This is a genomic window from Thermohalobacter berrensis (assembly GCF_003609645.1).
Classification (GTDB): Bacteria; Bacillota; Clostridia; order Tissierellales; family Thermohalobacteraceae; genus Thermohalobacter; species Thermohalobacter berrensis.
Genome location: NZ_MCIB01000034.1, coordinates 1 through 57,671, shown reverse-complemented (window position 1 = coordinate 57,671; position 57,671 = coordinate 1). Strand labels below are relative to the sequence as shown.

Genomic DNA, 57,671 nt, shown 5'->3' with positions numbered 1-57,671 from the left:
CTTCTTCAAAATTATCACTAAATAAATCAGATATAATAATCGATATTCCCTGTTTATACTGATTTTCAGGAATAAGGTTTAACATGTCCTCTCTACTTTCAAATTTAACTTTTTCTAAAAAGTTTATTACTCTAGATGTCATATTTTTTCCTTTCAAATATCCTGTATTATCAAGTTTGCCATTGTTAATAGTATATAAATTAATCCTATCAAGATTAGCTAGGCTTAAATAGGCAAAAACCATAGATAAATTTAGAGCAATATATGATTTCTTTGGAGAACCAAAGGCCATTGATTTTGAAGTATCTAAAAATATATTAATTGAGGCTTCCCTTTCTTCCATAAAAAGTTTTACAAAAAGCTTTTGAAATCTTCCATAGGCATTCCAATCTATTTTCCTAAAATCATCTCCTGGAACATATTCCCTATAATCTGAAAACTCTATTGATGACCCTTTGGCCTTAGATTTTCTACTTCCACTATATCCCTTATTTAATATAAAGTTAGAATTTAACTTTAAGGTTTCTAATTTTTTTAATAGAGAAATATTAATTTTGGAATTTGCCATTATTACCAATCCTTTTTTATAGTTTGTATCAAAAAATGAGACAGAAACCCATCTCCTGCCTCATTAATTAATTTCATTAATTATTTCACTTATTATATCTTTACTAGTTATTCCCTCTGAAACTGCCTCAAAGTTTAGAATAATTCTGTGGCATAGTGCAGGATATACCACATAGTTAATATCTTCAAAGGCTACATTAAGTCTGCCCTCCATTAATGCTTTAACCCTTGAGGCTTTGACAATTGCTTGTGCACCCCTAGGACTAGACCCAAACCTTACATATTTTTTAGTAATTTCTGGACTACCTTCATTTTCAGGATGTGTAAACAATATAAGTTTCATTGCATAATCCATAACAGGTTTTGCTATTGGTATTTCCTTTGCTAGGTTAATCATTTCAATTATCTCTTTTCTATCAGTAACCTTTTCAATTCTATCTTTTTCTTTCCCTGTTGTTAAATTTACTATTTCTGTTAATTCATCTTTACTTGGAAATTTTATATCTAATTTAAACAAAAATCTATCCATTTGTGCCTCTGGTAAAGGATAGGTTCCTTCCATTTCTATTGGGTTTTGTGTAGCAATAACAAAATAGGGTTCTTCTAACTTATATGTTTTATTTCCTACAGTTACACTTTTTTCTTGCATCGCTTCAAGCATTGCACTTTGTGTTTTTGGTGTTGCCCTATTTATTTCATCTGCAAGGACTATATTACTAAATATTGGTCCCCTTTGAAAGCTAAATGTACTTTTTCCTTTTTCATTTGTAATAATATTCGTTCCGACTATATCTGCTGGCATTAAATCTGGAGTAAACTGTATTCTCGAAAATTCCAAATCTAAAACTTGTCCTATTGTTTTTACTAATTGAGTTTTACCTAGTCCTGGAACACCTTCTAAAAGTACATTTCCTCCAGATAATATTGCAATTATAGTTTTATCTATTATTTCTTTTTGACCAATAATTCCCTTACCTATCTCATCTCTAATCTTTTTTATTTTTTCAATAGTTTTTTCAATCTGTAATTCTAAATTACTCATATTAGCCCTCCGATTTTTTAGGTTAAATAGCATCATTATTTCTTATTAATAGGCTATTTCTGCAAAATATTTTTTCACTATTTCCTTCATACTTTCAGGTATTACCTTACTATCTATTTCCTCATAAGCCTGTTTTTTATAAGTATTTATAACTTCATTATATGGAACAGATTCACCTGTAATATCACCCATTTTTTTTACTTTAATAATATCTTCACTACCTGATTTATTTAAGGTACCCTTTAGTCCACTTTCTTTCCCTTCAACCCCTAGATTACTAGGAGCAAATACTTTCTCATAATTCTCTACCGTTTTTTCTGATGGTATACTTGCACCATTACCACCCTGTCCTGTAGATCCACTATTTCCATAGTTTGAACCATTACTTGTACCATTCCCTGTACCTTCACCTTGCCCATTATTTCCCCCTGTTGAACTATTCTGATTACCACTAGATGATTGATTACTATTACTGTTTCCTAATGCCACAGCTTCAGAAGTAGTATTCTTTAGTCCTTCTGTTACGCTAATAGCTTTATTTAATCCCACTGATATATTTTCTCCATTCATAATATTACTAAGTGTTTCACCTAAATTATTCATATTCTGACTTATTAGTGTACTATCTGACATATTACCACTTATTGTTGAAGCAATATTATTTAATACATTAGAAACCTTTGGATTTTCGATTCTACTTGACAGCTCTTTTAATTTTTTCGACAATTCTTTTATTTCTTCTTTATCCATTCTTTTTAGTTGTTCTTCCATTTTTGCTATTTCTTCCATCAAGCCCTTATAATCTTTATTATTTAAGTGTTTAGATAAATTTCTAGTAAATTCTTCACTTCCTAATTCTTTAGCCAGCTTTTTTATTTTTTTGTCTTGAATCTCTTTGGCTATTTCATTAATTTTTTTATTGGTCTTTATAGCTTCTTTGGTTATATCTTTAAATTCTTTTTGATTATCTATTTTTTTCCTTAACCTTTCTAAAGCCCTTTTTATCTCTTCCTTTTCCTCTTTGGTTAACAAATTATCTTTTTCTATCAATTTTTCAACCTTTTCAATCTCTTTTTTCTTATCTTCTATTTCTTCTAAGTTTTCTTCAATCTCCTGGGCTGTTATATATGATTTTGTAGGAATAAAAGACACTAAAACCCCAGTAAGAATTAAAACGAAGGATAAAAGGACTATTGTAACGGGTGGTTTTATAGAAATACCTTCTTTATAATTAATTTTTTTCAAGTATTCTATTGCATCCTCCTTTTGAAGCTTTGCAATCACTGAATTATCTTTGCTTAATTCTAGTGCTGTTACTACCCTTTCCTTAAGCCCCATACTATCCACTATAAGGGCAACTTCCCTATAGGATGGTCTTTTATAAAAAGAATATAATATCCCTAAAAATAAAAACATCAAAGCTAATAACATTATCTTTTCAAATAAAAAGGTAATAGGTATAAACCTAGATATTATCATAAGGATTAACGACATTATAGACCATAAAGTTGTTGCATAAGAAAGATAATGTATCAACCTTTTTAGATATATCCTAAATCGTATGGGTTTTAAATATTTAAATAAATTTTTTTCTAACATTAATATTTCACCCTTTTATTTAGCTTTAGACTTACGTTTAAAGCTCCCCATTGGATTTATTTTTATTGATACTAAAAATAAAAGTATGCTTGAAATAACAATATCTAAACCTAGATTTATATATAATGGAACTAAAGTATCCCAAGTATCTTTCTTAAGCCATTGGGAAGGAATAAAAATTTCCCCTACCTGTTCTGTTAAAATAGAAGATAGGCCTGATAATGGATTTAAATAAAGTAAAAATCTTTGAAAAAATGTTATATCATTGTTGCCTGTATTTCGTAATAATTCCATTGAAAATACAAATAATACAAAGGTACCAGCTGTTAAGAAAAGAGTTATTAAATAACTTACTATAGTTGATGTGGTAGTTTTTCTAAAATAAGCTGATGTAAAAAGCCCAATACTGCCAAAGTAAAATGCATTAATAATATAAAAACTAAAAAGGATTAAAATATTTCCCGGGGAAACGCCACCAAATAAATATAAAATGCTTAAAATTGGTAAAGACACTATTAGTAACAGTAGAATCTGGGCTAAAGAAGCTGTAAGTTTTCCAAATACAATAGAAAAGCTTGAAAGTCTACTACAGATTAATAAGTCAAATGTTCTTCTTTCCCTTTCTCCTGATATACTACTTGATGTTGTTGCTGGAACAATAAAAACTATTAGTATCATCTGGAATACAGTAAGAACGTAATAAAGTCCCTTTATATCACTTGGTCTAATCCCCATACTATATGGTGATAGTAAATTATATGCCTCAAGAAAAACAAAGACAACCAATACTGATAAAAGCAAAACATATATCGAAATCATAGCAGGTGTTTTCCATGTTCTCATTCTGGTTTTTATTTCTTTTTTTAACACAGGATTTATCACTCTTCATCACCCTTTGTCACTTTCATAAATATTTCCTCTAAATTACCATCAACTGGATTAAATGATACAACTGGAATACCATTATTTATGAGTTTCTTTATTAATTGTACCATCTGATCTTCTTCTCCGTTAAAAGATATCTCAATAAACCTATCATTTTCGTAGACTGAATCTATATTTGGTTCTTCCTTAAGTAACTTTATTGCCTTTTTCTTTAAATCTAATACCCTTATTCTTATTATATTTGTTTTATTAATCTTTCTCATTATTTTATCAACTGGTCCACTTATAACCAACTTACCCTTTTCCATTATGCCAATACTTGTACATAGCTCAGATAACTCAGGCAAAATATGTGAACTAATTATAATTGTTTTTCCCATGCTTTTTAATTCCCTTAATATCTCCTTCATCTGAATCCTTGCCCTAGGGTCTAATCCAGAGGCAGGCTCATCTAATATTAATAGCTTTGGATTATGGATAAGACTTCTTGCAAGACATAGCCTTTGTTTCATACCCCTTGAAAGTGAATCCACATATTCCCCTTTTTTATGTGTTAAATTTACAAGATGGAGCAAATCTTCAATAATATCTTTAATTTCTTTTTTAGATACTCCTCCAATATCTCCATAAAACTCTAGATATTCTTCCACTTTAAGATTATCATATACTCCAAAAAAATCTGGCATATATCCTATTTTTGTTCTTACTTCTTTTAAATTGTTAGAAACTTCAATATCATCAATATAGATTCTTCCTGAAGTTGGTTTAAGTAGGGTTGCTATCATTTTAAAAGTAGTTGTTTTACCTGCCCCATTAGGGCCAACCAATCCAAATATTTCTCCTTCTTTTACTTGAAATGATAAGTTATCTACAGCTTTGATATTTCCATATTTTTTAGTTAAATTTTCTATTCTTAACATCTATCTAACAACCCCTTCTACTGAAAACTCTGGAATTAATATTCTATCTTTTCTACCATCTATAGCAATTGTTACCTTTGTACCTTCAGAATTGTTATAATATACCTCTTTATTTTCACTATCTATAACAATCATTCTACTATCATACTTATCCCATTTATCAGTTTTATAGTTGTAAACATATACATTTTCATTTCTTGTAATATTTGCACTTCCTAAGTCTATAGTCATTTTATTTAGCTTTATATCTGTATTTAGTTTATAACTAAGGACAACTTCTCCCTCGCCAAAGAATTGCTTCATTCTATCATCATAGGTTAAATTAGTTACATCCACAATTTTAGGTTCTAACATTCCATAGGGGATTTTTACTTCTTGTCCTTTTTCATATTTAACTTCTACAGGAATAACTACTAAACTTTTTACGTTTCTATTTGCATATGCTCCATTAACCTTTATTTCTTTTATTAAAGGCTTTGTATTCCATCCAATAATCATAATATCTTCCATGTCATTCCTTTTAGTTTCGTAATATTGTTCTAATATTCTTCTTTTAGTTCTTATATCTATTTTATTATCTTGATTACCTTGTTGAGTTCCATTGTAAGGATATAATTTAGTAATCAAATAATGATATGATTTTATTTTGTTAATTTGACTCTTTGTACCTGTAAGCTGCACATTTATATTTTTAGTAGCTCCCTTTTTTATATCTCCTATCTTTTCAAAGCTATCTCCATATATTAAGACAGCATCCTCAACATCCATATCTGTTAAATTTTTAATCGTACCAATTAGTCTATCTTCACTAAAGGTTATATCCTGTTGAATCCCATTATTTAGATTAATAAACTTTTTTAATGATATTGTCTTTACATCCCATAATCCACTTTCTCTAAATACTAAATGGTTTTCTTTTCCTTGATAATTTTCTAAAATAATATCACCATCTTGCAAATTAGCACTCTGATATCTGTACATATTATTGTCATGCGATATATAAATATCATCAGAAAGACTTACATCAATATCTCCCTTTTTAAATGGCATGATACCTATAGTACTTTCTATCTCTGCTATATCTGCATCTGGTTTTACATTAATAACATTTACACTATTTACAATTGAGGCTCTAAACTGTGTACTTGTTCCCCAAAAATAAATTAAACTGGAAAAGACTAAAACTATTATTGGAACAGTAACCCAACCAAATTCCCTTTTATCTAGTCTTTTTAAAATAATATAATTTAGAGGACCAACCATTATTATAAAAATACTTATTATTCCAATTACTAATTTAAATGAAGGTAATCTATCCTTTGGAACATATCCTACTAAGTATTCTGTATTGTATATACTTGTAGGTCCTTTCGATTCGTATTTTATTAGATTTTTAATGCCTATACTTTCATTAACAATATTATTCATTACTTCATTTCTTCTGTTAAACTCAGTAAAAGGCTTTAATCCTAAATCAAAGGCTGTAACAATAATATTTCCCTTTCCTATTTTCTTTTTATAGATTAATTCATTATTCTGTTTTTTAGCCCCATCTATTTTTAGTTTTGCTATCTCAAGTGGAATTTCACTTTTATAATTAAAAAATCTGTTTGTTTTATCCCTTTCTAAAACATCTATATCCTGAATACTTTCTAATCCCTTTAAAGTCTGTTGGTAATTAGGGCCTGTACCAATTATAAGGGTACCACCTCTTTTTACCCAATTTTTTATTGCCAATACCTGATTAGTGCTAAATTTTTCTGTGTTATAGTTGTTTATAACTAAAACATCAAAACTCTCTAGCATGTATGTGTTTTCTGGTAAAAGATTATTTAAATTTAAAATATAATAAAACCTTTTTTCACCATTCATGATTTTATAGTATAAGTTGCTAAAGTATCTAAGACTATCATAATCATCACTAATTATACCTATTGCTCCTGTATCCATAACCTTTAATGGACCTACATTAACTTCATCTTCCCAGAGAAACTGTCCATCATTATCAATTATTCTTACCTTTAATAGATTATAAATATAATGTTCGTTAAGTAGTACATTCATGTTTATTTCCTTTGTTGTTCCTTTAGATATATTTAATTTTTTACTATAAAAAGTATATAAACTATCATTTCCCCTTGGGGTTCTAAAAAAGACCTGAACCTTCCCATCTATATCCTTGTAATTATTTTTAACCTCTACCTTTAAAGGAATAACCTTTCCCAATTTATAATATCCATTAAAACCTATGCTTACTTTAACTTCAAAATCTTCTATAGCATGGGATGTATTACAGAATATGTTAGTAAATGTTAAAAATATAAATGCTATTACAATGATTTTAGCAACTTTTTTGTAAATACTCATACTTATCCTCCTGTCTTTATCAATTAATATATTAGACTCATAGATTACTTTTTTGTTCCATTTATAATAACTTAATTATAACATAAAAAAAGCGAGCAAAGCTCGCTTCCGCTAGGGGAACCTTAAATATAGTATTTGTCTTTGTTTCAACAATTCATAGAAATATACTTTATTAGACAATAACAAAGTCAAGGTTTTGTATGTTCCTCTACAACATAAAATTTATTTTAAAATTTTCTTCAAAGCTTTAATCTTATTTCTATATGGTGGGTATCGAAGATTTATATCAAACATATTAGATTTTTTAAGTATACTCTTATAGTGGGTAAAGGTGTCAAAGCTTGCCTTACCATGATAACTACCCATTCCACTATTGCCAACACCACCAAATGGAAGGTAACTAGATGCAACATGTACTATAGTATCATTAATACAACCTCCACCAAAAGGAATATCCTCTAATACTTTTTTCTCCTTTTCTTTATTATTTGAAAAAAAGTATAGTGCTAGTGGCTTAGGCTTACCATTAACCTTATTTATTACTTCATCTAAATCTTTATATTCCAACACTGGAAGTAAAGGACCAAATATTTCATCCTTCATGATCTCAAAATTCCAATCTATATTATCTATAATAGTAGGTGAAAGATATAAATCATCTTCATCTACCTCTCCACCATAAACTATTTCTCCATCTTCTAATAATTTTGATAATCTTATAAAATGCTTCTTATTAATAATACGTGGATAATCGGGACTTTTTCTAGGATCATCCCCGTAAAATTCTTTAATATATTTTATTATATTTTTTATAAGCCCTTCCTTAATATTTTTATGTACTAATAAATAATCTGGTGCAACACAGGTCTGGCCTGCATTTAAGAATTTTCCCCAAGTAATTCTCTTTGCTGCCAAATCTATATTAGCTTCTTCATCCACTATACAAGGACTTTTTCCACCAAGCTCAAGGGTTATAGGAGTAAGGTGCTTTGATGCAGCTTCCATTACTATCTTCCCCACCCTTACACTACCTGTAAAAAATATATAGTCAAATTTTTGTTCTAATAAAGACTTGTTTACTTCTGATCCACCTTCAATTACAGTAATAAAATCACTTTTAAAATTTTCATTTATTATTTTAGATAATATCTTAGAAGTGTTTGAAGAATACTCAGATGGTTTTATAATTGCACAATTACCTCCAGCAATTGCTCCAATTAGAGGTGATAAAACAAGCTGAAATGGATAGTTCCATGGTGCAATTATAAGGACAACCCCATAGGGCTCAGGGTAAATAAAACTCTTTGATAAAAAGTGGAAAATTGGAGTTTTTACCTTTTTCGGTTTAGTCCAATTTTTTAGGTTTTTTATTACATAATCAATTTCATCTAAAACTATCCCTATTTCTGTTGCATAGGCTTCAAAGGGTGGTTTATTTAAATCATCCTTTAAAGCTTTTAATATTAATTTTTCATTTTCTAATATTACCTTTTTTAAATGTTTTAACATCTCCATACGAAAGGAAATATTTTTTGTTATTCCCTTTTCAAAAAAATTTTTCTGTTTTTCGACAATTTCTCTGTGTTTTCCCATTGCTACACCCTCTCTTAGTAAATTGTTTTACTATACATATTAAAAAATTTGTCATAATTTGATAAAATATTAAAGACGGATATATTTAATTTTTATACCATTATTTGATTTTAAATTTTAAAAAAGGAGAATACATATGAACATTTATTTAATGTTTAACGAGGTTTTAATACCCCTTTTAGAAGGATTAAATATCCTTTTAATATATTTAGTTGTAATTAATAGAAGGGAGTTTGTCAAAAAACAAAAACTGAAATCCTTCCTATTTGTATTTACATATATGTTATTTTCATTTTGGGCTTCTTTAAGTTTACCTATGGGGTACCATACTATTCTTATTTCTATATTTATAATTATATCCCTTTCTCTTATTACATCATCAAAATTGTATATTTCTTTAATATCTGAAATACTTACAATAATGTATTTTATAGTTACTGAATTTGCTGTTTTAGCTTTATTTTCTATGCTTACTAATTATGATACTGCTACAATAGCGAATAACCCTGATATAAAGTTGCAGTATTCTTTAATTGTTAAGGGAGTTCAATTTTTAATAACCTTTTTAATATATAGAATGAAAAAAAGTTTCTTCCCTAATCTTACTACATATTCACAAAATGGAATAATATTTTTCTTAGTATTAGGAATATTCCTAATGGGCATATTTATTTTTAGTTTAAATTATGTTGTGGCTAGTAAAGTAAATATAATTTTATACGAATCTCTATTATTATTAATATACATAGTTTTTGTAATATTTGGATATATAATTTTTAAGGAAAAAACACAATCATTAAAAATAAAAAATAAGCTTGAATCACAAAAAGAACATATTAAGAATCTTGAAACTGTTATAAGTCTAATAAGAAAAGAAAAGCATGATTTTGCTAACCATATAAATACTATATATGCAATGTGCTTATTAAATAAACCTAATTCTCTAGAAAGAATACGTACATATTTAGAAAAAATAACAAATAAATTAAAATCATCATATCAATATTTCGATACTGGTAATGACTATGTAGATGGACTGTTATTAGTTAAAAGTAATTATGCATTTGAAAATAATATTCATTTTGAGGCTGACTTTGATGAAGCTCCCTTAGAATTAATATCTATAGATAATAGTGAATTAATAAGTATATTAAGTAACATTATAGATAATGCCTTTGAAGCTATAATGTCTAAAGATGTCAATGAACAAAAGATAGTATCAATATATACATATATTGAAAATGGTATGTATAATATATCAATTGCGAATACTGGTCCTAAAATTTCTAATGAAGATTTAGATAAAATTTTTGAGAAAGGATTTTCTACCAAAAAGGAAAATAAAAAGGACCATGGTTATGGTTTAAATATAGTAAAAAGTTTAATAGAAAAAAATAATGGAGAAATTAAAGTTACAAGTACTGAAGAGGAAACAAACTTTTTAATAAAGTTCAAACTTAACCAAAATAAATTTAATAATATTAAATCTAATAGCAAAATTCTACATACAACTTTTTAGTATATCAATATCTTTACATTAATTTTATGAAATTGAATCAATACACATTTTTTGACATTTTTTTCAAATAATATATGTTATAAATATGTTAAGGACAAGCTATATAAAAATTTTAAAGGAGGGCTATAAATGAAAAAACTTACTATCTTTATTAAAAGAAATGGTTTAAAAATTTTATCATTAGCTGGTCTTTTAGTGGGAACAAGTGTAACAACAACAGGTTCTTTACTACTTTCACAACAGGTTAAGTGTCCAAAAGAATTACTTAAATAAGGGATGGTTTTCATCCCTTGTTTAAGTTTATTAAAAAGGATGATTTTATGGGAAGATTAGCTGAAATAATCTCAAAATCAATAAAAGAAAACAACCCTAATTTAGACAGGATACAAATATTAAAGATAAGATATGGTTTAGAGTGCTTATTAAATGAGCTTTCAAAAATTATAATATATATTTTTATTTTCGCCTTTTTTGACTTATTAGAACATTTTTTTGTAGCCCTACTTTTTTTCTGTATTATAAGGGCTTTTTCTGGAGGTTATCATGCAAATACTTATTGGGGGTGTTTCTTTTTAACCCTTGGAATCTTCTCTACAAGTATATTATTAGGGGTTTCTTTTTCTTTACCTATGTATTTTAAAGTATTTGTTATAGCTATTTCAATAATAATTGCAGCAATTTTAGCCCCTGTAGATCATCCTAATAAACCTATATTAAGTGCAAAAAGGAGAAAAATTTTAAAATATGTTTCTATTATTGTTGTAATCAGCCTTTGGTCTATAAGTTTTCTACTTCCTAAGTTATTAAGTAATATTGCAATAATTACTATACTACTTCAAACTTTAACTTTGCCATTAGGTAAAATTCTAAATAAAGAAACAGTACAATCGTAAATGTACTGTTTCTTTAAATTAAGCCCTTTTTAAATATTCTATTCGCTTTTTTATCCTTTTAGCAACATTCTTATCCTTTGTTTTTAATAATTTAAAATAATCATTAATATCTCCATTGTAAATTAATTTCTCATCAAATAGTATAGTTTCTAAAGCCTCCCTTATTTTATTTATGACCCTGAAGTCTTCTTTATTTTTGTTATGTATTGTAAGGTAGTATATAGCTATACTTAAAGCTTCAACAACTCTATTTTTAGAAAAATTTTTACCTAAGCTTTCTTTTATCTCTTTTACTCCTTCAATTTCTCTTATATTTGCACCATTTAATAATGACTTAATATATCCTATAACACATTTATCTCCTTTACAATCACCACATTGTTTTTCTCCTAAACAAATATCTGCTATTGTCTTTTTTAATAAATGCGTATATTCATATAAATCAGCTGCCACTTCTTTATATAGTGAAACTGTTTCTTTTCGTTTTCTCAAAGTAGGTTTAATAATTAAATATGTAACAAAACTTAAAACAGAAAAGAATATTAACACATTTTGTATATTTATATATTGATCTGGTAATGTATTATAAAGTTTTGAAATTCCAAAGAACATGAATATGGCTGCTGATAATATCTTAAGTGTAAATTCTGGTATTCTATTTCCAATTTTGCTACCTATAAATATTCCTAACCCACTTGTTAATATCATACCTGTAACTGTTCCTATCAATACAAAGAAAGGATATGCACTATCAATTGAAAGGGTTATAGCCGTAAGCTGTGTTTTATCACCTAATTCTCCAATAAAAAAGGCCATAGATACTGTTAAAACGGGGCCCAAATTTTTATTATTATTCTCATCTTTCTCTTCATCATCATCCTTTAATGTCCATAATGCAAAGCCAATAAATAAAAATCCTGCAATAATTTGAATTAAATTTATTGGTATAAGCCTTGAAAGATAAGAACCAACGAGTACTGCTATACCATGATTAAGAAATGAACCAATAAAAACACCTAATAAAACCTTACTTACTGTAAACTGAGTAGCAAAGGTCATAGCTAATATCTGAGTTTTATCTCCCATTTCTGCCATAAAAATTAGAAAAAGTGCCTCAACAAATTCTCTGAACATGCTTAAACCTCCTAATATCTAAGAAGGGGAGCGAAACTCATAATTTAGTTATTCTTCAACTAAATTATAGGTTCGCCCCCTTATATACTTATATCTTAACAAATAAGCATGTTCAGTATACCACCTTTTGTATAGAATTACAAGTAAGAATTACCATCTAGAGGAATTAGTACCTGTAAAGGTGGTTCTCCTTCTGCAAGACCAACAGCGTATACAGTATAGAATCTATTTGGCTTAAGTGTCATGTTTGGAACATATAATACTCTTTGGTCAGCTCCTGTAGGATATGCTTCCAGTGTGTATGTTCCAGGGGTTACTGGTATATAATTTGTTGCTTGTCTATACCCTACATTTCTAAATAATGTAGTTCCATCTGGTAACCTTATGTCTACATTTGGTGCACCTGGAGATAAATGAGCAAATCTAACATAAACTCTTCCTGGAGGTATGGTTAAACGTGGCTCAGATATTGGATATAAACTAATATTATTAAGTTTCCCTGTTGCAGCAACAGTAAATATTGAATTTGGTTGAATATTTATATCTTGGTTTATAACTGGATTAGTAGTTCTTCCTGCTGGAAATACCCTTACATTATAATTTCCAGGATTAAGCTGTATATACTGAGTAAAATTTTTATAGGCTAAATTTGATGCAATTTTTCTATTATTTACATAAACATCAACTGCAGGGGCATCTGGAGATGCGTGAAGAACTCTTGCATATGAAACATTTCTCTGTACTCCGTATATATCACTGGGATAATAGTCATAGTAATCATACATAACTTAACTCAACTCCTTTTAAAGCTGCTACTATAATATATGCTGTTGTCCAAAATTTGTTAATAAAAGGGTATTCTATTTTTATAAGTAAATTAAGGTAAATTTAAATTAATTTTAGTCTATATATACGTTAAAAGTAACACATTTAAAATATGTGAATATTATAAATAGAAAATAGAATTGTGGAATTTTTTATTAATAATTAATGGAGGTTTTTTAATGAAAAAGTTAAATGAAAACCTAATGAAACTAATTAATATGAAGAAAAACGAAATAAACAGTATGAAAGAAGTAGGATTAGAAGAACTTGAGGATTTAAATTTAGAAGTGGCTGTAGATGGCGAAGAGGAAGTAGAAGCAGAAGTTGAAGAGCCTGTAACTGAAATTAAAGAAGATCCCAAAGAAGAAAAGCAAAAAGAAGATAATAAAGTAGAAGCAGTAGAAGACCTTAACAATTTTAAAGAAGTTGTAGAGGAACGATGTGATAATAATAATGTAACTATTGACTGCTCTATAGATGATAGAGAACAGGTTACATTTGAACCGTGTGAAGATAATAAAGATATTACACTTTTAGGACCTGATAGGGATGGTATAGTAATAAAATGCCAAGCAAGACTATTAAATTTAAGGGTTAGACTAAAAAATGTTTGTAAAGGAAGAAAAATAGCTTTAGGTGTTCTACTTTGTGAATTTGACAGTGAAGGAATTTTAAGACCTAGAGGCCTAAGAAGTGCTTTAATTGAGGTACCTAATGATGGTAATACGCCTAAGTGTACTAATGTTAATGTTAATGAATTATGCTTTGTATTGCCTGACAATAATATATGCCACAAAAGAAGAGTATTTGTAAAGGTAATAGCCCACTATGCAGATTTAAATCCTAGAAACTTCTGTCTTTAAAATATAGCCTCTCCCCATAATATAAGGCTACTGGGAAAGTTCCCAATAGCCTTATTTGTTTGATATATCAATGATAGATAATACTAACAATTTTACTCCATTTTTTAAATCTGACTCATTAAAATCGAACTCTGCTGAATGGTGACTTCCTTTTAAATCACTACCGAGCATAATAAATGCTGACTTTCCACCTTTTTCCTTAACTCTTTTCATCATATAAGTAAAATCTTCACTTCCACCTAGGTCTTTTTCCTTTTTATAAACATTGTTAAAAGAGTTAAGTTTTAATGCGTTTCTTCTTATTAGTTTTATTAATTCTTTATCACTCGTACCACTTTCAGCTTCACCCATTCCTTCAATTCTTAGGCTGACATCATACATATCAGCAGATGATTTTAAAATTTTGTATGCCCTTTCTTTCATATAATCATTTAATTCTGAGGTATCTCCCCTTGTCTCAATAACAAGATGTGCATTAGAAGGAATTACATTTCTTCCTGTACCTGCTACAAATTTGCCTACATTTATCCTTGTAGCACCCTTGCTATGTCTAGAAATACTATAAAGGTTTAAAACAGCACTAGAAGCAGCAAGCAAGGCATTTTTCCCTGCTTCTGGTTCAGCTCCTGCATGTGAAGGCTTACCCGTAAAATATGCATCAAATTTTGAAGTAGCTAAAAATCCCTTTGTCCCTGGGACAAGCTCACCGGATTTTTTAGCTTTAAGTCCAATATGTATACCAAATAAAAAATCTACATCATCAACTACTCCTGACTCAACCATTGCTTTTGCCCCTCTTACTCCTTCTTCAGCCGGTTGAAATATTAATTTTACTGTTCCCCTAAATTTATCATTAAATTTCATTAATGCCTCTGCTACTCCTAATCCTATAGCAATATGTCCATCATGACCGCATGAGTGCATTACTTCTTCATTAACCGATGAAAATCCCTCTCTATAAGGAAAATGTTCTTTCCCTTCACTCTCTTTAACTTGAACTGCATCAATATCAAATCTTAATCCTATCGTTGGACCTTCTCCATTTTTTAAGACTCCAACTACACCTGTATATCCACCTTTGAAATGTTTAACAAATTCTTTATCTGCTCCTTGCTTTATTGCCCTTTCATAATGGTTATTTAATGAACTTTTGGAAGGAAGTCCTAATCTTACATCATCTTTTATTACTTCTTTGCCTAACCTAATATCATATCCTAGCTCATATAATTTTCTTGCTATTATTGATGCAGTTCTAAATTCAGTCCATCCTGCTTCAGGATATTTATGAAAATCCCTTCTATATCCTATAATTTTGTTCTCAATTTTATCTACAAATTCATTAATTACATTTATCATTTTCTTTCACCTTCCCCCATTTTAAAGCCAATTTAACAAGAACTTTTACAGCTATGGATAAAGCTTTTTCATCAAAATCAAATCTTGGACTATGTGGAGGATATACATCCTCATTTTCCTTTCCATACCCTACCCACATATATACTGATGGAACTTCTTTGGCAAAATAAGCAAAATCCTCTCCTCCAGTTGCAGGTCTTTCTATTTCTACATAATTATTTTCACCTAATATATCTTTAATAGCTTTTCTAGCTAACTCTACCATTTTTTCGTCATTAATTGTTGCTGGATATCCGAAATTATAATTTAAAGTAGCTTTACCTCCCATCAATTCTGCTGTTTTTTCTACTATTTCTTTTATTCTAGTATATACCTTTTTCCTAATTTTTTCATTATATGTTCTAACAGTACCTTCAAGTGTAACTTTCTCTGGTATAGTATTATACCTTGTTCCTCCTATAAACTTCCCTATTGTTAATACTGCCTGTTCAAAGGGGTCAACATTTCTACTTACTATAGTCTGCAAGTTATTTACAATCTGTGAACCAATAACTATTGGGTCGACTGCTTCCTGTGGTAAAGAAGCATGGGCTCCCTTACCTATAATTTCAATGGTAAAAGGATCAGATGATGCCATTATTGGTCCAACCTTTGTACCAACAGTCCCTAATTTTAAAGCAGGCCATAAATGTAATCCAACCATAGCATCCACATTAGGGTTTTTAAGGACACCATCTTCTATCATATATTTAGCACCGCCTCCATTTGGTGCATCTTCTTCTGCAGGTTGAAATATCAATTTAATATTTCCTTTTATCTCATCCCTCAATTGTATTAATAGTTTTGCAACCCCTAAACCTATTGCTGTATGCCCATCATGACCACATGCGTGCATTACTCCTTTGTTTTTAGAAGCAAATGGAAGATTAGTTAACTCATCCATTTCTAAAGCATCCATATCAAATCTTAATCCTAATGTTCTACCACCTTCTTTGCCTCTTATAATTCCCACTACTCCTGTAGTATAATATCCTTTTTCAACTTCTAAACCTAAACTTTCTAATACTGATACTACTTTACTAGATGTTTTGTATTCTTTTCTACTAGGCTCTGGATATTTATGTATATTTCTTCTATGTTCTATCATCCAATCTTCAATATCAGCTACTAGTCTATTAATTTTATCATTAAACATTAAATTCCCCCTTGCAAATTATTAAATTAAAGATAAAATACACTTTAGCGGAGGTTTAAACCTCCGCTAAAATATAATTTACTTACATATAAATTCCTGCACCTGGTCCTAGTGGTAATGCAAAGAAATACCACACAGCCAACATTATAATCCAAACTATTCCAAAGGCTATTGTATATGGCATTATATAGGATATAGCAGTTCCTATTCCTGATTTTTCATCATACTTTTTCATAAATCCTAATAAGATAGGAAAGTAAGGCATTAATGGTGTTATTGCATTTGTTGTAGAATCCCCAATCCTATAAGCTAATTGTGCAAAAGCAGGTGAATAATCAAGCATCATAAACATAGGTACAAATACAGGAGCTAAAAGGGCCCACTTTGCCGATCCACTTCCTATAAATATGTTTATAAATGTACTTACTAAAACAACCCCTATAATCATAGGAAGTCCTGTAATGTTTAACATTTTTAAAATATCTGCTAGTTTAACAGCTATTATCATTCCTAAGTTAGTCCAGTTAAAGTAGCTTACAAATTGGGCAATTACGAATACTAATACTATATAGCCTGCCATACCTTCCATTGCTTTAGTCATAAGTTTAGGAACATCTGATTCAGACTTAATTTTACCTACTGTCTTACCATAGGCTATACCTATTGCTATAAACCAGAATAATATAAATGGAACTATTCCCTTTAAAAATGGAGAAGGGATTAAGCCTCCATTAGCATTTCTAAAGGGTGAATTAGAAGGTAAAAGTGCCAATACAACAATTCCCCAATAAATTAGAGTAACTATACCTGCCTTTTTAAGTCCCTTCGTCTCTAATGCTGTTACTTTAAATTCATCTTCATCAGTAGATATATCGGTCTTTTGAACGTATTCTCCCGCTTGTGGCTCAACAAACTTTTTAGTTACCCATGCACCTACAAATGTAAGTATAATTGTTGATACTACCATAAAATAGTAATTAACTGTTGGAGCCACAGTTATTCCTGAATCCATAACCTTGGCAGCTTCTTCTGTAATTCCTGCAAGTAAAGCATCTGTTCCAGCAATAAGTAAGTTAGCTGTAAATCCAGCACATGCTGCTGCATATCCAGCTGCTACCCCTACCAATGGATTTCTTCCTGTACCATAAAATAATGCACCAGCTAAAGGTGGAACTATAATTATTGCAGCATCTGATGCAATATTTCCACAAATACCTATAAGGAAAACAGCTGCTAAAAGAAGCTTCTCTGGTGCACCTAGCATGAATTTCTTCATAAATGCTGACATAAGCCCTGCCTGTTCTGCCAAGCCAATACCTATCATCATTGATAATACTAATCCTAATGGCCTAAATCCTGTAAAATTACTTATTAGATTTAATAGCATATAGCGTATTCCTTCTGTACTTAAAAGATTTTTTGCTTCAACAACTGTATCTTTAGTTGGATGGTCTACACTTACTCCTGCCATTGCTGTCACAAATGATATAACAACCATAAGTAAAGTTAGAATTACGAATAAAGTAAATGGATGTGGAAGACGATTACCAGCTCTCTCAACAAAATCTAAAAATCTGTAAAATCCTGATTTCTTTTTAGTGGAGACTTTAGTACTCGGCATTAAATTCCCCCTTTTCTTTTTATTTTTATATGTATTTTTAATTCATTGATTTTATGAAGCTTGTTCAAATTTTTGTTACATATGAATAAATATATAATGGACAGCCAGATAAAAGGCTGTCCATTTTGTAAATTATCTATAAATCTGTTGTGATACCCTATCTTCATATCTATGAATATGACCATCAACATAGGTTGTTCTACCGTTTATATAGTGGATATGACCTCCTGGAACTGGTATTGGTACACTTGTATATCCGTAATACTCATGTCTATGCCTATCATTTAAAGTAGTATATCCTCTATAATAGTGTACATGCCCTGCTCCAGTGGGTATAGGTCTACCAGTATACCCTTTATATCTGTGAATATGACCATCATTGAAAGTAGTAGCTCCCTCATATTCATGAATATGATTCCTTCTATAAGGATATCTTCCTCTATAACTATCCATAATAATTCCCTCCTTAGAAGTTGTCCCTCTTCACTTATAAGATATTCATGGGAATAGGTATTGTTACTTTTAAATAATCTGTTTTAGCATATTTAGTAACTTTTTTGTACTAGCTTGAATAGTGATATTAGTAGATAGACCATATTTTTTAGGAGTTGATTTTATGCCAAATGGATGTCCTCCCAGAACCATACCATATACAATTAGACCTGGTGATACTCTTTATAGATTAGCTATAAGATATAACACAACTGTACCAGCTATTGTTTCAGCTAACCCTTTCATAGATCCTAGAGCACTTAGGGTAGGTTCAAGAATATGTATACCTACACAGCCAATATACCCTGCATGTCCTGAAGGAAATTATTATTTCATAAAATCAGGGGATACACTTTATTCTATAGCTAGATTCTATAATGTATCCTTAGCTGATTTAATAGAAGCTAACCCAGGAATCGACCCAAATAGATTAAGTGTAGGTCAGGTTATATGTATCCCATTAGCTACACCTCCAGTAACCTGTCCTGAAGGTACAACAACATATACTATTCAAAGGGGAGATACTTTCTACTCAATTGCAAGAAGATACGGTATTACAGTTAGAGAATTAAGAGAGGCTAATCCTAACATAAATCCAAATGCATTATTAATTGGACAAAAAATTTGTATACCACAAAGGTAAAAATACCCTCTAGTAAAAACTAGAGGGTTAGTTTTTTATCAATCTTTTATTTATTTTTAATATATAATAAAATTATAATAATAGAAAAGTTTTACTAAAGACAAGGAGGATAAAATGGGTAAGAAATTTAAAGCTAAAAATATTGAAAAGCTTGACAATCCTTTAAGAAGGAAGGTTTTACCGCCTAAAAAGATTATAAAGGAGCTGGGTATTCAAGGTGGCTTACATATAGCTGATGTTGGATGTGGTATAGGATATTTTACTATTCCACTTGCAGAACAAACAGGCGAAAAAGGGAAAGTCTACGCTATTGATATAAACCCCATAATGTTAAATGAAATTAAGAAAAGAGTAGATAAGGAAAATATAACTAATGTAGAAATAATTCATTCAGCTGAAAATAATTTTAGATTAAAAGGCAAATCTGTTGATATTGTCTTTACATCAACAGTGCTCCATGAAGTAGATTCACCAAGCAAGTTTTTAAAGGAATGTAAAAGGGTTTTGATGGGTAATGGGAAGCTTTTTATATTAGAATGGAATAAGATAGAAGAAAAAATAGGGCCACCAATACATAAAAGAATAGATATTGAAACTACTAAAAAATTTGTTATAGATGTTGGTTTTAAGGTTAAGAAGACAATAAATATAGGTAATAGTTTCTATATTGTAGATTCTCTTAATTATTAATTCTTATTTAAGCCTTTCTTAATGCTTTTATTCCATTTACAATTCCTTTAGCTCCTAATAATAACCATAAACCTATCAATAACTTAAATAATTCACCTATTATTTCAGCTTTGTATAGATTTAAATTAGGATTTGATTCAGCCATTTTATACATTTGAATTATATCTGTTATAACATTAGATATAGAAAAAGCAATCATTACTAAACCTACTACGGAAAATGCAATATAATGTAATTTATTATAGTCAATTTCTACTCTTTTATGTTCTACTTCTTTATGCTTATTACCTACCATATAATATGACAGCTTATCTGCAAAACTCCAAAGTAAAATGCTTAACATAAAATATAAAATTGCTGAAGTTAATATAGGTAATATACTCCTGTTATTGTTTAATTTAAACATAAATATAGTTGTAGGTATAAAAGAAATAAACTTAATAAAAACATAAATAGAAATAATTTTACATGATATTTTAGCTAAGTTTTTGTAATTCATTTTTATCCCCCTGTTTGTGAAAGTCATAAATTATTATTTCTATACCATTTATCAAATTCCTTTATATTACATTAATTGTTTATTTCTGTTAATATATTTTAACATATTTTTTATATAAATTAAAATAAGAAGGCCTAATTTAGACCTTCTAGCTTTTCTTTTAGCTTTTTTGCAGAAATATATGGATTATCCGATGCCATTATATATGACATAACAGCAATTCCATCAGCACCTGCATTCATTACTATTTTTACATTTTCTTCATTAATTCCTCCTAAAGCTATTACTGGTATATTTACATTAGCCTTAATTCTTCTAATTAACCCAACTCCCTTTGGTTTTAATCCTTTCTTACAATTAGTTTCAAAAATATGGCTTGCAAGTAGATAATCTGCTCCATACTTTTCTGCTAATATTCCCTCTTTTAGGCTATGTACAGAAATGCCTAAAAGTCCGTCATATTTTACTTTATTATTTTTTACATTTCTAAACCCAATATGAAAGCCTTGACTATTTAAGGATTTTGCTACCTCTATATTTGAATTAATTATAAGTGGTACATTATATTTATCTAATATCAATTTTAATTTATTAGCAATGAAAAAAAGCTCCTTAAAAGATAAATCCTTCTCCCTTAAAATTACCCTATCAACACCACCTAATACTGCTTTTTCTACAACACTATATATATCTCCCTTTTTAATTAGTTTTCTATTTGTAATAAGGTAGAGCATATTAGTCGTCCTCTCTTAAGATATTAATATTCTTTCCCTTCATAACCTTATTCATATTTCTCATTGAGCACATTTTTCCACACATTGTACAACTATCCTCATGCTCAGGTTTAGATTCATTTCTATATCTTCTAGCCTTTTCTGGGTCAATTGCCAGCTGAAACATCCTTTCCCAATCTAGGTTTTGCCTAGCTTCACTTATCTTATAATCCCACTCTTTAGCCCCTTTAATTCCTTTTGCTATGTCTGCTGCATGGGCTGCTATTTTAGATGCAATAATCCCTTCCTTCATATCTTCAATTGTCGGTAATCTAAGGTGTTCTGCTGGAGTAACATAGCATAAAAAGTCTGCTCCACTTGAGGCAGCAATAGCTCCGCCAATGGCACTAGTTATGTGGTCATATCCTGGAGCAATATCTGTTACAATAGGTCCTAACACATAAAAAGGTGCTCCATGGCATAATTTCTTCTCTAATATCATATTTGTCTCTATTTCATTTATTCCCATATGCCCTGGACCTTCTATCATTACCTGTACATTTCTTTCCCAAGCTCTCTTTGTAAGTTCACCAAGAACTATTAGCTCCTTAATTTGACTAGCATCTGTAGAATCGTTTATACTTCCAGGTCTACATGCATCTCCTAAACTTATAGTAACATCATATTTTTCACATATATCTAGTACCTTATCAAAGTGTTCATAAAATGGATTTTCTTTATCATTTAATTCCATCCAAGCATATATAAGTGAGCCACCTCTAGAAACTATATTAGTAAGTCTAGGATTTCTTTTGAAAATTTTAGCAGTTTCTCTATTTATACCTGCATGTATAGTCATAAAGTCTACTCCATTTTCAGCATGTTTTTCAACTACTTTTAAAAATTCATCAGCTGAAATATCCTTTAACTCTTTATCATAAAAACCTACTGCATCATATATAGGTACAGTACCAATCATAGCTGGTGACATATCAATTAACTTTTTTCTAAATTCTTCTGTTTTCCCATAGGAGCTTAAATCCATTATAGATTCTACCTTTAATTCTAAGGCTTTCCTTACCTTTTGAAGTTCTAAATCTATATTACAGCAATCTTTAGAAATACCAAGGTTAACATTTATTTTAGTTCTAAGCCCTTGTCCAACTCCTTCAGGGTCTAATGATTTATGATTTTTATTTGCAGGTATAACCACCTTACCCTCTGCAATACTTTGTCTTAATAATTCTATATCTATCTGTTCTTTTTCAGAAACTATTTCCATTTCTTTAGTAATAATACCTTTTTTAGCAGCATCCATTTGAGTAGTGTAATTCATAATATTCATCCTTTCTCCTTTTAATAAAAATTCTAAAACTCCATCCAATTTTTAAATATAGGCTGATATCCCTTAGATAATATAGCTTCTTTTATTTCACTTATACTTCTTGTATCAGATATCTCAAATTGACTTTCAGTATTTCCTTTAGATGTATGTCCACCTACTTCAGTAGAAACACCTGCTGACATTTTAGTAACCCCAAGGGGAATAAGATTATCCCTCAGTTTTTTATTTTCTCTAGTTGAAAGGGTAATTCCAACCCTTGGAAGAAAAATTCTCATGGCTAATAATATTTGGACTAAAGCCCTATCACCTACTGGATAAATATCATTAAACATTCCCACATGGGGTCTAATTCTGGGTAAAGATACACTTATTTCTACATCAGGATATTTATCCTGCAAATATTTTGCATGGAGTCCTGTAAAAAAGGCTTCTTTTTTCCAATCATCTAAACCTAAAAGTGAACCAATATTTACATTTCTAATTTTAGCTTTACAGGCCCTCTCAGGTGCATCTAGTCTAAACTTATAATCTTTCTTTGGTCCTAAAATATGAACCCTATCATAAATTTCTTCATTATATACTTCTTGATAAATTGTTAATCCGTCAACTCCTGCTTCTATAACCTTTTTATATTCATCTTTCGTTAATGGATATATCTCTATGGAAATAGAATCAAAATATTTTTTTACCACTTTTATGGCATCAATAATATAAGAAACAGGGGTTTCTTTTCTAGATTCTCCTGTCAAAATCAAAATATGCCTTAAACCTGTTGAAGAAATAGCTTTAGCTTCATCCTCAATTTCTTTTAATGTTAATTTTTTTCTTTTTATTTTGTTTTCAATATTAAATCCACAATAGCTACACTTATTTACACAGTAGTTTGATAAATACACTGGTGTATATAAAAGTATTGTTTTACCAAAATTTTTTATTGTAACTTTATGGGATTTTTGAGCCATCTCTTCAATAAAACCTTGAGCAAATGGGGATAGAAGAGTTAAAAAATCTCCTTCATGAATCCTTTCTTTGTTTAGTACTCTTAATACATCAGTTTTAGTAACATTTTTAAAAAAATTCTTAAAATTAAACCCCTTATATTTACAGTAAATCTCGTAAAAACTCATTATATCCCGCCTTTATAGTTATAAATAATAGTTTATTCATTAAGAAATCCTGTTAAAGGAGATGATGCTTCAGCATATTTCCTTTCTGGTCCAAACTTTCCAAGATAAGCAAGCCTTCCAGCCTTAACCCCTAAACTAAAGGCTTGAGCCATTTTAACTGGATCTCCAGCAGTAGCTATAGCAGTATTAACTAATACAGCTGCCGCTCCCATCTCCATAGCTTCAGCAGCATGGGATGGCTTTCCTATACCTGCATCTACTATTGTTGGAAGGTCTATTTCGTCTATCATTATTCTTATAAGCTCCTTTGTCTGTAAACCTCTATTTGTACCAATAGGAGCTCCAAGAGGCATTACAGCAGCAGCTCCAGCATCTACAAGGCTTTTTGCCGCCATTAAATCTGGACTCATATATGGAAGAACTACAAAGCCTTCTTTAGCTAAAATCTCAGTAGCTTTTATAGTTTCATAATTATCAGGTAAAAGATATTTATTATCAGATATTACCTCGATTTTTACCCAGTTACCACATCCCATAGCCCTAGCAAGCCTAGCTATCCTTACCGCTTCTTCAGCATTTCTTGCACCTGATGTATTAGGAAGAAGAATACAGTCTTTAGGAATGTATTCAATTATATTCTCTTCTTTACTATTTAAATCAACTCTTCTTAAGGCCATTGTAATAACCTTAGAACCAGAGCTTTTTATAACATCAGGTATTATTTTTTTGTTTGGGAATTTCCCTGTGCCAATAAATAATCTATTTTGAAGCTCTACTCCACCAATTTTTAATTTATCCATAATATCAAACCTCCCTTTCTCCCATGATAATTCTTAACACTGTATTAGCCTGATGATTTGCAGCTATAGACACCCTTGGTGCCATTAAGCCACAACCAGGTTTAGCTTCAGATACTTCATCACCAATTAAGTAAAAGTTCTCTCTAATCTTTTTGGTAACTATTGCATTATTTGAAAAATAACCAGCTACTCCTGAAGCAGCCACAATAGTCTTGTTTGGCATCCTTTTTAATACTGTATTTATTAATGTTGCCTTTGCCTTTGGATTATCAAAGGCTTCTACAATAATATCAACATCATCAAAAATATCTTCTATATTATTTTCATCAATATATACTTTTTCGGTCTCAACCTTAATAAAAGGATTAATTAAAGAAATTAATTCTTTCATAGCATCTGTTTTAGCCATACCAATATGTTTTACAAAATACTGTTGTCTGTTTAAATTACTAGGTTCAACAATATCAAAATCTACTAAGAGTAATTTTCCAACACCTATTCTTGCAAGAGAAATGGCAACATTTGAACCTAACCCCCCTAGTCCTGCAATACCTACTTTTGCCTTCTTAACCTTTTCATGAACTCCAGGAGTATGTCTTGCTATCATTAAAGCCTCTAATTCATCCTTTGATGGAATTTCCCCTCTTTTTATAAGGGTCAATTTGTCATTTTGTTTAAGTACAGTATCTTCAGATATTATAAATCCATTTAGGACAACTATATCTGCATCCCTTTTAAATTTATTTTTTATCTCAAATGCAGTAGTACCATCTTTAACATCTAAAGGCCTTTCATTTAAAAATATCTTAATTTTAACCACCTCCTACAAAGCTAACTATTTCAACTTTATCCTCTTTATGAAGAGTATAGCTTGAGTAATTTTTCTTTAGGACTATCTCACGATTAACTTCAACAACAACTTTGTCTTCATCTAGATTTAAATCATTTAATAAACTTGAAATCGTTATCCCACCTTTATATTCCATTTCCCTTCCGTTAACTAACATCTTATCCTCCTTTCTTTTTACTAATAAAATTTAAATTGTAAAACAAAAAGGGAAGCATTATCTGCTTCCCTCATAATCGTAATAAGTGTATAGTAATAAAAAATCGCAAATCCCCATAGAGAATTTGCGATACATATACACTAATACAGATTTCCCTACGGTGGTACTAACCACATCAGGTTATGAGGGTCAGAGATAACATCTCTTTCTCAGCCTATCACTATAGGCTCCCCTAATCGAAATATTCTCTTTTTTAATTTCCAAATATAATTCTACCATAATATAAATGCTTTTACAACTGTAAAGTCATTAAATTATAGATAGATTACATTTATTTACATAATTGAAACACGAACCCGGTACCCGGTTCAGTACCCGGTTCAATTCAAACTTATAAAATTTAGCTGTATTACTTTTTTAGTCCTACTATCATTTTTACCATTATTATAGATTATTGGTGAGACACAGTAAAACAACAAAAGACCAATGGATAAATCCCACTGGTCTTTCCTAAGATTATTTCTTAACTTCCCATTTTATATCAAAATTACCTTCTGCCTTATTGCCTTTAACTATTACTTTATACATTCCGTCCTTTTCTATTGTTATCTCTTCTTTACCCTTTCCCTTTGACTCACTAAAAACTTTATTATCATCGGGACCTTGAACACTAATTGAAAATCCACCTTCAGAAATATTTATTTCATACTCTAATACTACCTTCTGCCCCTTTTTAGCAATAAAACCTCCTGACTCTTCACCAGTAAAGCTCTTAAACTTAGCCTTTATATGCCCTGGAACATTAGTTCCTACCCATCCAATCTTTACTGATGAACATCCTACTAGTAATACAATAATTGTAATAAAGATAAATATTAATCCTTTACTTTTCAATCTACTTTCCCCCATTAAAATATTTTATTTTCTTAAATTATACATCAAAACCTCATTTACGTAAAATATGTAAATATTTCTATACACTTCCTCTAAGATAGTAGATTTTTATATAAACATAAATGAACCAATGGTACAACAAAATGAACAGTCCCATTGGTTCATTAATTTATTCTTTACTTCCTCCATTAATTACTTGTAAAATATAACATATTTCATCATCATATACCCTAAGCTTATATGCTTCTTCTAATATTTTTATTGATTCTCTAATTTTTCTAAATTGCTCTTTATGTTTCTTTTTAAACAGTTCAATTTCTTCAAATACAGCCCTTTTACCAGTAATTATTCTTTCTATCATAAATCCAATATGTACTGCTAAATTGGTCTTTAAGGATTCGTTATCTTTTAACTCATAAAAATTTAAGTCTTCAACAAACTCTCTTATGTAATTTATTGCTTTTTTGGGATTTATATACAAAGAAAATTCCTCTAACATTTCTTTTGCATCTTGATAACTAGAATTTTTACATTTAACATTTTCATCAATTAGTTGGTTTTCTATAAATCTATACAGTTGGTATCTACTCTCTTTCTTAATAATTTGATCAAGAGAAAAAAACGGAACATTTATATTTGGTTTTACATTACCTACACAAGCAATTATATGATATTTTTTACATATATCTAAATATTCTTTAGAATTTTTCTCAATAGACATATAATTAACAGGTATTATCTTAATTTGATTGTTGCCTATTTCCTGTAAAATGTTAGATAACATATTTTTTAACATTAAGCTTGTTGCTTTGCCTGTTGAACAAACAGTTATAATTGCTTTTGTTTTTTCACAGTAAGGTTCCTCATTTTTTTGACCAGTAATAGAAATATAAATCTCATCAATGCTTTCATTCTTATACATCACTCTTCTTAGTACTTCAAGTACAATAGGTGTAGAAACTTTGTCTATTGTTCTAGTCATTATACCAGTTTCTTCTGTAATTTTCTTTCCAAAACTTTTCAATGAACCCATATCAACTAAAATTATAACACCTTTGCCTTTATCTATTACTTTTACCATATCACGAGCCTTTTCATAAGTTTCATTTACATCTTTATCTAATGGCATATCTATAGCTTTAACAAAATCTGAATTAAGTAACCTATTACAAACGTTAGCTATACTAGTAGCTGTACTAGCCCCATGAGCAATTATTAATATGCCGACCTTTCTATCGTTAGTAGTTTCAGTTGATCTATTAGCTAACAATACAGACATAAATCCATTTTCATCTACAGGTATACTTAAATTAAATTTTTTTCAATTTTTTTAACAATTGCAGAAGCAACCTCGTATTCTTTACTATATATTTCTTTTATTTCTGACAGTTGTTGATTAACTATAGGTTTTTTAAGCTTAACTCTTTTTATTAGAGAATTAATATGAAAAGCTAAACCAAATAATATTTTATTATCGTAATCCCTATTTAATTTTTCAGATGCATATCTTACCAATTCAAAAGTAAAATCAACAATTTCTTTATCTAAAACTTTATACAACTCTCTTATATTAAGGGTTTTGTAAGTAATTTTTCTTATCATTGTTTTAAAATAATTTTCAATTTCTTTACCTATTTCTAAATTAATTTCACTTTGTGATAATCCCTTTTTCTTAAGTTCTTCTAGCCGTTCCACAATTTTTTTATAAATACTTTCTCTACTTGTATTTCTACTATTAATCTTTTTTTCTTTTGATGGATATACAACTAAACTTTCATTAAAAGTATTTAGGTACTCTTGAGTTTCCCAGTCTAATTTGTTAAATTTAAAAATTGAATTTTTTATAGATTTGGGAAGCATATCAAATTCTACTTTTAAATCACCTTTACTATTTATATACTTCAAAAAAGATTTAGCACACATAAATTTAATATCTGATTTTAATTGTCCTATATTACCTTTACATTTATAAATTAAAAGTGCTTTAAAAACTTCAGGAGAAATTAATATTTTTTTATTAATTCTAACGGCTTCCTCCATAAACAAATTTTCAACTATATTAGCACGTTCTCTAATGTTTATTTGAGATAAAGAAGGTAGTGAAATAATAACAGGTATCCTTCTTAAAAAAGTTTTTAAAAGCACTTTTTGAGGTTCTTCTGTAGTTGCTGCTATTATTAAAACATTACTTTTTCTTTTGTTTTCAGTTTCTCCTAACCTATGGTATTCGCCATTGTCCATTAAGTAAAAGAGCATCTCTTGTCCATCTGGTGGTAATCTATGTACTTCATCTAAGAAGAGTATACCTCCATTAGCTTTTTCTACTAATCCAATTTTATTGGATTCTGCTCCAGTAAAAGCTCCTTTTACATGACCAAAAAGTTGTGAGAGTAATAATTGTGGATTGTTATAATAATCAGAACAATTAAAAGAAACAAAAGGAAAATCATCTTTAGTTTTTTCCCTCAGTATTTTAGCATATTGATACATCTTATTAGCAAAAGTCGTCTTACCAACTCCACTAGGTCCAACAATAAGAGTATGCAAACCGTTAGGGGGATACATAACTGCAGCTTTAGCTTGATCAATTTGCTTCTTTAAACTTGTGTTGCTACAAAAAAGATTATCAAATGGATCCTGTATTAATGAACTATTACTATCCTTTTCGGATACAATTATCTCTTTCAAATCCTTTAAATTATATTCATGTAAAATATCGGATTGTGGAAGGAATTTTTCTAAAATATATTTAGGTATAAACCTAACGGGTCTTCCTCGAATCTTAATTAATTTTCCATTTTTATTTAATGTATTTAACAATGTACTTGCGTTATTTCGTATAATACCTAAATTATCTTCTATTTCTTTAGCATGTATTCCTACATTGTTTCCTTTCATAATTTCTTGTTTTATTTTTTCTATTGAATTATTTTCTTTAACATACAAATATACTTCTTCTATCTTTTTCAATTTAACCACCACTTAAGAAAAAATATTATATAAAATCTACCTATCATAATGCTTTTATATATTATAATCTCCTATATAATATATATTTCTTGTTCTATTCTTTTATATCAGCTTTAAAAATTTTTTTGGTTTTCTGTGACAGAATATTATACTTTCTAAATTGCTTAGGTAAAGGTATTTTTTCAGTATGTCTATTAAGATGCATAACTAATATAAATGTTCCTATAGTTACAACAATATTTTTAGTAAAAAAAGTAGTTATTAATAAACATGTAGAAACAAATACAAGAAAATACCATTGCCATACTTTCATATACTTCCCCCTATTATCTTGCATATTCAAGTTCCTCAAACTTTTTTGCTTGCAAACTTACATAAGCATTTGTTTCTACCCTTTCCAATAAGTCATAAGCCTTATATAAATCTTGGTCTACTACAAGAATACCATGTTTTCTCAATAATACAACTATTCCATGTCTTTTTATTTCATTTTTTCTGTTTTTCATATATTTAGCAGTTTTTTGTGCTAACTCTACACTGCAAGCTTTTGCATAAGGTAAAGTTTTAATTTCTTTCAGTTTCTCACAAGCCTCATAATAAATAGGCATATCAATACCTAGACAAGCAAAAACCGTAGAGTGATTTGGATGAGCATGTATAATAGCGTTAGCTAAGGGGACATTTTCTAAAACACTTAAATGCATATTAGCTTCTCTAGTAACTCTCCCTTCACCTTCAATCTTATTCAGATTATAATCTAATACTAATATTTCTTCTGGAGTTAATCTGCAAAACTTTCTTTGAGACATTAGAGTTGGGGTCATTAAAATATATTCTTTATTTATGCGTAAAGAGATATTTCCTCCTGCTGCATTTGTAAGTTTTCTATCAAACATAATTCTTGCTACTTCACAAATTTGTTTTCTTTCCTCTAAAAACATCATCTATATCAACTCCCCCTAAACTAAATCTATTTTAACTTCCTTCATTAATTTGTAAGTTTGTTTCAAACAAAACTCTGAACTTCCTTCCTTAGTGGCTTTTGAAGCGCTTATAGCTGTTGCAAAATTAAAAATTTCTTTTATTCCTTTATTCTTTGAAATTTGCGCAACTGCACCACCTAAAAAAACGTCTCCACAACCTGTATCGTTCACCTCTCTTACTTTAGGTGGATATATTCTTAATACTTTTTCTTTCGTACTAATAATACTTCCTTTTCTTCCTAAAGATAAAGCGACAGTACTTACTCCTTTTTCATTCAATTTTTTCAGCTCGTTAATGTATTCTTCTTCAGAATTAATATTTTTTCCTATAATTTCTTTAAATTCTGTTTCATTTGGTTTAATTAGATATGGTTTAACATCAATAGCCTCTTTTAAATAATCTCTACTTACATCAACAATCAATTTAGCTTTTTTATCTTTTACGATTTCCAATAATTCTCTATACATTTTTACTGTAATTTTAGGAGGGGGACCTCCAGAAAATACAACTATATCATCGGGCTTAATTAATGCTTTCAACTTTTGTTTAATCTTGTCAAAAGTACTCTTGTTTATACCAAACCCCCTTTGGGTAATCATATAACTACCTTCCTCTTCTTGAGGTACTATTATTAAACTTTCTCTGGTTTCATTTCCTTTTTGCCATATATAGTCACATTTCACTTTTTTATTTTCTAATAGTTTTTGAACATGTTCACCATTTTGACCTGCCAAAATGCCTGTAGCAATATTTTCAATGCCTAATGCTGATAATACCACTGAAACATGTGTTGCTTTTCCTCCTATGTCATAAACTATTTTTTGTGACCTATTATTGTGGTTTTTAATTAGCTTATTTATAAATATAATTTTGTCTAATGCAGGGTTTAATGTAACTGTAATAATCATGGAATTCCTCCTCAAAAATATAAAGATCAGCAATTTTTACGTAAGTTAAAATATTCAATTAATCTATCAAAGTGAGTATTTATAATATCATCTTCTTTCAGTCCAGCATAATTAGCAAATTCTAAAGCAGTCCTAAATTCTCCAACTTGTAAAGGATAATGTGCATCAGAATTGACTAAAAATTTAACCCCTTTGTTCCTGCATTTCAATATAATATCTTTAAAATTTAGCCAATTGTTTTTTTCTTTTTTGAGAGATTTATTATTGATTTCTATTGTAATATTTCTATCTATTAAAATAGGAATAATTTCCTGAATATGAATTGGATAAAGTGGATGATTTAAATGAGCAATACACTTCACATTATATTTTAATAACGCCGATTTTAGTGCTTTAGTGTTCTTTATTATCCCTTTATCCTCCCAAGAAAAGTCATGAAAAGAAACTATTATGAACTCAAGTTTTTCAAGAATTGAATCTGGTAAATCTAAAGTTCCTTTATCATCAATTATATTTGCTTCTACACCTGAATATATAATTAGTCCTGAATCTTCCTTTACATTATCAATTAAACTTTCAAAATAATAATAATGAGCCGAAGCTTCCATTTTAGGACCATGTTCCGTTATGGAAATACATTTTAACTTCTTTTTTTTAGCTACATTAACAATTTCTCTAATAGTACCAAAAGCATCTCCACTTGCAATTGTATGTATATGAAAATCACCAATTAAATTCATTTTCTAATTCTCCTTTTAGGGATTTATGACTGCTTTAAAATCTTCATTTGGTATCTCATCAGGTAATATTCCATTCCCAAGCACCTTAGCAAATATAACTATTTTTGCAACATCTTCAACGTAATGTGCTTTTAGGTAAGCATCATCTAAATCTTTCCCTACTGTAAGTACTCCATGTTTTTCAAGTAAACAAGCATCAGAAACCTGCAAAGGTTTAATAATACTATCTGCTAATTCTTTTGTCCCAGGTCTTTGATATTTGGCTACTGGCACTCTGCCTCCATAAGCTAATGCTTGAAAAACTACTGGTTTTATTTCCATAGCCTGAACAGCAAATGCTGTAGCATAGGGTGAATGAGTATGAGCTATTCCAAAAATATCTTTTCTGACTTTGTACGCCTTTAAGTGCATTTTCATTTCACTTGAAGGTTTAACATTAGATTTTTTTTCAATAACATTGCCATCTATATCAACAATTACTATATGTTTTGTTTCAAGTGTTTCTCTAGAGATACCTGAAGGAGTTATTACAATAAAGCCAGTTTTAGAGTCTCTAATACTAAAATTCCCTGACTTATGTCTACATAAGCCACTTTTATCTGCTTTTTGTGCTATTTCAACTAACTTTTGCTTTAATCTTTCTAACATATACTCACCTCTTTTAAGTATCTTTGTGAGGAGCAAACTGCTCCTCACAATTATTTAAAAGATTAATTTAAGCATTAGCACTTAACTCTTTTTCAGCTATTTCTTCTCTCTTTTTCATATGTTTGTAATACCATACATATATAGCTAGCCAGCCAACTAAAATTGCGAATCCAAGGAAATTACCATTTATTATATCTGCCCCCTGTGAGAAAACCCATCTAAATACTGGCATTTCCATCCCATTCCAGGTTATTAATTGATTAGCTGGAATTTCTACAGTTCCTACTTTTTTACCTAAATCTGTAATAATAGGTGCGAATGTAGTTGCAATATACAAGAATACTGGTGTGGTAATAACTCCTAGAATAACCATTCTCACTAAATTTTTCCCAGTCACTATTAAAGCAGGTACAACAAAACATATGTTGATTATTCCTCCAAAAGGTAGTACTGCATTTCCAGGAAGTATTACTGCCATAAGCAAGATAAAAGGAACAAGTATTATAGCAGCAACCCATAATTCTGGTTGACCAGCAAGGAAAGGCCAATCTAATCCAATATAAAATTCCCTGCCAGGAAATCTCTTTTTCATAAATTCTCCAGCTGCATCAGAAATAGGTGCTAAAGCTTGCATAAATAATTTAGCTACCATTGGGAATAGAGTTAAAGCTGTTGCTGCTTGTACTCCTAATGTAAGAGTCTGTTTAAAATCATACTTAGCAAATAAAGCTATCAAAATTCCAATAATAAATCCCATTACATGATTTTCGCCAAATATACCTATTTTCTCCTTTAATTTTGCTGCATCAACATCTGCATTTTTTAATCCTGGTATAAAATCCAATAATCTATTTAATGGAGCTAAAACTACAGCAAACATTGACATTGAGTGCGGTAACGCTATTCCAGGAATTCTTGTAATTTGGTATACTTGCTTTTGTGTTATATCTGCATTTTTCAATTCAAATATTACCTGAATCCCAGCTACTATAAAAGCTGCTGGTAAACTACCAGTCACTCCAGCAACTAAAACAGCTGTTAATATTTTATTCCAAACATTCCACATATCCACGTTCAAGCAATTTGTCCAACCAAAAGCTAACATTATTAAGTTTATGGCTATTTGAATAGGAAAGATAAGAAAGGCATATGGCCATGCCCAAGCTATAGCAGCTAATGGAGTCCACCCTAAATCAATTGCCTTTAATTGCAATCCGGTATTTTTTACAAACGCTTCAGAAGCAGGTCCAATAGCTGAAAACATGAAATCTAATACTACACTCATTCCTAAGAAAGCGACACCTAGAGTAAGAGCAGATGTAAAGGCTTTCCTAAATTTCATTCTAATAATAAGCCCAATTATTATCATCAATGCAGGTAAGAACACAGCAGGCCCTAAATCTAAAATATAATTTATTATACTTTTTAACATTCTCTTTCCCCCTTTTATTCCTTGCATTCAATAGAATTATTTAACTTTTAGTATTCTTTCTACTTCCTTCATAGCTTCTTCCATCCCTACTCCTGTTAAAAATGGTATTCCACTTATTGTAGGTACACCGTAATCTTCTTTCACATAAGGAGTTATTGATATGTATAAATCACAATTTTTAATATGAGCATCTAATGACTTAATATCAACTGCTTCAACTTCTGCCATAATTCCCCTTTGCTCACATAATTCAGCAACTTTAGAAGCTACTGTTTGTGAAGTTGCTACTCCTGAACCACATGCAACAATAATTCTTTTCATTTTTCCACCTCCTTTCATAGCATATATCAAGGTTCAAATTTAAATATTTTTTAGTTCATTTGTTCTTTAAGTATTTCTAATACTTTGCTTGGATTTTTAGCTTCTTTAATTGCTAGTAATACATCTTTTTTACTAAATATACTCATTAGTTTTTTAAGCACTTCTATTTGTTTTTCTGGTTGATTTATTGCGAGCATAAAAACTAATTCAGCTAGAATATCTCTTATACCATTTCCCATTTCTTTAAAGGCTACTGGTCTTTTCAAGTTAGCTATTAATATAACAGGTTTTAAAACATGTATTGAATCAGTATGTGGCAAAGCTACAGAAACACCAGGTGTAGGTAGACCTGTAGGATATACCTTTTCTCTTTCAATTACAGCCTCTTCAAATGACTCTCTTACATATCCTTTTTCTTTTAATTTCTGAGATAATTTTTTCAGTAATTCAGTCCTATCATTGGCTGTCACATCGAAAAGTATTAACTCTGGATTAAATAGTGTTGAAACTTGAGTAATCTCCATTTTTAACACCTCTTCTGTCATATTTTATGTTTGCTATATATTAATCGCAAAATCTGTGCCAATTTTGTGCATAATCTTTTTAATATTGAATTTACTACATTTTACATCACATTTATGCACTTATTTAATTAATTAAATAAGTGCATAAAAATAATTCAAAAATAAATTTTTCAATTTATCATACTAAAAGATATACTAACAATATAAAATCCTCTTTGGTAGTTTAAACCAAAGAGGATTTTATATTATATTGTAAAATTTAATATTTAATTATAAAAAGTACAATTTTGCTAATTTTATATTTCATTTTAATCCTATTTCTATGTTAAGCTATGGATAATAATAACTTAACGTGCTTAACCTTATAAAAGATTTACAAGATAGTCAAGAAAAAATTGGCAATCATTAATTGTATTTTCTATTTTATCTGGATTAGCATTATCCTCAAATAACCAACATGTGCTAAGTACCTTATCTATAAACAAGCATGTAGCTATTATCCTTTTTCTAATCTCCATTTTTCTTTACACATTTTAAATATTTCTGGTAAATCTAATAACCACCTCTCACCTTTATCTCCAAATGTACGTATAATTTTATTTCTAAAGTATTTAGGTATTCGCACTCATTTTCCTCCTTAATATTAGACCATTACAAAATGTATTTACCGATAATCCTATCTAATTTGCGAATATCAATACCCTTTTTAAGATTAAGCTTTAACTTACCAACTCTAGTCCATAACTCCAACTCAGCATTAAAATCAAGAACTCCACGTGAGTTTTCGCTTGAATACATAATTATAGATTTAAATGGTATAGTATATACTTCTACTTTCTTTCCAGTTATGCCTTGCTTATCTGCTATTATGATTCTCTTGTTAGTTATAACAGCTACATCACGAATTGTTTTATAGGCAGCTTCAACATATTCACCGTCTACTAATATTTCATTGACTTCAGAAGGTGGTTTTGTTTCTTTAACAAAGGTCCAAGACATAATTTCATTTAAGCTAGCCATAACATTCTCCTCCTAAATATTAAAATTCTTCCCATTATACTTATGAAAATATTGTATTCATGTTACTTAAATACTATATATATTTCCTTAAATATCTACAGATTCCTCTTTTTAACACTATTTCTATTTAGTTATTATATACTTTAATTATAATATTGATGGAAAATTTTTATTATTACTTATTTTCACTTTATCTGCACCTAGATAATTTAAAAAATCTTTTAAAGCACTAATTAAAGCATAATGTAAATTATCTGTTATAGAAACTTCCGGTTCCCACCACCAATTTTTTATCACAAGTTGGTTTGATTTTTTATCTAATACAGGTTCAAACCGTCCAATAAACTTATCACCATATAAAATCGGTAAGACATAATATCCATATTTTCTTTCTTTAACTGGCTTGTAGACCTCCCAAACATATTCAAAATCAAATATCTTCTTTACTAATTTTCTATCCCACAAAATATTATCTAATGGTGCAATAAATGATACTTGTGGTTCAATACAAACTCCATTTAAAACCCTATGTAGTAATTCTTCATCTTCCTTTAGAATATAAAAAGGATTTTCAATGTTTTCTACTTTAATTAATATAACTTCATCATTTTTAACAAGTTCTGAAAGTATTTCAGTACGTATCCCTTTCTTTAATCCTTTAATACCTAACCATGATCCCCCAGAAAGGGCCCATAACATACCTATCCCTCTTATTCTTCTTTTAATATGCCATTTATAGTATTCTTTATCGGAAGTGTTAGGGTCAGGGGTTGAAAGTAAGTTATCTGGAAGATATTTTTCGGTAAAATCGTAATATTTCCTCGTACCTACCTTATGATGTACTATTAATTCCCCCCATGAATACATACTCTCTAATGCAGCCCTTGATACTCTAGTAGGTGCCCATGCCCAATCTATTTTTGTATCAAATTTTAAATCAATAGATGATAATGGACCTTTTTCCTTAAGTACTTTTCTTACTTCTGGTAGTATTTTATTTAAATCTTTAGATTTTCTTTTATATTTTTTATATGCATTCATCCTATATCTTTCAAAATAAGGCCAATCTTCAATAGAATATATGGACATGTTTTTATCCCATCCATCTAGTAGTTTCCTGTCAGTATATAAAAGTTCTTGGAGAAGGGTTGGCTTGTAATCCTTTATTCGAGACTGAAGTACAAGATCAGGATTCTGGCCAACTCTATTCAATGGGTCAAATTGAATACATCCAACCTTTCTAATAAAGTCTAATATACCATTTTTTCCTTTAAGTTTACGAGGTGGTAATAAACCTTGATGTATTAAAATAAATTGTCTTGCCTGTTCTTTGGTTAATTTAATTTTATTAATTTTTATCCCCCCATAATAATTTCTTTTATTTATATTTCTTGATATATTAATATATCCCTTTATTTGTAAACATTTAGTTTATTAAAAAAGTCAAAGGAATAACTTATTATCCTTTGACTTTGTAAATTATATATTAGCTAGTATCATAATAATATTAGCAATGAATATTACAATATTAACTAATAAAACTTTTTTATATTCTTCTTTTAAATTTTTTGCTAAAACTGTACTTGCAATTAAAATTAAAGGAGCAATAATTACAAAAATAAACTTAGGTACATAGTTATCTAACCGTCCAGATAATGTAATTTGCATACCTACTCTATTAGGTAAATACTGGTATACAATAATATTAATAAGAATTGTTGCTATAACTATACCATAGAAAAGCTTAAAACCTAATTTTTGTAAATTCATATTTTCTGTCTCCTTAAATTAATTATCCTTTACAATATTTGATTAATAATATTAGTTTTTTATAAATTGAAGCACATTATTATCAAATTCCCTTTGATTTACTAAATTTGATGGATCTTTTGAATTTCTTATTATCTTAAATATAGAATTTTTTAATGAATCACTTATTTTCCTATTAATATTAACAAAATTTTCTCCAGCTAAATCCCCTACCAATACTAAAGACTCTACATCTACTTTTTTTAATTTTTCTAGTACTTTAACATTATTAATAGCCTTTCTTGCTAATATTAGTTGGTTAAAGTGGGCCTTTAAAGAAACATCATAAAAATATTTTTTGGCTTTTTGTGCATGATCTTCTTTATAATAGGAAGACATAGCCTTTGCAAAAGTTTTATTTCCTAGTAGACTAAAAATCCTAAATCCAATAACCTGTGAATATCCTAAAAGCTTCTCCTTAAAAGTTTTTAATTCTCCAAAAGTGTCACACAATACTAATTTATTGATTTTTTCCGGGTAATTAGCTGCAAAGCTTTGAGAAATTACTCCTCCCATGCTAACCCCTATTAAACAATGTATCCTATCAATATCAAGTTTTTTCGCTAAATCTAATATATCTCTATTCCAATCATCTAGCGTAAGCTTATCCACTTTTTCTGATGATCCATGTCCACGTAAATCCATAGCCACAACAAAAAATCCCTCATCAGCGTATTTTCTTACCTGTGGTTTCCACATAGCATGGTCTCCACCAATTCCATGGAGAAGAAAAATTGACGGATTATTTTCCTCTCCATATGTCTCATAATATATTTTAGCCCCATCACTTGCTGTAAAATACATACTTTTCACATCCTTTCAAGATTAATAATCCTTTTTTACAATAAAGTAATACCCAAAATACATGTAACTAACTATTTGGTTAACTTCTTCTAAAAATTTTTCTTGAATTTTTTAACTAACTGGTTAGTTGTAGAATACCATATTTATCTAATTTTTACAATAGTTTTTTTATATGAAAACTTGAATATTTTTTCACATTTTAAATAAATATCTAATTTACTAAGTAGTTCACTTAATTTCATTTTACAATTGTTTTTTCATCTTATAATTTATAAAACTTACTCCATTGTGTTCTTTATTTTGTTTCTTCAAACACTTAAATCCTTTTCGTTGAAAAAAGGATTTTGCAGTTATACTTGCTTCTGTAATAATCTCAGTAAAACCTAATTTTTTTGCTTTCTCCTCTATAATATTTACAATCTTTGACCCAGCTCCCCTATTTTGAAAATCCTTATGGGTATAAAGACAGTTAAGATATCCATCTTTATCTAAGTCACCAAAACCAACAATTCTACCTTTATGTTCAGCAACAAAGAAGATATTTTCTTTTACAAACTTTTGAAATTTTGCAACTTCAAAATTCTTTGGAGCCCAAGCATTTACTTGTTCTTTAGAATAATCTTTTATATTAATGTTATGTACAGTATCATAAAACAGCTCCATTATTTCTTTTATATCAGACATATTAGCCCTTCTAACCTTTATCATTAGCTATTCCTCCACGATAATTTTTAAATTATTCATAAATAATCTATCATGCCAGTTGATATAAAATAAGTCCACTTAACATAAGCAGTAAACCTAATATTTTATAACCTGAAAATAATATTATTTCTTCACCAAAAAAACCGAAATAATTTATAACAGCATTAACAATAATTTGGGTAACGATTAATATTGTTACTGCATAAGTAGCCCCTAAATCAGTAATTCCCTTAGTTACACTATAAATAATTGCTACTCCTAAAAATCCTCCTATTAGGTATAATGGATTAACATTTTTAATTTTTACGAAATCAACTTGTTCAACAATAATTAGAATTATTAAAGCCAATAAAAACCCACTTCCATGGACAAAAGTATTAGTAAACCAAAAACCTATTTTTTCACTTGCCCTTGCATTAAAAATTCCTTGAAATGAAATTAAAATTCCAGCTAATATTGAAAAAACTACTCCCCAAACCATTTTTCTATCCTCCTATACATAAAAGACTAATAAATATTTATTTTATTCATATATTTTATCTAGTTATAACAGTTTCAAGGCAGCCATTACGGCTGCCTTAGTATATATTATTCTTTAAGATATCCTTTTTTAACTGAATCTTCAATAAGATTTTTAACAAAATCCCATAGCTCTTCTGAACCTTCTAAAATAGGTTTAGCCCTTTTAATTACTTGTTCCTTCCTAATACTATGTCGCTTCCAGCTTCCTCCCTCTGTCATATAATTGTGGATTAAAGGTTGCATTCTGTCTAAAGCAGCGGCAAACCTTGCTTCATCTGTTGTCATTTCTTCGAACTCTTCCCATAGATTTCTTATTTCCTTTGCTTGGTCTTCAGGAAGAATATTAAAGATTCTATCTGCTGCCTTTTCTTCGCGTTCTGCCTTATCTTCATTACCTTTTTCATCATAGCAGAAGGTATCACCTGCATCTATTTCAACTAAATCATGGATAAGTACCATTTTCATTACCTTTAATACATCTATCTCTTTATTAGCATATTCAGAAAGTATCATAGTCATAACTGCAAGATGCCATGAATGTTCAGCATCATTTTCTCTCCTTGATGTATGGATTAAATCAGTCTGTCTTATAATTTTCTTAAGCTTGTCTATTTCAACTATAAAATCAAGCTGTTTTTTTAGTCTTTTACTTGCCATTTATAATGCCTCCTTAAAAAGTCCAATATTATCTTGTTTACACACTCTTATTTTACCACTTTCTTCCTTAATGTTAAATAGAAACTTAAAACTTACTCTACCTCAACTAATCTAGTTTCCTTGTAAACTTACCCATTCCTCTAATAATGAGTCAAGCTTTTGTTGCAACTTATCCTTTTCTTTGTATAGTTCATTTAATTTTTCATAATCTGAAGCAAATTCCTCCATTTCCTTATCTTTTTGTTTAATTAAATCTTCTGTATCTTCTATCTCCCTTTCAAGTTTCTTTATGAGCTTACTATTATCTTTTTTAGCCACTTTTTTCTTTTTTATTTTTTTCTTCTTATTCTTTTTAACTTCCTTAGGCTTTTTATCTTCTTTAAAATATTCCTCACTCTTTTTTTCTTTATAGTAATCATAGTTACCTAAGTATTCCTTTAATCTTTTATTTTGTATTTCTACAATTCTCGTTGCTAGTTTATTAATAAAGTATCTATCGTGTGATATAAAAATTAAAGTTCCTTTAAAATTTTCTAATGCCTCTTCTAACATTTCCCTTGAATCAATATCTAAATGATTTGTAGGCTCATCAAGTATTAATAGGTTTATATCCTGATGCATTAACTGACAAAGCTTTAGTCTACTCTTTTCACCTCCAGATAAGTTAGCTACCTTTTTAAATACATCTTCATCATAAAATAGAAATTTTGCTAATATTCCCCTTGCAACCCCTTCTATCACATTGCAACTTCTCATAAAGGTTTCAAGTACAGTAGTATTTTCATCCTCAAAGGCTATATTCTGAGGTAAATACCCTATCTTTACATTTGAGCCTAACTTAACTTCTCCCTTGTCCCATTTATATTGATTTAACAAAATTTTAATTAATGTAGATTTTCCACTACCGTTTTTTCCTAAAACCGCAACCTTTTCTGAATACCTGACATGTAAATTAAGATTATCAAGTACCACTTTATTACCAAAGGACTTTTTTAACCCCTCTACCTTTACTACATCCTTTCCTGATCTACTATCTACCGAAAAATTTAGCTGTATCTTCTTTTTCTCTAAAATTGGCTTATCTACTTTTTCCATTCGTTCTATTCTTCTTTGCATATTACGTGCTTTAATAAACATCTTATCGTTATCCCCTACATTTCCCCATTGTTTAAATCGATTAATTGCTTCCTCCATAGCCTTTATTTTTTTCTGTTGATTTTGGTATTCCTGATATTGGGCTAAAAGCCTTCTTTCCTTTTCTTCTACATAGTACGAATAGTTACCATCATAAATACTTGATTTTTTATCCTCTATTTCAACTATTCTGTTTACTACCCTATCTAAAAAATATCTATCATGGGATATTATTAAAACTGTTCCCCTATATTCTTTTAAATAATCCTCAAGCCATTCAACTGATTCAATATCCAGATGATTAGAAGGCTCATCTAAGAGTAAAATGTCAGGATTTTGCAACAAAATTTTAGCTAAAACAACTGTAGTTTTTTCACCACCACTTAAAGTCATAAACCTTCTTTTCACAAACTTATCAGTAAACTTAAAACCTGAGCATATCTTACTTAATTTTTCTTCTATTTCATAGCCTCCCATATGTTCAAATTTATTTTGTAGTTCTCCATATTTTTTCATTATTTTATTGAGTTCATCTTCATTAGCTTTAGACATTTTTTCCTCTAACTTTACCATATCTTCCCTTATACTTAATACCTTTTTAAATGCTGTTTTTAAAACATCTATTACTTTATAGTCCTTAGGATAATTAGGTATTTGATTTAAATACCCTATACTTGCTCCCTTTCTTATAGCTAAAACACCACCATCATATTCCTCTATTCCAGCAATAATTCTAAATATTGTAGTCTTACCAGTCCCATTCCCACCTATTATTCCTATCTTTTCACCAGTTTTGGCCTCAAATGTAATATTTTCAAGCACTAAGTTAGCACCGTAATATTTTTTTATTTCATTTAACGATAACTCTATCATAAAAATCACTCCTTTATTAATGTTCAAAAAAAATAAAGCCTAGGCAACTAAATCATCGCCTAGACTTAAACTTAAAAATGAACAAAAAAAGCCTAGGCAAGTAATCATTACCTAGGCTAACTAGCTAAATCTATATATAAAGATGATTTACTTGCTTTTAGTTGACATAATATTTGTTTTTAGACACACTACCCCTAGGGTTAATTAAAGTAAAAGTTATTGCTGAGTTAGAAGCTGGTAGTCTGTCTAAAATAACATCAACTAAAAGCTGAGTTTTCACCTTTACACCTCCTATTTGCTAATAAATGTATTATAGCACATTTTAGCCAATTTTATCAAGGTTTTGAATATTTTTTATTCTCTTAGTAAAGCCCTTTCAATTGCCTTTTTTATAACTTTACTACTATAAGTAGCTCCAGATATATTATCTACATCTAATGACTGTTCTTTTATAATAAGATTAATTATCTTTTCTGCTGGTTTTCCTTTTCCCTCTTTATGTTCTAAAATATCTATTTTTTTAATCTTTTTATCTTCAACTGTAACCTCAACAGCTACCGATATTAAAGCAGTTTCATAGCTACCTTCGTATACACCATCTTTTAATTTAGAAAAGTCAATATTTTCTAATGTAACCTCTTCTATTTCATTTAATGATTTGTTAATAGATAAGCTTACAAATACTCCCCCAATTATAATTAAAAATAGAATAGCAAAAACTATTTTTTTCATTTATTAGCCTCCTAAAAAATTTCATTTCACTCTTTGCTGTTTAATATAAAATCAATGTTGTCCTCAATTTTTTTAAAAAACTCCTCTTCTGATAACAACTCTTTGTTTGAAAAATGAAACAGCATAAGTCCATGGACCATCCCCGTTAATATCTCACTTATCCTTTCTATATCCTCTTCTTTAATTAATCCCTCATCAGCACACTGTTTTAAAAGTTTAATCTGTCTTTGAGCAAAAATTGGCTTTCTTATTTTTTCTTCAATCTCTTCAGGTGGCTTACCTAATTGAGAAAAGAATAAAAGTCTATAAAAATTTGGATTATCTATAAAATAACTTGTGTATAGTCTATATGCATTTTTCATTCCTTCTAAAGCTTTGTTGTTATCATCTAAATTGTTATCAATAAATTGTAAAATATCTTGAAATATTTCCCCTACCACATACCATAAAAGCTCATTTAGATCTTTAAAATAATTATAAATTGTTCCATAAGAGTACCCCGCTAATTCTGCTACCTTTCTAACAGTTATATCATCTATTCCCTTAGTTTTTAAAATATGTTTTGCAGCATCAATAAAATATTTCCTCCTTCGTTGTCTTTGAATCTCTTTCTTATCCACCTTTTAACTCCTTTCTAATTAAAAAAAGATGCTAATTTATCAATATTATCCTCTAGTATTTCCCTTTTATTTTCTTTTATTTTAGCAATCATCTTAACTACTTTTTTATCTATAAAACCCATTTTATTAAAATTAAATTCATATCCTAAATGCTCTCTTGCTAAAGCATGTCTTTTTAATTCTTCAGGATAAGCCATATCTAGCTGTTCTTCTGCCTTCTCAGTTTGACCACAGCATATAAATAAACCTATTCTTTTAGTCAATAATGTATCTAGATTTTCATTACAGAATTTTCCTACAACCTTACGTATTCTACCAGCATATATTGAAGTGCCAATTATAATGTTGTCATACTGGTTTAAATTATTAACTTTTTCCTTTTCAAGATTTATAACATCTACCTTCCCGGATATTTTCTTAGCTAAAATCCCTGCACACTCCCCAGTAAAACCATATTTACTTCCATAAACAATTAAGCTTTTCACAAAATCATCTCCCTTTTAATTTAACAATGTTAATTTAATTAACATTGTTAATATTATTAACTACGTTAATCATATTATAATATTTCCCCATTGTCAACATGTTTTTATATTTTTTGGTAATTTTTAATTACAAATGTAATAATAAGATTAAAGCACTAAAAAAGAATTCCTTCTATTGACAAAAAGCTAATAAAAAATTAAGGCTAAGGTAACTAAACCTTAGCCTTAAATAATAATTCTTGAATAAAGTTACAAAATTTATTTTTTTATTAACAAATATACAAAGTATGGTGCTCCAATTAAAGCAACAATAGTTCCTGCTGGTATACTTTGGGGTTCAATTAAATTACGCCCAATCGTATCTGCAAGTAATAATAGCCAGCCACCTACCAAAATAGAAATGGGGATAGATAGCTGATTTCTAGGCCCTACTAAAGATTTAGAAATATGAGGTCCCATTAGACCAATAAATGAAATTCCTCCTGTAACAGAAACTGCTGAGGCTGCCAAGGCAACGGCAGCTAATAGTAGCTGAATACGTTCTTTGTTAACTGATATTCCAACACTTACTGCCACAGGTTCACTAAGTCTAAGAATGTTTAAGCGATTTGCTTTGTATAAGATAAATGGAATTAAGACAACTAGCCATGGTATAATAGCAAGAATAAAGGGCCAATCTGTCCCCCATATATTTCCTGCTAACCATTTGGCTATAAATTGTACCTTTATTCTCTCAGTAGATGAAATAAGTACAATCATTAATCCAGAAAGTGCCATTGAAAATCCTACCCCTATAAGAATCAGTCTTTTAGTTTTCAGTCCTTCACCTTTGCGATATGAAAGTCCATATATTAAACAAGCTGTAATGAAGGCACCAGCAAATGCAATTAAGGGTATTAAGTAAGCAAATGACACTGAATTAACAGGTACAAATAAGAAAAATATAGTTATGGCAACACCAGCTCCAGAATTAATACCTATAATTCCAGGATCGGCTAGGTCATTTCTTGTAATTCCTTGTAAAATAGCACCTGATAAAGAAAGTGCCATGCCTGCCAGTAGTGTAATAATTATTCTTGGTAATCTTATAGAAAATAGTACAAATTCCTCTTTAAATGATCCCTTACCTAAAATAGTTGGTAGAAGTCTATCATAGGATAAAGATGAGAATCCCATCCCCATTCCTATAATAATGGTTATAATAGTTAGTGCTGATAAAGCAAGGAAAATCAATCGTTGTTTTTTTATTAACTCTGATTGTATCATTAGAGTGCTTTACCCCCTTTATGAACCAAAAACAAGAAGAATGGTAATCCCATTATTGCTACAATAGCTACAACAGGAGTTTCATATGGTGCATTTATTGTACGACCAAGGGTATCAGCAAAGAGCATAAATGCCCCCCCTGTAACCACTGACATAGGTATTATAAATCTATAATCTGTTCCAACAATGCCACGTACCATATGGGGAACCATTAATCCAATAAAAGTCATATTACCAACAAGTGCCACCGAAGCTCCCGTTAACAATGTAATTACAATGAAGAGAATTATCTTTATTTGTGTTGTCTTTTGTCCTAATCCAACTGCAAGTTCTTCACTTAAGCTTAGTATGGTTAGCTGTCTTGAAAGAAATAGTGCAGTAAGTAATCCAATTAAAATAAAAGGGATAATAACTTTTAACTGAGTCCATGAAGTACCTACCATTCCACCTGAAGTCCACATTGTAACATCCTTTGATATCTTATACAATATGCTAACCCCTTCTGCTATTGCATATAGAAATGTTGAAACTGCTGCTCCTGCCAAAACAATTCTAATGGAATTAAATCCACCTTTTTTTATTGAACTAATCCCAAAAACTAAAATAACCCCTAAAGCTGCACCTATAAAACAGGCTGTAATAATTACAAAATAATTAGCTGAAGGAATAAGTGCTATTGTTACTGCCAATGCAGCATTTGCTCCAGCGGTTAATCCTAATAATCCTGGGTCAGCAAGGGGATTTTTAGTTATTCCTTGCATGATAGCCCCAGATACAGACAATGCGGCTCCCACAAAAATAGCGGCAATTATACGAGGTAAGCGAATTTCCCTGATAACCAAGATTTTATCATTTGATATGTTAGAAGTTAACGCCAGCCAAACGTCTTTAGTTGAGATATCTGCTGCTCCCAATACCATTGCAATAACAAACATTCCTATAAACCCTAGCAAAGCTATAAGCAACTTAATTTCAAAGGGAACCCTAGGTTGTATCTCTTTCATATTCAACATCTCACCATCCTTTACAAATTAAAGAAGAGGAACCCTTCAAATAGGAGTTCCCCTCATAATACTTGTAATTCTATTCACCAAGGAAGAAGTCTGTAAATAATTCTAATTGATATTCTAAGGTAATTGGACCATTAAAATAAAATTCTTTGGCATTAACTTCAAGTACTCTATTGTTCTTTACAGCAGGAATATTCTTATATGTCTCTGTTTCTTGGAAAAAATTATCTGCAGCAGAGTTTTTACTAAATATCACATAGTCCCCAGCATATTCTGGAAGCACTTCAGGTGATATCGCATAATAACCTGCTTCTAAAGCCATTTCCTTAACTTTTTCTGGCATTTTTAGCTTCATTTCCTGATAAAGGATTTCTGTTCCCCTACCCCAGTTATCTCCGAAAACGTAAAGCTGTTTGTTAAAGCTTTCTATTACAGAAACAGTTTTATTAGTTCCAATCTTTTCTTTTATTTTTTCTCCTGCCTCTTTAGCTCTAGTTTTAAAATTATCAATCCATTCTCTTGCTTCCTGCTCTTTGTTTAATAGCTTGCCAACTTCTAAAATTTGTGTAAGATAATCTACTTTACCATAAGTAAAAGTTACAGTTGGAGCAATCTTACTTAATTTATCTAGATTATTATTTGTTGATGCTGCAATAATAAGATCAGGTTCTAACTCAATGATTTTCTCTAAGTCTTGATCAGATACTTCTACGGCATCCTCTATATATTTTTCATAACGAGGATTACCTTTAGTCCAAGTATCTACGCCAACTATATCTTCATCAAATGCCATAACACTTCCAGATACAAATGAGTTTAATACAACAATACGTTGTGGATCTGCCGGAACCTCAATTGGTCCATTTTCTGATTCGTATGTAATTGTGTGTAATTCATTTGATTCTGTATTTGAAGGCTTATCATTTGATGAAGTTTCGTTAGTTATAGTCTCATTACTGCAAGCACTAGTAATTAACGCAAATACTATTAGAGCTAAAATTATTATTTTTTTCATTATTGGACACTCCTTTCAATAAATTGTATGTAACACATATTGGCTTGTTTGTTCTAGGATCTCTACTAATTTTAGCATCAATATTAAATACTTCCTTAAGCACCTCTTGATTAATAACCTCTTCACAACTTCCAGCTTTCACCACTTGCCCATCCTTTAATGCAATTATATAGTCAGCAAATCGTGCAGCTTGATTCAAGTCATGAAGTACCATAACTATTGTTCGTTCTTGCTCAAGATTTAACTTTTGTAATAGTTCTAAAACTTCAAGTTGATGGGCTATATCTAAATATGTAGTAGGTTCATCAAGAAAAATAATTTCTGTTTCTTGAGCTAAAGCCATAGCAATCCAAACACGTTGACGCTGTCCACCTGAAAGGGCATCTATACTTCGAAACTTATAATCTTTTGTACCTGTCACTTCCAATGCCCAATCAATCACTTCATAGTCCTTTTTTGTTAATCTTCCAAACCCTTTCTGATAAGGAAATCGCCCATAGGAAACTAATTCGCCAACTGTTAATCCAGTTGCACCTTCTGGAGTTTGTGGAAGTATCGCCATTTTTCTAGCTAGCTTCTTTGTATTTTCTTTTAAAATGTCTTTACCATCTAAAATAACTGTACCAGATTTAGGTGAAATAATACGGGTAATTGCTTTTAATAATGTAGATTTTCCACACCCATTGGGCCCAATGATAGCTGTAATTTTTCCATCTGGAATTTTTATATTTAAATTCTTCACAATTACCTTCTCATCATAACCAATATTTATATTCTTTGTATATAGGCGACTCATAAATTAACCTCCACTTTATTCATATTAATGATAATGATTTTCATTATCGCGACATTAACAATTATATATTACTTATAATTCTCTGTCAACATTTTTGTTAATGTATTAAATTTTATAGTTATATTTTCTTATGTATATTATTTTTTTATATAAACTTTGATAAATATAGAGCAAATATAAAAGCAGTGTATTTGTTGATCGCCTAAACAACAAATACACTGCCTTAAAATTTCATATAACTTGTACTACTAGTTAATTTTTATTTCATTACTATACTACTTCTATCTATTGGGACTTTAAGGAGCAACTTTTTTTGAATTTCGAAGGTAAATATGAAAAAGGTATTCACTTACTGCAACTAACACTGCAAAGACTGCAAGACTTGTTGCAGTTGGTTCAAAACCATAAACAATTTGACTAACTATATAAGCTGTCAATGCACCCAGTGCCCCATCACCTATAGATGCTATTATATTACCAAATTTAGGTAGTACAAACAAATCTCCTATTAAATAATTTAATACAGTTCCCAGTAAAGCAACTACAAGTACCCATGTAAAATCAGCATTTCCTATAACATAAAAAGCAATCCATGCACCTGCAAGTGTCACTAAGAATTTAAAAATTAATGCCATAGCAGTTCTATTCACATTATTACCTCCTCTTCTCACTTGTATCAAAGTATATTATGTCCCTTAATCTTTACCGGTATTCACCAATATTATTTAAGTCAATAAATTTAATGTAAATAGCAAAGAGGAAGTATAAAAATAGCATTCTATTTTGCTTAAATAGAATATCCATATCCTTAAAATGTTGCTCCAGCTTCTAATTATTCCTTAATAGTAATTGATAAATAATATATACAGTTACAAATAAAATAAAAACTAAGCCAAAGGGTACAAAAAGCCGAATTTACTAGCTAATACACCAGAAATAGCAGGTACACAAACTCCTAATAGTTTATTAATTGCACTCATGCTACCAAAAAACTGCCCTCTATTTTCCTTTGGAACAAATTCCATAAGTAAAGAGTAATGATGTGGAAACCAAACAGTATGTCCTATTGCGTAAAAAATAAAAGCTATTAAAACGTAAATATAGTTTTTAGCTATCATTAAAAGAAAAGCATAAACAATAAAGAATATAACTCCATATTGTGCTATTTTTTGTCTAGAAATTTTTGAGTTTAAGTTTTTACTTAATAACCCGGTAATTATTACAAATACTGCAGAAATAACTTCTAATAGTAATACATTTAAAACGGTTCCTCCCATTTTCTCTAGAATAAAATAGCTTGTAATTAGTGGTGAAGTAAAACTTATAGCTGCTAAGACACAAATTTGTGCTATTGCAACATTTATTAAATCTTTAGGTATAGAAATTGATAGGTTCTCCTTAGAAATTTTTGTTGGCTTTACCCATTTTAGAGTTTTGTATGGAATAATTGCAACAAAAATATATCCTACTGCACATATAAAAAAAACAGTCCTAAAGGCCTTTAATGATGTGAACTTATATGTCAATAAAAATCCAATTATAGGATAAAAGATAATAGTAAAAACTTCTGGAAGCATTAAGTGGTAAGTATAGATTAAGTCCCTTTCCTTTTCAGGGAATATTTCATTTTCATAAACCTTGTAAACTGGATTTAATATATTTGTTATCTTTGTAGAAAATATACCTAAAAACATATGAAAGCTTGTGGTAGCAAATGAATATATTAAAGGTGGAATGCTTTCTGTTAGCCAATCTATAATCATTCCCACATTTGGTGAAATTCTATCTAAAAACCTACTCAAAATATATGTAAAAACTATATCAATTATTGATGCTATACTAAAAATTAATCCAGCATTAATTAGGCTAATACCCAATCTATTCATAAAAATTGGAGTAAGGGTTGAATAGATTAATAATCCTCCCCCTATTAAGTGCATGATCATGTACTTCTTAATGTTTGGGTCAAAGCCTAAAAATTCTTCTATTGGTGAAACTGCTACTTTTCTAAAACTTTTATTTTCATTTATTGATTTACTATTATTCCCCATTTATTATCCCCCTTACAAAACATATTCTTTTTTGTTATATTCAACGATTTACGACAATTATTAGCGATTATTTACCATATATCATAGTTTGATAAAAATATATCTAAAATACTCTGTATTTTTCTATTGTTCTTTTGTTTGTTTTAGTATATAATTATTTTAGATTCCTAACCTTACCTAAAGGAGGTGCAGCAGGACTAGGAATAGACTATAAAATTTTGATTATAAATACAATTTTAATTAAATGGGGTGGACAAAATAAAAATTTTATTTGTTGACAATAATAAGGATATTTTAGCTTATAAAGACCAAATGTGGGACCTTCTTTGCATGTGTGATAAGGATTTTTATCCTACCTTATCATCTAGAGAAAATAGCACTAATGGTCCAGTAAAATATTTTGAAGGTCTGTTTTTAGAAAATACCAAGTATGTTCTTGCTTTTATTGAAGAACAACTTGTAGGATTTTCAATCTTCTTCCATGATTATTATGAAGAATTAATATCCCAATTTACTCCATGTAACTATGTTAAAATTGCATGTGTTCATCCATCTTTTCGTGGGTTAGGAATTGCTTCAATGCTTAATAATTTTATTGAAAATGAACTTCCATCTGAATTAGTTCTACCTTATATAGTAAGAAGAACTTGGAGCTCAAATATACCTCAGTTGAAATTACTCGAAAAATACGGATATAAACTTATCCATAAGCTTGAAAATGATAGAGGAGATAACATTAGTACAGTTTACTTTGCTAAGTTTATTGATAAAAACATTAATTTAAGTACAGGATAAATTTTTATATTTCTTGTAAACAAATGGGGTCTTATGACCCCATGATACATTTATTTAGCATATTGCATCACTTTCTTCAATTCTTCTTATTATCATAATAACCATCTTTTATTGTTTTAAATAATAAATATTACATTTACATATATAGTTATATACAATAGACTTCTTTGTTTATATACAATACACTTCTTCACTTACCAAAGAAAAATCTACCTATCCTTATACTTTTATCATCAATTACATCAATATAATATCCTTTAACAGTTTCTTTACTTTCTACATTTATTATTTTGCTCTTTTCAATAATATATCTTTTGCTTGAGTTTGTGGCATCAATTTCATATTTTCCTGTTGCAAAAATATCATAATATGATGCATTATTATCCCCTATAATGTTTGTTATATCAATGTTTTTAACAATATGAAAAAATTCTTCTGCACTTATTAGTTGGTCAAACTGTAGCCAAGTATCACTTTCTGTTGTCTGTATTTCATATTTATTACCTTTTCCATTTAAAGTTATATGATAGATTTTAAATTTGTCTTCTACTCCAAAATCAATTAATTCATACTGTAAAAGGGTTATGTAATAATCTTTATCGAAGGTTATATAAAGATTTTGGAGCTTAGCATTATTGGTTAGGTTTAATCTTTTCCTTATATTGTTGTATTGTTCAACAAACTCAATATCATTAAATTTAATTTTACTAATATCTGTTTCTAAGTTTTTAGGAGTACAGCTAGACAAGAGAAATACTAGTAATAACATTAAAATTAAATTAACCTTTTTAAATTGCTCTATAGTTTTCATACATCTTTTCTCCTATTTATATCAGGATAAAACCTTAAACTATTAATAATTATATTTATATGGTTATACATATTTTACCATAATTTTGTAATTTCTTTAGTTAAGAATTTAAAAATATAACAAATGAAACGTCTCACTGTCATGGTTATTTATTCAATCAAAAAATATTTAAAGGATACCTACCCGGTATCCTTTATATGTAATGAAATATTTACTTATCTGTAAGCCTTACTACTAATTTAGCCAATACCTTTCTGTCTTCCTCATCTGCCACATCCCATAACTCTTTTAATAGTCTTTCTTCATCATTTTGAGGTTCTACATTATTTGCTAAAAATGTTCCTACCCTTTCAGCAATGTTATTTATTGTTTCATCTGACATTCCTACTGTTTCACCTAACTGCACTGCCTTATTAAGCTGTTGTTTCCATTTATGCCAATTTTCTAAAGTTCCCATAAAAATCATCTCCTATAAAAAGATTTCTTAATGTTAGTATTATAGATTTTTAGTTTATATATTCTTTAAATCTTTTTTATAAGGAAATAAGCAATTTAGTTTCAAAGGAATTATTTGACTATGTATCCTATTAACTCTACTAATCCCTTTTCTCTCACAATATCTTAGCAAGTTGAATATCATAAAATATCCTTACTTATACCCTAAAGGAGGCATACTGATGGAGCAAAGAAAAGTAATGGAAATAAAAAACGTAAGTATGATATATCATACTTTAGATGGTGAAACTGAAGCACTTAAAGATATTAGCCTTGATATATATGAGGGTGAAATTGTCGTATTAGTAGGCCCTAGCGGATGTGGTAAGTCTACTTTACTTTCTATAGTTGCTGGACTCTTAAAACCATCTAGTGGAAAAGTACTGATAAATGGTAAAGAAGTAAAAGGCACAAATAAAGATGTAGGCTATATGTTTCAAAGAGACCACCTATTTGAATGGAGGACTATATTACAAAATGCCTTAATTGGACTTGAAATTCAAAATAAGGTAAATGACGAAACTATAGCCTTTGTTGAAAATCTCCTTGAAACCTATGGATTAGGTGAGTTTAAAAATCATTACCCTAGACAGCTTTCTGGAGGAATGAGACAAAGGGCAGCCCTTATAAGAACCCTTGCATTACAACCAGAAATACTTTTACTTGATGAACCTTTTTCTGCCCTTGACTATCAAACTAGATTAAGGATAGCCGATGAAATAGGAACAATTCTTAAAAAAGAAAAGAAAACTGCACTGATGGTAACACATGATATAGCAGAAGCTATATGTACGTAATGGTATAAAATGGTAATGGGTTGTGGTGTGTTATATCTTTTAGGACTAGTTTCAAATGTAAATTAGTATTTCATGAAGTCAATTGATATAGATAGCTACTAAAGCAAATAAAAAAGCAATCCTGAGATTGCTTTTAAGAAGGCTTTTTAATTCTTTTATCCATTCCTTACAGTATTATTCATCTTTCAACATTATTTTATTTTCATTTTACATTTTGAATTTTGAGTTACTTACGTTCCTCATAGGTACTCTAGTAACAATGGGCATGCTTAGGTATCTGTATTTAGATGAAGAGTTTCAATTCCTTATAGGTAGTCTAGTAACATTAAATGCCAGCCATTACCTTTTTGTTTGCAAGCTGGTTTCAATTCCTTATAGGTAGTCTAGTAACCTATCTATTGACAGTAATCTTAAGGTATGTGTATAGTTTCAATTCCTTATAGGTAGTCTAGTAACCTACTGTCTGTATTCCATAAATAAGTTCCGTCCCACGTGTTTCAATTCCTTATAGGTAGTCTAGTAACCGTTACAGTATCAGGGTTAGATTGTACGCATTGGAAGTTTCAATTCCTTATAGGTAGTCTAGTAACCTTGTACTGTAACATTTAGATATAACAGCGACAATATAAGTTTCAATTCCTTATAGGTAGTCTAGTAACAGATTGAGACGGTTTTTTATTTTGAAATAAAGTCCAGTTTCAATTCCTTATAGGTAGTCTAGTAACATATTTACACCAGATTGGGAAAAAATCATCTCTCAGGTGTTTCAATTCCTTATAGGTAGTCTAGTAACTCTTCATCTTCATATTTTTGGACTATGCTTTTAAAGTTTCAATTCCTTATAGGTAGTCTAGTAACCCATATCCTAGTTTAATTAATTTTTCTTGTAATTCTCGTTTCAATTCCTTATAGGTAGTCTAGTAACTCATAGTATATTGCCATTTTCTTTACCCTTCTACCAAGTTTCAATTCCTTATAGGTAGTCTAGTAACCAAAATGCAGCAATTATTAGTCGTTTTGGAAGCTGGAAGTTTCAATTCCTTATAGGTAGTCTAGTAACAAATGACCTACGATTTTTTTATTTTCCCAGCCATCAAAGTTTCAATTCCTTATAGGTAGTCTAGTAACTAGGTTCAAAGCTAGTTGTATTATTCGTTCTTTCAGGTTTCAATTCCTTATAGGTAGTCTAGTAACGATGACGAGGCAGGCAAGTGCGTGGTAAATTGGGATAAAGGTTTCAATTCCTTATAGGTAGTCTAGTAACATTTTACTAGTATATTCCCTGATATAACAAAATACATGTTTCAATTCCTTATAGGTAGTCTAGTAACTTGGTCATAATAATCAACCTCGGCATCATCAAAATTGTTTCAATTCCTTATAGGTAGTCTAGTAACATTGAAATTTTAATGCTTAATAGTGCATTGGCTACCAAGTTTCAATTCCTTATAGGTAGTCTAGTAACCGAACATGACGATTTATTCGATGGATTAGACCACGCTAGTTTCAATTCCTTATAGGTAGTCTAGTAACCAGATGGAAAATTAGAGGAGATATTGGCAGAAGAAAGTTTCAATTCCTTATAGGTAGTCTAGTAACAATTATTTGGGTGGCAAATATAAAATTGCCACCCATTTGTTTCAATTCCTTATAGGTAGTCTAGTAACGTAGAATTAAAGCTAATATACCAACTGTTATAGGACTGTTTCAATTCCTTATAGGTAGTCTAGTAACCTTAATCCAGGTGGCATCGATAATCTCAAGCTATATCCAGTTTCAATTCCTTATAGGTAGTCTAGTAACTGTAACAGATACATCAGGCAGTGCAATTAAAGATATTTAGTTTCAATTCCTTATAGGTAGTCTAGTAACTGACACTAAACAAATACCTGAATTTGTTGATATAGATAGTTTCAATTCCTTATAGGTAGTCTAGTAACCCATTACATATATTGATTTTATCAGGTTTACTATTTTTTGTCAATTTAGTTTTTTCCACTTTTTTCTATGACCATCTTCCATATAAATATCCTTCAATCCCTTTAAAACACTATATTACAGCTACTTTTACCTTCAAAAACAAAAAGTCGTCGATCCCCAGGGGTTTTTGCACTACTGGAGGTCGACGACTTTTAAGCTTACTTTAGGTGCATCATTATTTTCTCAAAAATACATACTCATCTTTATTAATATCAATTTATTAGTCTTTTAATTTCAACAAACAATTTGTTTCATCTAAAGTTTCAAGTTTTTGTTGCGTATATTTATTTATTAATTTTTATCTATATCTACTTTAAAAATTCACCATACAGTTTTTGAAATTTCTTATGTTCTTAATTTAACTAATTTCTTCTTAGATTTAATAGACCTGATACCCTAACTTTAGAAACAATAACCTTCATATCTAAAAAACTTATTCTTTTTCTAAATGTTTTCTAAATTCCTCATATAAATTCTTTATTCTAGAGTTAAGCTTTTTGTAATCCATTACATCTACTGTATATCCAAAATGGTTTATATCATTCCTTAAGTTATTTACTTTATCTGAAAGCTGGACTAATTTATTATCTAGATTAACAACTATCTCTTCAATTTTATTTCTATATTCTTCTTTTATCTTCCATTTTTCTTTAGGAATCTTTTGAGCCCGTACTCTTAAAGCCTTTGCTACAATCTCTTCTCTATTATTTTTATCTGTTTCATCTAATCCAAATTTTACACATACATAAGTTTTTATAGTTTCATCTAATGCGGTGTAGGCTTGTTGAGTTAAGTTATTATCTATACTCCATTTAATCACTGCTATCCCTGTAGTCAAATTATCTCCCTTTTCAAAATCTTTAGTAGTTTCTTTAACTTTATTAAATAGAGGAACTAAAGGTTTTAAAGTATCGTTTTTATCTTCTATTAAATTGTCTAAGTTTTTTCTCATAGACTTATAAGCACAACTTATTGATTTTTTATCACTATTTTTTTCATTAAATATTCCTTTTCCTCTACAGTTATATATTGTATTTATAAAATCATCTAGTTTTTCTACGAAATTCTTAACTAAAATAGCTGACTGGTCCCTTTCCCTTAACTTACTACTTAGCACTCTAGAGGCCAATTCCTTAAGATGTCTACTATTTCCATATCTTGTAAATGAGTTGACTGCTTGTGCCCATTCTAATAATTCATCAAAAGTTATCAAATTAAAAATTGGAGCTATTTCTTTACTATTCTCTGTCCATCTAGCTTCATATGCTCCGTAATATATACCTTTTAATTTTACATTCTTTAGTACTTTTGCATAGTTTAATATAACTAATGCAAGCATTGGTATTGATCTAAAACTGTGCGTTAAGTCAAATATTATCTCGTCTCCTTCCTCTATTTCATTTAAAATTGTATTAAATATTTCCCATATTTCATCTTGATTTTTTCCATTTGGTATTGATATATCTTTTATCGAAATATTAAGATTTAAAAGTTTGTCTTTAAGTCTTCTTGTTTCATCTTCTTTATTCCAATAATTTTCCTTTCTCGCAAAGTCAGTTAAAAATATTATTGCTTTGTCATCTTTATTCCAATCCTTACAGAGTATTTTTATAAGAGCTTCCTGAATATATTTTGTGGTTACTCGGTCAAGATTATTTCCATCATCATATACGTAACAGCATTCTTTATATGGACTAGCACCTAAAAAGCTTAAAAATTTCCTACCCATTCTAAACCTCCTTTTAATGTTTTAGTTATATATTCTATATTTATCCTTAAATTCCCTTGTAAAATTTTACATAATAAAATGTACATTAAGCTGTGCATACCATTTAACAATAAGGACATTTATTGCTCACTCCTAAATTTTTACACAGTATTTTCAAGATTTGTTATTAAACTATATCCAATTTTTAAATTTTGCAAAATTATAAATCGAGTAGGAGGTAGATGATTATTTCATCTACCGTCCTCTCACACCACCGTACGTACCGTCCGGTATACGGCGGTTCATTAGGCTAAGTTCAGTTTTCTGTACTGCATGGAAAGCGTTTTAAGACCTTGGTTTATCCAGTATTGGTTATCCAGGGTCTTACTTAATATTGGACTATTGGATATTCGCCAATAACCCTTACGGGTATTGGCGAATTGCCATGCCTTGTACTCTGGAATCCCTAG

At 29.5% G+C, this 57,671-nt stretch carries 62 protein-coding genes, 1 CRISPR repeat array and 1 riboswitch (1 of these 64 running past the window's edge); of the genes, 8 read left to right on the top strand and 54 right to left on the bottom strand.

Going from position 1 to position 57,671, the window contains the following annotated elements:
* From BET03_RS10300 to BET03_RS10270, 7 genes are all read right to left on the bottom strand, one after another.
* On the bottom strand, window positions 1-568 hold the 5' portion of the coding sequence (locus BET03_RS10300; protein WP_120170009.1) for a DUF58 domain-containing protein. 302 nt of this gene lie to the left of the window's left edge; 568 of the gene's 870 nt are visible here — the first part of the coding sequence; the start codon lies at window positions 566-568; the stop codon falls past the left edge of the window.
* A 63-nt stretch (window positions 569-631) separates the two neighbouring features.
* Complete coding sequence (locus tag BET03_RS10295) at window positions 632-1,642, bottom strand: AAA family ATPase (RefSeq protein WP_120170007.1); 1,011 nt, start codon at window positions 1,640-1,642, stop codon at window positions 632-634.
* 12 nt (window positions 1,643-1,654) lie between these two features.
* On the bottom strand, window positions 1,655-3,208 hold the full coding sequence (locus BET03_RS10290; protein ID WP_120170005.1) for a hypothetical protein: 1,554 nt from the start codon (window positions 3,206-3,208) through the stop codon (window positions 1,655-1,657).
* Window positions 3,209-3,223: 15 nt separating this feature from the next.
* Window positions 3,224-4,078 carry an ABC transporter permease gene (locus BET03_RS10285; RefSeq protein ID WP_183108828.1) on the bottom strand — a complete coding sequence of 285 codons (855 nt, stop codon included), beginning with the start codon at window positions 4,076-4,078 and terminating at the stop codon, window positions 3,224-3,226.
* Window positions 4,079-4,086: 8 nt separating this feature from the next.
* Entirely contained in the window at window positions 4,087-5,013 is a 927-nt protein-coding gene (locus BET03_RS10280) for an ABC transporter ATP-binding protein (RefSeq protein WP_120170001.1), read from the bottom strand.
* Window positions 5,014-7,380 (bottom strand): hypothetical protein, encoded by a 2,367-nt coding sequence (locus BET03_RS10275; protein ID WP_120169999.1) that lies wholly within the window; start codon window positions 7,378-7,380, stop codon window positions 5,014-5,016.
* Between the two features lie 222 nt (window positions 7,381-7,602).
* Window positions 7,603-8,973 (bottom strand): aldehyde dehydrogenase, encoded by a 1,371-nt coding sequence (locus BET03_RS10270; RefSeq protein ID WP_120169997.1) that lies wholly within the window; start codon window positions 8,971-8,973, stop codon window positions 7,603-7,605.
* Window positions 8,974-9,109: 136 nt separating this feature from the next.
* Here BET03_RS10270 and BET03_RS10265 point away from each other — a divergent pair, with 136 nt between their 5' ends.
* The 3 genes from BET03_RS10265 to BET03_RS10260 all read left to right on the top strand — a co-directional run bounded on the left by BET03_RS10265 (window position 9,110) and on the right by BET03_RS10260 (window position 11,385).
* A complete protein-coding gene (locus BET03_RS10265; RefSeq protein WP_120169995.1) occupies window positions 9,110-10,492 on the top strand; it encodes a sensor histidine kinase in 1,383 nt (460 codons plus the stop codon).
* Window positions 10,493-10,621: 129 nt separating this feature from the next.
* On the top strand, window positions 10,622-10,765 hold the full coding sequence (locus tag BET03_RS13690; protein ID WP_183108827.1) for a hypothetical protein: 144 nt from the start codon (window positions 10,622-10,624) through the stop codon (window positions 10,763-10,765).
* A gap of 17 nt (window positions 10,766-10,782) precedes the next feature.
* Window positions 10,783-11,385 carry an accessory gene regulator ArgB-like protein gene (locus BET03_RS10260; protein WP_147417154.1) on the top strand — a complete coding sequence of 201 codons (603 nt, stop codon included), beginning with the start codon at window positions 10,783-10,785 and terminating at the stop codon, window positions 11,383-11,385.
* An 18-nt stretch (window positions 11,386-11,403) separates the two neighbouring features.
* On the opposite strand, the gene BET03_RS10255 is transcribed toward BET03_RS10260, so the two are convergent.
* Entirely contained in the window at window positions 11,404-12,519 is a 1,116-nt protein-coding gene (locus BET03_RS10255; RefSeq protein ID WP_120169991.1) for a TMEM165/GDT1 family protein, read from the bottom strand.
* A gap of 137 nt (window positions 12,520-12,656) precedes the next feature.
* On the bottom strand, window positions 12,657-13,304 hold the full coding sequence (locus BET03_RS10250) for a DUF4397 domain-containing protein (protein ID WP_120169989.1): 648 nt from the start codon (window positions 13,302-13,304) through the stop codon (window positions 12,657-12,659).
* Window positions 13,305-13,523: 219 nt separating this feature from the next.
* Between BET03_RS10250 and BET03_RS10245 the strand changes: the two genes are divergently transcribed.
* Window positions 13,524-14,207: a hypothetical protein gene (locus BET03_RS10245; protein ID WP_120169987.1), complete on the top strand. Its 684-nt coding sequence runs from the start codon at window positions 13,524-13,526 to the stop codon at window positions 14,205-14,207.
* A gap of 51 nt (window positions 14,208-14,258) precedes the next feature.
* On the opposite strand, the gene BET03_RS10240 is transcribed toward BET03_RS10245, so the two are convergent.
* The 4 genes from BET03_RS10240 to BET03_RS10225 all read right to left on the bottom strand — a co-directional run bounded on the left by BET03_RS10240 (window position 14,259) and on the right by BET03_RS10225 (window position 18,832).
* Window positions 14,259-15,563, bottom strand: a complete 1,305-nt coding sequence (locus tag BET03_RS10240) for an amidohydrolase (protein ID WP_120169985.1) — start codon at window positions 15,561-15,563, stop codon at window positions 14,259-14,261.
* The gene (locus tag BET03_RS10235) at window positions 15,547-16,758 is read right to left on the bottom strand and encodes a M20 metallopeptidase family protein (protein WP_120169983.1); all 1,212 of its coding nucleotides are present in this window, start codon (window positions 16,756-16,758) and stop codon (window positions 15,547-15,549) included. Before BET03_RS10235 ends, BET03_RS10240 begins: the two co-directional genes overlap by 17 nt.
* A gap of 82 nt (window positions 16,759-16,840) precedes the next feature.
* Window positions 16,841-18,379, bottom strand: coding sequence for an AbgT family transporter (locus BET03_RS10230; protein ID WP_120169980.1), 1,539 nt, complete (start codon window positions 18,377-18,379; stop codon window positions 16,841-16,843).
* Window positions 18,380-18,511: 132 nt separating this feature from the next.
* The gene (locus BET03_RS10225; protein WP_120169978.1) at window positions 18,512-18,832 is read right to left on the bottom strand and encodes a YmaF family protein; all 321 of its coding nucleotides are present in this window, start codon (window positions 18,830-18,832) and stop codon (window positions 18,512-18,514) included.
* A gap of 163 nt (window positions 18,833-18,995) precedes the next feature.
* On the opposite strand from BET03_RS10225, the gene BET03_RS10220 reads away from it, so the two are divergent.
* Both BET03_RS10220 and BET03_RS10215 read left to right on the top strand, forming a co-directional pair.
* On the top strand, window positions 18,996-19,514 hold the full coding sequence (locus tag BET03_RS10220; RefSeq protein ID WP_120169976.1) for a LysM peptidoglycan-binding domain-containing protein: 519 nt from the start codon (window positions 18,996-18,998) through the stop codon (window positions 19,512-19,514).
* Window positions 19,515-19,628: 114 nt separating this feature from the next.
* Window positions 19,629-20,204 carry a class I SAM-dependent methyltransferase gene (locus tag BET03_RS10215; protein WP_120169974.1) on the top strand — a complete coding sequence of 192 codons (576 nt, stop codon included), beginning with the start codon at window positions 19,629-19,631 and terminating at the stop codon, window positions 20,202-20,204.
* Window positions 20,205-20,211: 7 nt separating this feature from the next.
* Here the strand turns inward: BET03_RS10215 and BET03_RS10210 are convergent, their stop codons facing one another.
* The 38 genes from BET03_RS10210 to BET03_RS10040 all read right to left on the bottom strand — a co-directional run bounded on the left by BET03_RS10210 (window position 20,212) and on the right by BET03_RS10040 (window position 50,615).
* On the bottom strand, window positions 20,212-20,703 hold the full coding sequence (locus BET03_RS10210; RefSeq protein ID WP_120169972.1) for a hypothetical protein: 492 nt from the start codon (window positions 20,701-20,703) through the stop codon (window positions 20,212-20,214).
* Window positions 20,704-20,837: 134 nt separating this feature from the next.
* Window positions 20,838-21,437: a thiamine phosphate synthase gene (locus BET03_RS10205; protein WP_120169970.1), complete on the bottom strand. Its 600-nt coding sequence runs from the start codon at window positions 21,435-21,437 to the stop codon at window positions 20,838-20,840.
* A gap of 1 nt (window position 21,438) precedes the next feature.
* On the bottom strand, window positions 21,439-22,752 hold the full coding sequence (thiC, locus tag BET03_RS10200; protein ID WP_120170183.1) for a phosphomethylpyrimidine synthase ThiC: 1,314 nt from the start codon (window positions 22,750-22,752) through the stop codon (window positions 21,439-21,441).
* A 32-nt stretch (window positions 22,753-22,784) separates the two neighbouring features.
* Window positions 22,785-23,888, bottom strand: a complete 1,104-nt coding sequence (gene thiH, locus BET03_RS10195; RefSeq protein WP_120169968.1) for a 2-iminoacetate synthase ThiH — start codon at window positions 23,886-23,888, stop codon at window positions 22,785-22,787.
* Between the two features lie 32 nt (window positions 23,889-23,920).
* Window positions 23,921-24,688, bottom strand: coding sequence for a thiazole synthase (locus BET03_RS10190; protein ID WP_279230384.1), 768 nt, complete (start codon window positions 24,686-24,688; stop codon window positions 23,921-23,923).
* A 4-nt stretch (window positions 24,689-24,692) separates the two neighbouring features.
* A complete protein-coding gene (thiF, locus tag BET03_RS10185) occupies window positions 24,693-25,508 on the bottom strand; it encodes a sulfur carrier protein ThiS adenylyltransferase ThiF (protein WP_279230383.1) in 816 nt (271 codons plus the stop codon).
* Window positions 25,501-25,695: a sulfur carrier protein ThiS gene (gene thiS, locus BET03_RS10180; RefSeq protein ID WP_120169964.1), complete on the bottom strand. Its 195-nt coding sequence runs from the start codon at window positions 25,693-25,695 to the stop codon at window positions 25,501-25,503. Before thiS ends, thiF begins: the two co-directional genes overlap by 8 nt.
* A 135-nt stretch (window positions 25,696-25,830) precedes the next feature.
* A riboswitch (TPP riboswitch) is annotated at window positions 25,831-25,939 on the bottom strand.
* Window positions 25,940-26,211: 272 nt separating this feature from the next.
* Complete coding sequence (locus tag BET03_RS10175; RefSeq protein WP_120169962.1) at window positions 26,212-26,589, bottom strand: hypothetical protein; 378 nt, start codon at window positions 26,587-26,589, stop codon at window positions 26,212-26,214.
* 169 nt (window positions 26,590-26,758) lie between these two features.
* Window positions 26,759-27,868, bottom strand: coding sequence for a PTS sugar transporter subunit IIA domain-containing protein (locus BET03_RS10170; protein WP_120169960.1), 1,110 nt, complete (start codon window positions 27,866-27,868; stop codon window positions 26,759-26,761).
* 26 nt (window positions 27,869-27,894) lie between these two features.
* Entirely contained in the window at window positions 27,895-29,559 is a 1,665-nt protein-coding gene (locus tag BET03_RS10165; protein ID WP_120169958.1) for a sigma-54-dependent transcriptional regulator, read from the bottom strand.
* Between the two features lie 94 nt (window positions 29,560-29,653).
* Entirely contained in the window at window positions 29,654-29,872 is a 219-nt protein-coding gene (locus tag BET03_RS10160) for a hypothetical protein (RefSeq protein WP_120169956.1), read from the bottom strand.
* Window positions 29,873-29,885: 13 nt separating this feature from the next.
* Window positions 29,886-30,503: a class II aldolase/adducin family protein gene (locus tag BET03_RS10155; RefSeq protein ID WP_120169954.1), complete on the bottom strand. Its 618-nt coding sequence runs from the start codon at window positions 30,501-30,503 to the stop codon at window positions 29,886-29,888.
* A 15-nt stretch (window positions 30,504-30,518) separates the two neighbouring features.
* Window positions 30,519-31,451, bottom strand: coding sequence for a 1-phosphofructokinase family hexose kinase (locus BET03_RS10150; protein WP_120169952.1), 933 nt, complete (start codon window positions 31,449-31,451; stop codon window positions 30,519-30,521).
* 26 nt (window positions 31,452-31,477) lie between these two features.
* The gene (locus BET03_RS10145; RefSeq protein ID WP_120169950.1) at window positions 31,478-32,191 is read right to left on the bottom strand and encodes a PHP domain-containing protein; all 714 of its coding nucleotides are present in this window, start codon (window positions 32,189-32,191) and stop codon (window positions 31,478-31,480) included.
* A gap of 15 nt (window positions 32,192-32,206) precedes the next feature.
* Window positions 32,207-32,839: a class II aldolase/adducin family protein gene (locus BET03_RS10140; protein ID WP_120169948.1), complete on the bottom strand. Its 633-nt coding sequence runs from the start codon at window positions 32,837-32,839 to the stop codon at window positions 32,207-32,209.
* Window positions 32,840-32,906: 67 nt separating this feature from the next.
* Entirely contained in the window at window positions 32,907-34,271 is a 1,365-nt protein-coding gene (locus BET03_RS10135; protein WP_120169946.1) for a PTS galactitol transporter subunit IIC, read from the bottom strand.
* 36 nt (window positions 34,272-34,307) lie between these two features.
* A complete protein-coding gene (locus tag BET03_RS10130) occupies window positions 34,308-34,592 on the bottom strand; it encodes a PTS sugar transporter subunit IIB (protein ID WP_120169944.1) in 285 nt (94 codons plus the stop codon).
* 50 nt (window positions 34,593-34,642) lie between these two features.
* The gene (locus BET03_RS10125; protein ID WP_183108826.1) at window positions 34,643-35,116 is read right to left on the bottom strand and encodes a PTS sugar transporter subunit IIA; all 474 of its coding nucleotides are present in this window, start codon (window positions 35,114-35,116) and stop codon (window positions 34,643-34,645) included.
* Between the two features lie 362 nt (window positions 35,117-35,478).
* Window positions 35,479-35,634, bottom strand: coding sequence for a hypothetical protein (locus BET03_RS13685; protein WP_183108825.1), 156 nt, complete (start codon window positions 35,632-35,634; stop codon window positions 35,479-35,481).
* Window positions 35,613-35,741: a hypothetical protein gene (locus tag BET03_RS13975; protein WP_279230382.1), complete on the bottom strand. Its 129-nt coding sequence runs from the start codon at window positions 35,739-35,741 to the stop codon at window positions 35,613-35,615. The genes BET03_RS13685 and BET03_RS13975 overlap by 22 nt, the downstream gene beginning before the upstream one ends.
* 26 nt (window positions 35,742-35,767) lie before the next feature.
* The gene (locus BET03_RS10120) at window positions 35,768-36,136 is read right to left on the bottom strand and encodes a PH domain-containing protein (RefSeq protein WP_120169940.1); all 369 of its coding nucleotides are present in this window, start codon (window positions 36,134-36,136) and stop codon (window positions 35,768-35,770) included.
* Window positions 36,137-36,283: 147 nt separating this feature from the next.
* On the bottom strand, window positions 36,284-37,381 hold the full coding sequence (locus BET03_RS10115; RefSeq protein ID WP_279230388.1) for a DNA glycosylase AlkZ-like family protein: 1,098 nt from the start codon (window positions 37,379-37,381) through the stop codon (window positions 36,284-36,286).
* A 234-nt stretch (window positions 37,382-37,615) separates the two neighbouring features.
* The gene (locus tag BET03_RS10110; RefSeq protein WP_120169936.1) at window positions 37,616-37,906 is read right to left on the bottom strand and encodes a DUF1648 domain-containing protein; all 291 of its coding nucleotides are present in this window, start codon (window positions 37,904-37,906) and stop codon (window positions 37,616-37,618) included.
* Window positions 37,907-37,957: 51 nt separating this feature from the next.
* Window positions 37,958-38,749 carry an alpha/beta hydrolase gene (locus BET03_RS10105; RefSeq protein WP_120169934.1) on the bottom strand — a complete coding sequence of 264 codons (792 nt, stop codon included), beginning with the start codon at window positions 38,747-38,749 and terminating at the stop codon, window positions 37,958-37,960.
* Window positions 38,750-38,992: 243 nt separating this feature from the next.
* Window positions 38,993-39,457 (bottom strand): GNAT family N-acetyltransferase, encoded by a 465-nt coding sequence (locus BET03_RS10100; RefSeq protein WP_120169932.1) that lies wholly within the window; start codon window positions 39,455-39,457, stop codon window positions 38,993-38,995.
* 46 nt (window positions 39,458-39,503) lie between these two features.
* Window positions 39,504-39,935: a DMT family transporter gene (locus tag BET03_RS10095; RefSeq protein WP_120169930.1), complete on the bottom strand. Its 432-nt coding sequence runs from the start codon at window positions 39,933-39,935 to the stop codon at window positions 39,504-39,506.
* Window positions 39,936-40,042: 107 nt separating this feature from the next.
* Complete coding sequence (locus BET03_RS10090) at window positions 40,043-40,633, bottom strand: HD domain-containing protein (RefSeq protein ID WP_120169928.1); 591 nt, start codon at window positions 40,631-40,633, stop codon at window positions 40,043-40,045.
* Window positions 40,634-40,744: 111 nt separating this feature from the next.
* Complete coding sequence (abc-f, locus tag BET03_RS10085; RefSeq protein WP_120169926.1) at window positions 40,745-42,640, bottom strand: ribosomal protection-like ABC-F family protein; 1,896 nt, start codon at window positions 42,638-42,640, stop codon at window positions 40,745-40,747.
* Between the two features lie 157 nt (window positions 42,641-42,797).
* A complete protein-coding gene (locus tag BET03_RS13970; RefSeq protein WP_279230381.1) occupies window positions 42,798-42,920 on the bottom strand; it encodes a hypothetical protein in 123 nt (40 codons plus the stop codon).
* Between the two features lie 74 nt (window positions 42,921-42,994).
* A complete protein-coding gene (locus tag BET03_RS10080; RefSeq protein WP_120169924.1) occupies window positions 42,995-43,372 on the bottom strand; it encodes an FMN-binding protein in 378 nt (125 codons plus the stop codon).
* 26 nt (window positions 43,373-43,398) lie between these two features.
* Window positions 43,399-43,992 carry a TetR/AcrR family transcriptional regulator gene (locus BET03_RS10075; protein WP_120169922.1) on the bottom strand — a complete coding sequence of 198 codons (594 nt, stop codon included), beginning with the start codon at window positions 43,990-43,992 and terminating at the stop codon, window positions 43,399-43,401.
* A 14-nt stretch (window positions 43,993-44,006) separates the two neighbouring features.
* Window positions 44,007-44,477 carry a flavodoxin domain-containing protein gene (locus tag BET03_RS10070; RefSeq protein WP_120169920.1) on the bottom strand — a complete coding sequence of 157 codons (471 nt, stop codon included), beginning with the start codon at window positions 44,475-44,477 and terminating at the stop codon, window positions 44,007-44,009.
* A 258-nt stretch (window positions 44,478-44,735) separates the two neighbouring features.
* Window positions 44,736-45,743, bottom strand: coding sequence for a FecCD family ABC transporter permease (locus tag BET03_RS10065; protein ID WP_120169918.1), 1,008 nt, complete (start codon window positions 45,741-45,743; stop codon window positions 44,736-44,738).
* A complete protein-coding gene (locus BET03_RS10060) occupies window positions 45,743-46,747 on the bottom strand; it encodes a FecCD family ABC transporter permease (protein WP_120170179.1) in 1,005 nt (334 codons plus the stop codon). Before BET03_RS10060 ends, BET03_RS10065 begins: the two co-directional genes overlap by 1 nt.
* A gap of 79 nt (window positions 46,748-46,826) precedes the next feature.
* A complete protein-coding gene (locus BET03_RS10055; protein WP_120169916.1) occupies window positions 46,827-47,768 on the bottom strand; it encodes an iron-hydroxamate ABC transporter substrate-binding protein in 942 nt (313 codons plus the stop codon).
* Window positions 47,719-48,564 carry an ABC transporter ATP-binding protein gene (locus BET03_RS10050; protein ID WP_120169914.1) on the bottom strand — a complete coding sequence of 282 codons (846 nt, stop codon included), beginning with the start codon at window positions 48,562-48,564 and terminating at the stop codon, window positions 47,719-47,721. Before BET03_RS10050 ends, BET03_RS10055 begins: the two co-directional genes overlap by 50 nt.
* Window positions 48,565-48,860: 296 nt before the next feature.
* Window positions 48,861-49,214 carry a DUF2512 family protein gene (locus tag BET03_RS10045; RefSeq protein ID WP_183108824.1) on the bottom strand — a complete coding sequence of 118 codons (354 nt, stop codon included), beginning with the start codon at window positions 49,212-49,214 and terminating at the stop codon, window positions 48,861-48,863.
* Between the two features lie 237 nt (window positions 49,215-49,451).
* On the bottom strand, window positions 49,452-50,615 hold the full coding sequence (locus BET03_RS10040; RefSeq protein ID WP_120169912.1) for an MFS transporter: 1,164 nt from the start codon (window positions 50,613-50,615) through the stop codon (window positions 49,452-49,454).
* 249 nt (window positions 50,616-50,864) lie between these two features.
* Here BET03_RS10040 and BET03_RS10035 point away from each other — a divergent pair, with 249 nt between their 5' ends.
* Entirely contained in the window at window positions 50,865-51,410 is a 546-nt protein-coding gene (locus BET03_RS10035; protein ID WP_120169910.1) for a GNAT family N-acetyltransferase, read from the top strand.
* A 190-nt stretch (window positions 51,411-51,600) separates the two neighbouring features.
* Here BET03_RS10035 and BET03_RS10030 read toward each other — a convergent pair whose 3' ends face one another.
* Window positions 51,601-52,221 (bottom strand): hypothetical protein, encoded by a 621-nt coding sequence (locus BET03_RS10030; RefSeq protein ID WP_120169908.1) that lies wholly within the window; start codon window positions 52,219-52,221, stop codon window positions 51,601-51,603.
* A 211-nt stretch (window positions 52,222-52,432) separates the two neighbouring features.
* Window positions 52,433-52,678, bottom strand: coding sequence for a DUF3243 domain-containing protein (locus tag BET03_RS10025; protein WP_120169906.1), 246 nt, complete (start codon window positions 52,676-52,678; stop codon window positions 52,433-52,435).
* 220 nt (window positions 52,679-52,898) lie between these two features.
* On the opposite strand from BET03_RS10025, the gene BET03_RS10020 reads away from it, so the two are divergent.
* Window positions 52,899-53,513, top strand: a complete 615-nt coding sequence (locus BET03_RS10020) for an ABC transporter ATP-binding protein (protein ID WP_120169904.1) — start codon at window positions 52,899-52,901, stop codon at window positions 53,511-53,513.
* Between the two features lie 294 nt (window positions 53,514-53,807).
* Window positions 53,808-55,453: a CRISPR direct-repeat array (repeat unit 30 nt; unit sequence GTTTCAATTCCTTATAGGTAGTCTAGTAAC).
* A gap of 473 nt (window positions 55,454-55,926) precedes the next feature.
* Here the strand turns inward: BET03_RS10020 and csx2 are convergent.
* Entirely contained in the window at window positions 55,927-57,222 is a 1,296-nt protein-coding gene (gene csx2 / locus BET03_RS10015) for a TIGR02221 family CRISPR-associated protein (protein ID WP_120169902.1), read from the bottom strand.
* Window positions 57,223-57,671: the final 449 nt, after the last annotated feature.

Bases quoted from the DNA above. Each gene is read 5' to 3' on its own strand.
- BET03_RS10245 (WP_120169987.1), top strand. From the start codon at position 13,524: ATGAAAAAGTTAAATGAAAACCTAATGAAACTAATTAATATGAAGAAA.
- BET03_RS10030 (WP_120169908.1), bottom strand. From the start codon at position 52,221: ATGAAAACTATAGAGCAATTTAAAAAGGTTAATTTAATTTTAATGTTA.
- BET03_RS10250 (WP_120169989.1), bottom strand. From the start codon at position 13,304: ATGTATGATTACTATGACTATTATCCCAGTGATATATACGGAGTACAG.
- BET03_RS10125 (WP_183108826.1), bottom strand. From the start codon at position 35,116: ATGGAGATTACTCAAGTTTCAACACTATTTAATCCAGAGTTAATACTT.
- BET03_RS13690 (WP_183108827.1), top strand. From the start codon at position 10,622: ATGAAAAAACTTACTATCTTTATTAAAAGAAATGGTTTAAAAATTTTA.
- BET03_RS10055 (WP_120169916.1), bottom strand. From the start codon at position 47,768: ATGAAAAAAATAATAATTTTAGCTCTAATAGTATTTGCGTTAATTACT.
- thiS (WP_120169964.1), bottom strand. From the start codon at position 25,695: ATGTTAGTTAACGGAAGGGAAATGGAATATAAAGGTGGGATAACGATT.
- BET03_RS10230 (WP_120169980.1), bottom strand. From the start codon at position 18,379: ATGCCGAGTACTAAAGTCTCCACTAAAAAGAAATCAGGATTTTACAGA.
- BET03_RS10060 (WP_120170179.1), bottom strand. From the start codon at position 46,747: ATGAAAGAGATACAACCTAGGGTTCCCTTTGAAATTAAGTTGCTTATA.
- BET03_RS10270 (WP_120169997.1), bottom strand. From the start codon at position 8,973: ATGGGAAAACACAGAGAAATTGTCGAAAAACAGAAAAATTTTTTTGAA.
- thiC (WP_120170183.1), bottom strand. From the start codon at position 22,752: ATGAATTACACTACTCAAATGGATGCTGCTAAAAAAGGTATTATTACT.
- BET03_RS13685 (WP_183108825.1), bottom strand. From the start codon at position 35,634: ATGGAGATTAGAAAAAGGATAATAGCTACATGCTTGTTTATAGATAAG.
- BET03_RS10150 (WP_120169952.1), bottom strand. From the start codon at position 31,451: ATGATTATTACAGTTACATTAAACCCTGCATTAGACAAAATTATATTT.
- BET03_RS10220 (WP_120169976.1), top strand. From the start codon at position 18,996: ATGCCAAATGGATGTCCTCCCAGAACCATACCATATACAATTAGACCT.
- BET03_RS10240 (WP_120169985.1), bottom strand. From the start codon at position 15,563: ATGATAAATGTAATTAATGAATTTGTAGATAAAATTGAGAACAAAATT.
- BET03_RS10100 (WP_120169932.1), bottom strand. From the start codon at position 39,457: ATGATAAAGGTTAGAAGGGCTAATATGTCTGATATAAAAGAAATAATG.
- BET03_RS10235 (WP_120169983.1), bottom strand. From the start codon at position 16,758: ATGTTTAATGATAAAATTAATAGACTAGTAGCTGATATTGAAGATTGG.
- abc-f (WP_120169926.1), bottom strand. From the start codon at position 42,640: ATGATAGAGTTATCGTTAAATGAAATAAAAAAATATTACGGTGCTAAC.
- BET03_RS10090 (WP_120169928.1), bottom strand. From the start codon at position 40,633: ATGGCAAGTAAAAGACTAAAAAAACAGCTTGATTTTATAGTTGAAATA.
- BET03_RS10050 (WP_120169914.1), bottom strand. From the start codon at position 48,564: ATGAGTCGCCTATATACAAAGAATATAAATATTGGTTATGATGAGAAG.
- BET03_RS10120 (WP_120169940.1), bottom strand. From the start codon at position 36,136: ATGGCTAGCTTAAATGAAATTATGTCTTGGACCTTTGTTAAAGAAACA.
- BET03_RS10065 (WP_120169918.1), bottom strand. From the start codon at position 45,743: ATGATACAATCAGAGTTAATAAAAAAACAACGATTGATTTTCCTTGCT.
- BET03_RS10225 (WP_120169978.1), bottom strand. From the start codon at position 18,832: ATGGATAGTTATAGAGGAAGATATCCTTATAGAAGGAATCATATTCAT.
- BET03_RS10040 (WP_120169912.1), bottom strand. From the start codon at position 50,615: ATGGGGAATAATAGTAAATCAATAAATGAAAATAAAAGTTTTAGAAAA.
- BET03_RS10290 (WP_120170005.1), bottom strand. From the start codon at position 3,208: ATGTTAGAAAAAAATTTATTTAAATATTTAAAACCCATACGATTTAGG.
- csx2 (WP_120169902.1), bottom strand. From the start codon at position 57,222: ATGGGTAGGAAATTTTTAAGCTTTTTAGGTGCTAGTCCATATAAAGAA.
- BET03_RS10280 (WP_120170001.1), bottom strand. From the start codon at position 5,013: ATGTTAAGAATAGAAAATTTAACTAAAAAATATGGAAATATCAAAGCT.
- BET03_RS10140 (WP_120169948.1), bottom strand. From the start codon at position 32,839: ATGTTAGAAAGATTAAAGCAAAAGTTAGTTGAAATAGCACAAAAAGCA.
- BET03_RS10160 (WP_120169956.1), bottom strand. From the start codon at position 29,872: ATGAAAGTATGGCAATGGTATTTTCTTGTATTTGTTTCTACATGTTTA.
- BET03_RS10095 (WP_120169930.1), bottom strand. From the start codon at position 39,935: ATGGTTTGGGGAGTAGTTTTTTCAATATTAGCTGGAATTTTAATTTCA.
- BET03_RS10215 (WP_120169974.1), top strand. From the start codon at position 19,629: ATGGGTAAGAAATTTAAAGCTAAAAATATTGAAAAGCTTGACAATCCT.
- BET03_RS10155 (WP_120169954.1), bottom strand. From the start codon at position 30,503: ATGATGTTTTTAGAGGAAAGAAAACAAATTTGTGAAGTAGCAAGAATT.
- BET03_RS10210 (WP_120169972.1), bottom strand. From the start codon at position 20,703: ATGAATTACAAAAACTTAGCTAAAATATCATGTAAAATTATTTCTATT.
- BET03_RS10265 (WP_120169995.1), top strand. From the start codon at position 9,110: ATGAACATTTATTTAATGTTTAACGAGGTTTTAATACCCCTTTTAGAA.
- BET03_RS10190 (WP_279230384.1), bottom strand. From the start codon at position 24,688: ATGGATAAATTAAAAATTGGTGGAGTAGAGCTTCAAAATAGATTATTT.
- BET03_RS10255 (WP_120169991.1), bottom strand. From the start codon at position 12,519: ATGTTCAGAGAATTTGTTGAGGCACTTTTTCTAATTTTTATGGCAGAA.
- BET03_RS10105 (WP_120169934.1), bottom strand. From the start codon at position 38,749: ATGTATTTTACAGCAAGTGATGGGGCTAAAATATATTATGAGACATAT.
- BET03_RS10020 (WP_120169904.1), top strand. From the start codon at position 52,899: ATGGAGCAAAGAAAAGTAATGGAAATAAAAAACGTAAGTATGATATAT.
- BET03_RS10130 (WP_120169944.1), bottom strand. From the start codon at position 34,592: ATGAAAAGAATTATTGTTGCATGTGGTTCAGGAGTAGCAACTTCACAA.
- BET03_RS10080 (WP_120169924.1), bottom strand. From the start codon at position 43,372: ATGAAAAAAATAGTTTTTGCTATTCTATTTTTAATTATAATTGGGGGA.
- BET03_RS10110 (WP_120169936.1), bottom strand. From the start codon at position 37,906: ATGAATTTACAAAAATTAGGTTTTAAGCTTTTCTATGGTATAGTTATA.
- BET03_RS10145 (WP_120169950.1), bottom strand. From the start codon at position 32,191: ATGAATTTAATTGGTGATTTTCATATACATACAATTGCAAGTGGAGAT.
- BET03_RS10295 (WP_120170007.1), bottom strand. From the start codon at position 1,642: ATGCTATTTAACCTAAAAAATCGGAGGGCTAATATGAGTAATTTAGAA.
- BET03_RS10025 (WP_120169906.1), bottom strand. From the start codon at position 52,678: ATGGGAACTTTAGAAAATTGGCATAAATGGAAACAACAGCTTAATAAG.
- BET03_RS10135 (WP_120169946.1), bottom strand. From the start codon at position 34,271: ATGTTAAAAAGTATAATAAATTATATTTTAGATTTAGGGCCTGCTGTG.
- BET03_RS10275 (WP_120169999.1), bottom strand. From the start codon at position 7,380: ATGAGTATTTACAAAAAAGTTGCTAAAATCATTGTAATAGCATTTATA.
- BET03_RS10205 (WP_120169970.1), bottom strand. From the start codon at position 21,437: ATGCTCTACCTTATTACAAATAGAAAACTAATTAAAAAGGGAGATATA.
- BET03_RS10170 (WP_120169960.1), bottom strand. From the start codon at position 27,868: ATGTCTGTATTGTTAGCTAATAGATCAACTGAAACTACTAACGATAGA.
- thiH (WP_120169968.1), bottom strand. From the start codon at position 23,888: ATGAGTTTTTACGAGATTTACTGTAAATATAAGGGGTTTAATTTTAAG.